At 66.3% G+C, this 54,053-nt stretch carries 64 protein-coding genes (2 of these 64 cut by a window edge); 44 read left to right on the plus strand and 20 right to left on the minus strand.

What is annotated here, in order from left to right; all coding sequences use genetic code 11:
• The 6 genes from NX778_RS00265 to NX778_RS00290 all read left to right on the plus strand — a co-directional run.
• Window positions 1-686, plus strand: the 3' portion of a protein-coding gene (locus NX778_RS00265) for an HlyD family secretion protein (protein WP_258809691.1). 388 nt of this gene lie to the left of the window's left edge; only the last 686 of its 1,074 coding nucleotides appear in the window; the start codon falls outside the window, past its left edge; its stop codon occupies window positions 684-686.
• The gene (locus NX778_RS00270; RefSeq protein WP_258809692.1) at window positions 683-2,059 is read left to right on the plus strand and encodes an efflux transporter outer membrane subunit; all 1,377 of its coding nucleotides are present in this window, start codon (window positions 683-685) and stop codon (window positions 2,057-2,059) included. Before NX778_RS00265 ends, NX778_RS00270 begins: the two co-directional genes overlap by 4 nt.
• Before the next feature lie 75 nt (window positions 2,060-2,134).
• Window positions 2,135-2,701: an NADPH-dependent FMN reductase gene (locus tag NX778_RS00275; RefSeq protein WP_258809693.1), complete on the plus strand. Its 567-nt coding sequence runs from the start codon at window positions 2,135-2,137 to the stop codon at window positions 2,699-2,701.
• Between the two features lie 72 nt (window positions 2,702-2,773).
• Complete coding sequence (locus NX778_RS00280) at window positions 2,774-3,340, plus strand: tRNA-uridine aminocarboxypropyltransferase (RefSeq protein WP_307727920.1); 567 nt, start codon at window positions 2,774-2,776, stop codon at window positions 3,338-3,340.
• Window positions 3,341-3,446: 106 nt separating this feature from the next.
• Window positions 3,447-4,568 (plus strand): PA0069 family radical SAM protein, encoded by a 1,122-nt coding sequence (locus NX778_RS00285; protein WP_258811004.1) that lies wholly within the window; start codon window positions 3,447-3,449, stop codon window positions 4,566-4,568.
• 99 nt (window positions 4,569-4,667) lie between these two features.
• Window positions 4,668-5,180: an AAA family ATPase gene (locus NX778_RS00290; protein ID WP_258809695.1), complete on the plus strand. Its 513-nt coding sequence runs from the start codon at window positions 4,668-4,670 to the stop codon at window positions 5,178-5,180.
• A 187-nt stretch (window positions 5,181-5,367) separates the two neighbouring features.
• Here the strand turns inward: NX778_RS00290 and NX778_RS00295 are convergent, their stop codons facing one another.
• Entirely contained in the window at window positions 5,368-5,937 is a 570-nt protein-coding gene (locus NX778_RS00295) for a gamma-glutamylcyclotransferase (RefSeq protein ID WP_258809696.1), read from the minus strand.
• A 327-nt stretch (window positions 5,938-6,264) separates the two neighbouring features.
• On the opposite strand from NX778_RS00295, the gene NX778_RS00300 reads away from it, so the two are divergent.
• Window positions 6,265-7,332 carry a hypothetical protein gene (locus NX778_RS00300; protein WP_258809698.1) on the plus strand — a complete coding sequence of 356 codons (1,068 nt, stop codon included), beginning with the start codon at window positions 6,265-6,267 and terminating at the stop codon, window positions 7,330-7,332.
• Between the two features lie 41 nt (window positions 7,333-7,373).
• Here NX778_RS00300 and NX778_RS00305 read toward each other — a convergent pair whose 3' ends face one another.
• Window positions 7,374-8,321: a LysR family transcriptional regulator gene (locus NX778_RS00305; protein WP_258809699.1), complete on the minus strand. Its 948-nt coding sequence runs from the start codon at window positions 8,319-8,321 to the stop codon at window positions 7,374-7,376.
• Between the two features lie 92 nt (window positions 8,322-8,413).
• Here NX778_RS00305 and NX778_RS00310 point away from each other — a divergent pair, with 92 nt between their 5' ends.
• The 14 genes from NX778_RS00310 (at window position 8,414) to NX778_RS00375 (ending at window position 19,389) form a co-directional block, all read left to right on the plus strand.
• Window positions 8,414-9,439 carry a fumarylacetoacetate hydrolase family protein gene (locus tag NX778_RS00310; protein ID WP_258809700.1) on the plus strand — a complete coding sequence of 342 codons (1,026 nt, stop codon included), beginning with the start codon at window positions 8,414-8,416 and terminating at the stop codon, window positions 9,437-9,439.
• Window positions 9,436-10,080 (plus strand): maleylacetoacetate isomerase, encoded by a 645-nt coding sequence (gene maiA, locus NX778_RS00315; protein ID WP_258809701.1) that lies wholly within the window; start codon window positions 9,436-9,438, stop codon window positions 10,078-10,080. The genes NX778_RS00310 and maiA overlap by 4 nt, the downstream gene beginning before the upstream one ends.
• 119 nt (window positions 10,081-10,199) lie before the next feature.
• Window positions 10,200-10,958: a uracil-DNA glycosylase family protein gene (locus NX778_RS00320; protein ID WP_258809702.1), complete on the plus strand. Its 759-nt coding sequence runs from the start codon at window positions 10,200-10,202 to the stop codon at window positions 10,956-10,958.
• A 171-nt stretch (window positions 10,959-11,129) separates the two neighbouring features.
• The gene (gene iscR / locus NX778_RS00325) at window positions 11,130-11,612 is read left to right on the plus strand and encodes a Fe-S cluster assembly transcriptional regulator IscR (protein WP_258809703.1); all 483 of its coding nucleotides are present in this window, start codon (window positions 11,130-11,132) and stop codon (window positions 11,610-11,612) included.
• Between the two features lie 13 nt (window positions 11,613-11,625).
• Window positions 11,626-12,885: an IscS subfamily cysteine desulfurase gene (locus NX778_RS00330; protein ID WP_258809704.1), complete on the plus strand. Its 1,260-nt coding sequence runs from the start codon at window positions 11,626-11,628 to the stop codon at window positions 12,883-12,885.
• Window positions 12,886-12,913: 28 nt separating this feature from the next.
• Window positions 12,914-13,300 (plus strand): Fe-S cluster assembly scaffold IscU, encoded by a 387-nt coding sequence (gene iscU, locus NX778_RS00335; RefSeq protein ID WP_258809705.1) that lies wholly within the window; start codon window positions 12,914-12,916, stop codon window positions 13,298-13,300.
• A gap of 15 nt (window positions 13,301-13,315) precedes the next feature.
• Window positions 13,316-13,639, plus strand: a complete 324-nt coding sequence (gene iscA, locus NX778_RS00340; RefSeq protein WP_258809706.1) for an iron-sulfur cluster assembly protein IscA — start codon at window positions 13,316-13,318, stop codon at window positions 13,637-13,639.
• Between the two features lie 11 nt (window positions 13,640-13,650).
• Window positions 13,651-14,166, plus strand: a complete 516-nt coding sequence (hscB, locus tag NX778_RS00345; protein ID WP_258809707.1) for a Fe-S protein assembly co-chaperone HscB — start codon at window positions 13,651-13,653, stop codon at window positions 14,164-14,166.
• Between the two features lie 57 nt (window positions 14,167-14,223).
• Entirely contained in the window at window positions 14,224-16,113 is a 1,890-nt protein-coding gene (gene hscA, locus NX778_RS00350) for a Fe-S protein assembly chaperone HscA (protein WP_258809708.1), read from the plus strand.
• Window positions 16,114-16,246: 133 nt separating this feature from the next.
• A complete protein-coding gene (gene fdx, locus NX778_RS00355) occupies window positions 16,247-16,588 on the plus strand; it encodes an ISC system 2Fe-2S type ferredoxin (RefSeq protein WP_258809709.1) in 342 nt (113 codons plus the stop codon).
• 11 nt (window positions 16,589-16,599) lie between these two features.
• Window positions 16,600-16,794: a Fe-S cluster assembly protein IscX gene (gene iscX / locus NX778_RS00360; RefSeq protein WP_258809710.1), complete on the plus strand. Its 195-nt coding sequence runs from the start codon at window positions 16,600-16,602 to the stop codon at window positions 16,792-16,794.
• Window positions 16,781-17,674 (plus strand): class I SAM-dependent methyltransferase, encoded by an 894-nt coding sequence (locus NX778_RS00365; protein WP_258809711.1) that lies wholly within the window; start codon window positions 16,781-16,783, stop codon window positions 17,672-17,674. Before iscX ends, NX778_RS00365 begins: the two co-directional genes overlap by 14 nt.
• A gap of 6 nt (window positions 17,675-17,680) precedes the next feature.
• The gene (ltaE, locus tag NX778_RS00370) at window positions 17,681-18,712 is read left to right on the plus strand and encodes a low-specificity L-threonine aldolase (protein WP_258809712.1); all 1,032 of its coding nucleotides are present in this window, start codon (window positions 17,681-17,683) and stop codon (window positions 18,710-18,712) included.
• Window positions 18,712-19,389 (plus strand): RNA pseudouridine synthase, encoded by a 678-nt coding sequence (locus tag NX778_RS00375; RefSeq protein WP_258809713.1) that lies wholly within the window; start codon window positions 18,712-18,714, stop codon window positions 19,387-19,389. Before ltaE ends, NX778_RS00375 begins: the two co-directional genes overlap by 1 nt.
• 139 nt (window positions 19,390-19,528) lie before the next feature.
• Here the strand turns inward: NX778_RS00375 and NX778_RS00380 are convergent, their stop codons facing one another.
• From NX778_RS00380 to NX778_RS00395, 4 genes are read right to left on the minus strand one after another with little or no spacing between them, the layout of a single operon-like run.
• Window positions 19,529-20,041 (minus strand): RDD family protein, encoded by a 513-nt coding sequence (locus NX778_RS00380; RefSeq protein WP_258809714.1) that lies wholly within the window; start codon window positions 20,039-20,041, stop codon window positions 19,529-19,531.
• Window positions 20,031-20,786, minus strand: a complete 756-nt coding sequence (locus NX778_RS00385; RefSeq protein ID WP_258809715.1) for a DUF3106 domain-containing protein — start codon at window positions 20,784-20,786, stop codon at window positions 20,031-20,033. Before NX778_RS00385 ends, NX778_RS00380 begins: the two co-directional genes overlap by 11 nt.
• An 11-nt stretch (window positions 20,787-20,797) precedes the next feature.
• Window positions 20,798-21,217, minus strand: a complete 420-nt coding sequence (locus NX778_RS00390; protein ID WP_258809716.1) for a DUF3619 family protein — start codon at window positions 21,215-21,217, stop codon at window positions 20,798-20,800.
• On the minus strand, window positions 21,214-21,783 hold the full coding sequence (locus NX778_RS00395; RefSeq protein ID WP_258811005.1) for an RNA polymerase sigma factor: 570 nt from the start codon (window positions 21,781-21,783) through the stop codon (window positions 21,214-21,216). The genes NX778_RS00390 and NX778_RS00395 overlap by 4 nt, the downstream gene beginning before the upstream one ends.
• A 203-nt stretch (window positions 21,784-21,986) precedes the next feature.
• Here NX778_RS00395 and NX778_RS00400 point away from each other — a divergent pair, with 203 nt between their 5' ends.
• From NX778_RS00400 to NX778_RS00465, 14 genes are all read left to right on the plus strand, one after another.
• Complete coding sequence (locus NX778_RS00400; protein ID WP_258809717.1) at window positions 21,987-22,421, plus strand: nuclear transport factor 2 family protein; 435 nt, start codon at window positions 21,987-21,989, stop codon at window positions 22,419-22,421.
• Window positions 22,422-22,433: 12 nt separating this feature from the next.
• The gene (locus NX778_RS00405; RefSeq protein WP_441295315.1) at window positions 22,434-22,952 is read left to right on the plus strand and encodes an RNA polymerase sigma factor; all 519 of its coding nucleotides are present in this window, start codon (window positions 22,434-22,436) and stop codon (window positions 22,950-22,952) included.
• Complete coding sequence (locus NX778_RS00410; protein ID WP_258809718.1) at window positions 22,949-23,740, plus strand: anti-sigma factor family protein; 792 nt, start codon at window positions 22,949-22,951, stop codon at window positions 23,738-23,740. The genes NX778_RS00405 and NX778_RS00410 overlap by 4 nt, the downstream gene beginning before the upstream one ends.
• On the plus strand, window positions 23,737-24,183 hold the full coding sequence (locus NX778_RS00415; protein ID WP_370661293.1) for a DUF305 domain-containing protein: 447 nt from the start codon (window positions 23,737-23,739) through the stop codon (window positions 24,181-24,183). The genes NX778_RS00410 and NX778_RS00415 overlap by 4 nt, the downstream gene beginning before the upstream one ends.
• A 40-nt stretch (window positions 24,184-24,223) precedes the next feature.
• Window positions 24,224-25,576, plus strand: a complete 1,353-nt coding sequence (locus NX778_RS00420) for a YncE family protein (protein ID WP_258811008.1) — start codon at window positions 24,224-24,226, stop codon at window positions 25,574-25,576.
• A gap of 367 nt (window positions 25,577-25,943) precedes the next feature.
• Entirely contained in the window at window positions 25,944-27,671 is a 1,728-nt protein-coding gene (locus NX778_RS00425; RefSeq protein ID WP_258809719.1) for an acetolactate synthase 3 catalytic subunit, read from the plus strand.
• Entirely contained in the window at window positions 27,671-28,162 is a 492-nt protein-coding gene (gene ilvN, locus NX778_RS00430) for an acetolactate synthase small subunit (RefSeq protein WP_258809720.1), read from the plus strand. Before NX778_RS00425 ends, ilvN begins: the two co-directional genes overlap by 1 nt.
• A gap of 35 nt (window positions 28,163-28,197) precedes the next feature.
• A complete protein-coding gene (gene ilvC, locus NX778_RS00435) occupies window positions 28,198-29,214 on the plus strand; it encodes a ketol-acid reductoisomerase (protein WP_370661294.1) in 1,017 nt (338 codons plus the stop codon).
• 244 nt (window positions 29,215-29,458) lie between these two features.
• A complete protein-coding gene (locus NX778_RS00440) occupies window positions 29,459-30,214 on the plus strand; it encodes an SIMPL domain-containing protein (protein WP_258809721.1) in 756 nt (251 codons plus the stop codon).
• Between the two features lie 85 nt (window positions 30,215-30,299).
• The gene (pssA, locus tag NX778_RS00445) at window positions 30,300-31,151 is read left to right on the plus strand and encodes a CDP-diacylglycerol--serine O-phosphatidyltransferase (RefSeq protein ID WP_258809722.1); all 852 of its coding nucleotides are present in this window, start codon (window positions 30,300-30,302) and stop codon (window positions 31,149-31,151) included.
• Window positions 31,152-31,203: 52 nt separating this feature from the next.
• Complete coding sequence (locus tag NX778_RS00450) at window positions 31,204-32,754, plus strand: 2-isopropylmalate synthase (protein WP_258809723.1); 1,551 nt, start codon at window positions 31,204-31,206, stop codon at window positions 32,752-32,754.
• A 74-nt stretch (window positions 32,755-32,828) separates the two neighbouring features.
• Window positions 32,829-33,206 (plus strand): hypothetical protein, encoded by a 378-nt coding sequence (locus tag NX778_RS00455; RefSeq protein ID WP_258809724.1) that lies wholly within the window; start codon window positions 32,829-32,831, stop codon window positions 33,204-33,206.
• Between the two features lie 300 nt (window positions 33,207-33,506).
• On the plus strand, window positions 33,507-34,595 hold the full coding sequence (locus NX778_RS00460; RefSeq protein ID WP_258809725.1) for a S41 family peptidase: 1,089 nt from the start codon (window positions 33,507-33,509) through the stop codon (window positions 34,593-34,595).
• Window positions 34,596-34,684: 89 nt separating this feature from the next.
• Window positions 34,685-35,068, plus strand: a complete 384-nt coding sequence (locus NX778_RS00465; RefSeq protein ID WP_258809726.1) for a hypothetical protein — start codon at window positions 34,685-34,687, stop codon at window positions 35,066-35,068.
• A 19-nt stretch (window positions 35,069-35,087) separates the two neighbouring features.
• On the opposite strand, the gene NX778_RS00470 is transcribed toward NX778_RS00465, so the two are convergent.
• Entirely contained in the window at window positions 35,088-35,543 is a 456-nt protein-coding gene (locus NX778_RS00470) for a hypothetical protein (protein WP_258809727.1), read from the minus strand.
• A 189-nt stretch (window positions 35,544-35,732) separates the two neighbouring features.
• On the opposite strand from NX778_RS00470, the gene rpsO reads away from it, so the two are divergent.
• The 6 genes from rpsO to NX778_RS00500 all read left to right on the plus strand — a co-directional run bounded on the left by rpsO (window position 35,733) and on the right by NX778_RS00500 (window position 41,729).
• Window positions 35,733-36,002 (plus strand): 30S ribosomal protein S15, encoded by a 270-nt coding sequence (gene rpsO, locus NX778_RS00475; RefSeq protein WP_258809728.1) that lies wholly within the window; start codon window positions 35,733-35,735, stop codon window positions 36,000-36,002.
• Window positions 36,003-36,179: 177 nt separating this feature from the next.
• Window positions 36,180-38,288 (plus strand): polyribonucleotide nucleotidyltransferase, encoded by a 2,109-nt coding sequence (pnp, locus tag NX778_RS00480; RefSeq protein WP_258809729.1) that lies wholly within the window; start codon window positions 36,180-36,182, stop codon window positions 38,286-38,288.
• 159 nt (window positions 38,289-38,447) lie between these two features.
• Window positions 38,448-38,753: a hypothetical protein gene (locus NX778_RS00485; protein WP_258809730.1), complete on the plus strand. Its 306-nt coding sequence runs from the start codon at window positions 38,448-38,450 to the stop codon at window positions 38,751-38,753.
• Window positions 38,743-39,120, plus strand: coding sequence for a hypothetical protein (locus NX778_RS00490; RefSeq protein WP_258809731.1), 378 nt, complete (start codon window positions 38,743-38,745; stop codon window positions 39,118-39,120). Before NX778_RS00485 ends, NX778_RS00490 begins: the two co-directional genes overlap by 11 nt.
• Before the next feature lie 201 nt (window positions 39,121-39,321).
• Window positions 39,322-40,995 carry a sensor histidine kinase gene (locus tag NX778_RS00495; RefSeq protein WP_258809732.1) on the plus strand — a complete coding sequence of 558 codons (1,674 nt, stop codon included), beginning with the start codon at window positions 39,322-39,324 and terminating at the stop codon, window positions 40,993-40,995.
• Window positions 40,992-41,729, plus strand: coding sequence for a response regulator (locus NX778_RS00500; protein WP_258809733.1), 738 nt, complete (start codon window positions 40,992-40,994; stop codon window positions 41,727-41,729). Before NX778_RS00495 ends, NX778_RS00500 begins: the two co-directional genes overlap by 4 nt.
• Here the strand turns inward: NX778_RS00500 and NX778_RS00505 are convergent.
• From NX778_RS00505 to NX778_RS00565, 13 genes are read right to left on the minus strand one after another with little or no spacing between them, the layout of a single operon-like run.
• Window positions 41,704-42,615, minus strand: a complete 912-nt coding sequence (locus NX778_RS00505; RefSeq protein WP_307727882.1) for a type II secretion system F family protein — start codon at window positions 42,613-42,615, stop codon at window positions 41,704-41,706. The genes NX778_RS00500 and NX778_RS00505 overlap by 26 nt on opposite strands.
• 7 nt (window positions 42,616-42,622) lie before the next feature.
• Entirely contained in the window at window positions 42,623-43,612 is a 990-nt protein-coding gene (locus tag NX778_RS00510) for a type II secretion system F family protein (RefSeq protein WP_258809734.1), read from the minus strand.
• A 9-nt stretch (window positions 43,613-43,621) separates the two neighbouring features.
• Window positions 43,622-44,968, minus strand: a complete 1,347-nt coding sequence (locus NX778_RS00515; RefSeq protein ID WP_258809735.1) for a TadA family conjugal transfer-associated ATPase — start codon at window positions 44,966-44,968, stop codon at window positions 43,622-43,624.
• Window positions 44,969-44,988: 20 nt separating this feature from the next.
• Window positions 44,989-46,152, minus strand: a complete 1,164-nt coding sequence (locus NX778_RS00520) for a CpaE/TadZ family protein (RefSeq protein WP_258809736.1) — start codon at window positions 46,150-46,152, stop codon at window positions 44,989-44,991.
• A gap of 16 nt (window positions 46,153-46,168) precedes the next feature.
• Window positions 46,169-46,597: a TadE family protein gene (locus NX778_RS00525; protein ID WP_258809737.1), complete on the minus strand. Its 429-nt coding sequence runs from the start codon at window positions 46,595-46,597 to the stop codon at window positions 46,169-46,171.
• A complete protein-coding gene (locus tag NX778_RS00530) occupies window positions 46,594-47,022 on the minus strand; it encodes a TadE/TadG family type IV pilus assembly protein (RefSeq protein WP_258809738.1) in 429 nt (142 codons plus the stop codon). Before NX778_RS00530 ends, NX778_RS00525 begins: the two co-directional genes overlap by 4 nt.
• A gap of 3 nt (window positions 47,023-47,025) precedes the next feature.
• Window positions 47,026-48,312 (minus strand): pilus assembly protein TadG-related protein, encoded by a 1,287-nt coding sequence (locus NX778_RS00535; RefSeq protein ID WP_258809739.1) that lies wholly within the window; start codon window positions 48,310-48,312, stop codon window positions 47,026-47,028.
• A 53-nt stretch (window positions 48,313-48,365) separates the two neighbouring features.
• Window positions 48,366-48,560, minus strand: a complete 195-nt coding sequence (locus NX778_RS00540) for a Flp family type IVb pilin (RefSeq protein ID WP_258809740.1) — start codon at window positions 48,558-48,560, stop codon at window positions 48,366-48,368.
• A gap of 33 nt (window positions 48,561-48,593) precedes the next feature.
• Window positions 48,594-48,800: a Flp family type IVb pilin gene (locus NX778_RS00545; protein ID WP_258809741.1), complete on the minus strand. Its 207-nt coding sequence runs from the start codon at window positions 48,798-48,800 to the stop codon at window positions 48,594-48,596.
• Window positions 48,801-48,855: 55 nt separating this feature from the next.
• Window positions 48,856-49,119, minus strand: a complete 264-nt coding sequence (locus tag NX778_RS00550; RefSeq protein WP_258809742.1) for a hypothetical protein — start codon at window positions 49,117-49,119, stop codon at window positions 48,856-48,858.
• Window positions 49,112-50,620, minus strand: coding sequence for a type II and III secretion system protein family protein (locus tag NX778_RS00555; RefSeq protein ID WP_258809743.1), 1,509 nt, complete (start codon window positions 50,618-50,620; stop codon window positions 49,112-49,114). The genes NX778_RS00550 and NX778_RS00555 overlap by 8 nt, the downstream gene beginning before the upstream one ends.
• 21 nt (window positions 50,621-50,641) lie before the next feature.
• Window positions 50,642-51,472, minus strand: a complete 831-nt coding sequence (gene cpaB, locus NX778_RS00560) for a Flp pilus assembly protein CpaB (RefSeq protein ID WP_258809744.1) — start codon at window positions 51,470-51,472, stop codon at window positions 50,642-50,644.
• A 21-nt stretch (window positions 51,473-51,493) separates the two neighbouring features.
• Window positions 51,494-52,078, minus strand: coding sequence for an A24 family peptidase (locus NX778_RS00565; protein WP_258809745.1), 585 nt, complete (start codon window positions 52,076-52,078; stop codon window positions 51,494-51,496).
• Window positions 52,079-52,469: 391 nt separating this feature from the next.
• Between NX778_RS00565 and NX778_RS00570 the strand changes: the two genes are divergently transcribed.
• The 3 genes in view from NX778_RS00570 to NX778_RS00580 are tightly spaced (at most 7 nt apart) and all read left to right on the plus strand, a layout consistent with a single transcriptional unit that may run on beyond the window.
• The gene (locus NX778_RS00570; RefSeq protein ID WP_258811011.1) at window positions 52,470-53,333 is read left to right on the plus strand and encodes an STAS domain-containing protein; all 864 of its coding nucleotides are present in this window, start codon (window positions 52,470-52,472) and stop codon (window positions 53,331-53,333) included.
• A 7-nt stretch (window positions 53,334-53,340) separates the two neighbouring features.
• A complete protein-coding gene (locus tag NX778_RS00575) occupies window positions 53,341-53,697 on the plus strand; it encodes an STAS domain-containing protein (protein WP_258809746.1) in 357 nt (118 codons plus the stop codon).
• Window positions 53,697-54,053 carry the 5' portion of an anti-sigma regulatory factor gene (locus NX778_RS00580; RefSeq protein ID WP_258809747.1) on the plus strand. 108 nt of this gene lie beyond the right edge of the window, so 357 of the gene's 465 nt are visible here — the first part of the coding sequence; it begins with the start codon at window positions 53,697-53,699; its stop codon lies off the right edge, out of view. The genes NX778_RS00575 and NX778_RS00580 overlap by 1 nt, the downstream gene beginning before the upstream one ends.

Raw genomic sequence — 54,053 nt, forward strand, 5'->3', positions numbered from 1 at the left:
CGGCGCTGGCCAACGCCGCCGCGCAGGAGCAGAAATCGGCGGCCGACCTGCGCCGTGTGCAGGCGCTGGCGGCGGACGGCTCGCTGTCGATGCGCGAGCTGGACGCGGCGCGCGCCGCGCATGCGCAAACCACGGCGGCGGTGGCGCAGGCCCGCGCCACGCTTGACATCGCGCGCCAGAATTTCAAGACCGTGGGCGTGAACCGCGGCTCGCTCGAGGCGGCGGTGGCCAATGCGCAGGCGGCGCTGCGGCTGGCCGAGATCGACATGTCCAACACGCGCGTCATGGCGCCGCGCGACGGCCAGCTTGGACAGGTCGCGGTGCGCCTCGGCGCTTACGTCAACGCCGGCGCCCAGCTGACGGCGCTGGTGCCGCCGCAGCCGTGGGTGGTCGCGAACATGAAGGAAACGCAGATGGCTAACGTACGCGTCGGCCAGCCGGTCACGTTCTCGGTGGATGCGCTGGACGGCGCCACACTGCGCGGCGCGGTCGAGCGCATCTCGCCCGCGACCGGCGCCGAGTTCTCGGTGCTCCCGCCCGATAACGCGACCGGCAACTTCGTCAAGATCACGCAGCGCATCCCGGTGCGCATCAGCGTCGATTCCGGGCAGGAGCTGGCGGCACGGCTGGCGCCCGGGATGTCGGTGGTGGTGCGCATCGATACGTCCGGGAAGGGCCGGAAATGAGACGCCTGCTGGCGATCGCGCCGGCGCTGGTGCTGGCCGCCTGCAGCCTGCCGCGCCATCCGCCGCCGGCGCCGACGCTGCAGGTGCCGGCGCAGTGGCGCACCGATATCGGCCCGGGTTCGCCGGTGGAGCGAGATTGGTGGCGGGCCTTCCACGATCCGGCGTTGGCGGATCTGGTGCGGCAGGCGCTGGCGCGCAACGGCGACATCCGCACCGCCCAGGCCCGATTGCAGGAGTATCGGGCGCGCATCACCGTCGCGCGCAGCGTCGAATCGCCGCAGCTGAACGCAAGCTTCAGCCCGGGCCGGGCGCGCGTCATCGGGCCGTTCGGCACGCCGATCGACGTTACTTCGATCACGGGCGGGGTGCAGGCCAGCTACGAGATCGACGTGTCGGGCCGCTCGGCCGCGGCGATCGAGGCGGCGCGCCTGGACTACGCATCGCAGCAGGCCGCCGCCGACGCGACGGCGCTATCGGTGGCGGCGAACACGGCGTCCGGCTACCTGACCCTGCGCGGACTGGATGCGCAGCTCGAACTGGCGCGCGCGACCCTGGTCACGCGACAGCGCTCGCTGGACCTGGCGCGGCGCGAGTTCGAGGTCGGCTACAGTTCGCGGCTGGAGCTGGCGCAGGCCGAATCCGAATTTCGCGCGACGTCGGCGGTGGTGCCGCAGCTGGAGCGTTCGATCACGCTGCAGGAAGACGCGCTGGCGGTGCTCACCGGCGCCAGTCCCGGTCCGGTCGCGCGCGGCCTGCCGCTCGGCGAGCTGGCCCCACCGATGATCGCGACGCTGCTGCCGTCCGAGCTGCTGCGGCGGCGGCCGGACGTGGCCGCGGCCGAACGCGCGGTGGCGGCAGCCGATGCCGCCTTGGCTGCGGCACGCGACCAGCTGCTCCCGTCGTTCAACCTGGCCGCTTCGATCACGCCCTATGCGAACAGCGTGTCGCAGCTGCTCAATTCCCCGTTCACGCTGTGGAGCGTCGGCGGCAGCGTGCTGGCGCCGATCTTCAACGGCGGCCGGCTGCGCGCGCAGACCGACATCGCCGCGTCCGCGCGCGATCGCGCCGTGATCGCCTACGAGAGCGCGGTACGCAGCGCCTTCGCCGACACCGAGAACGCGCTCGCCAGCATCCGCTTCCTGGGCCGGCAGCTGGCCGAAGGCGAGGCGCGCCGCGTGGCTGCCGCCGAAGCGCTGCGCATCGCGCGCAACCGCCATGCGAACGGCTACGCGTCCTACCTCGAGGAGCTGGATGCGCAGCGCGCCTTATACAGCGTGGAGAACGCGCAGTTGCAGCTGCGCGCCGGCCTGCTCGGGGCGCACGTGGACCTGTACCGCGCGCTGGGCGGCGGCTGGCTTCCCCCTGCAAAATAGCGGCGGTTCGGGCGCGCTGTGCGGCCTGCATTACGCCTACAATGGCTAATTGTTCAACCATCGATGGGGAAATCCATGATCAGGATTGGTGTGATTGTCGGCAGCACGCGGCCGGGCCGCAAGGCGCTCGATGTGGCGAAGTGGGTGCTCGATATCGCGAACCTGCGCAGCGACGCCGTCTACGAACTGGTCGACATCGCGGACGCCAGGCTGCCCTTGCTCGACGAACCGATGCCGCCGTCGATGGGACAGTATTCGCAGCAGCACACCAAGGACTGGGCCGCCAAAATCGCGCATTACGACGGTTTCGTGTTCGTTACGCCTGAGTACAACCACGGCACCTCGGGCGCGCTGAAGAACGCGATCGATTTCCTGTTCGCCGAGTGGAACAACAAGGCCGCCGGCTTCGTCGGCTACGGTTCGATGGGCGGCGCGCGCGCAATCGAAAGCCTGCGCCTGGTCATGGGCGAGATCATGGTGGCCGACGTGCGGCAGGCGGTGCAGCTGTCGCTGTTCACCGACTTCGAGAACTTCAGCACTTTCAAGCCGGCCACGATGCACGAGCAGTCGGTGGAGAAGATGCTCGACCAGGTGGTCGCGTGGAGCAAGGCGCTGCAGGGCGTGCGCCAGGCAAAGGGCTGACGCGCTGCTACAATCGCCGGCCTTGCGTTTTCCAGCCGCCGAATGACTAAGAATCATCCAACCCGCCGGGCCATGTGCGCCGTGTGCGAACGTCCGCAGGCGGCCTGCATTTGCGCGTCTGTCGTGCGGGTCGATAGCCCGGTCGAGGTGCTGATCCTGATGCATCCGCTCGAAGTGGGGCAGGCGAAGAATAGCGGGCGTTTGCTGAACCTCTGCCTGCCGGCGAGCCGGATCGTGGTAGGCGAGGCCTTCGAGCCTGGTGCGCTGGATGCGCTGCTGCATGCGGACGGGCGGCGGCCGGTGTTGCTGTATCCGGCGGAGGCGGGAGCGGATGCCGGCGCCGCGCCGATGGAGCCGTCGCGCTTACGGCTGGTCGTGCTCGACGCCACGTGGCGCAAGAGCCGCAAGATGCTGTACCTGAATCCTTTGCTGCGCTCCCTGCCGCGGCTGGCGCTGGCGGACGTGCCCGCCTCGGGCTACCGGATCCGCAAGGCGCATGCGCCGCACCAGCTGTCCAGCTTCGAGGCGGCGGCCTATGCGCTGGCCCAATTGACGGGTGAACAAGCTGCTTGCGTGCGCCTGCTCGACGCCTTCGAATCCTTTGTTGTACAACAAGCAGCGTTCGTGCGCTCCGCTTGAAATCGCATCGGGCCGCGCGTAAGATACTGTATAAACGTACAGTAAAGGTGCAGCCGTGGCAGGTGGCGAACGACATGTCGACAGGGAAGGACTCGACGAGCAGGTGATGCTGCCTCCGCGTCCGCTCGCCGCGCGCAAGGGCAGGGGCGCGGTCTCCAATATCCAGGGCAGGTACGAGCTCGACCAGCGCGAGCGCTTCGAGGATGGCTGGACGGTGGAGGAAGAAGAAGCGCCAGCCTTCCGCACCGTCGTCACGGACGAATACGCCAAGAGCATCCTCACCCGCAACGCGTCGCCGGACGTGCCCTTCAATGTGTCGCTCAATCCCTACCGCGGTTGCGAGCACGGCTGCATCTATTGTTTCGCGCGACCCACGCACAGCTATCTCGGGTTGTCGCCGGGGCTGGATTTCGAAAGCCGCCTGTTCGCCAAGGTCAACGCGCCGGATCTGCTGCGGCGCGAGCTGGCCGCACGCGCCTACCTACCGGAGCACATCGCCATCGGCGTCAACACCGACGCTTACCAGCCCGTGGAGCGCCACAAGCGGCTGACGCGCCAGGTGCTGGAGGTCCTGCACGAATGTCATCATCCGGTCGGCCTGATCACCAAGTCCTCGCTGATCGAACGCGACATCGACCTGCTCGAGCCGATGGCGGAAAAAAGCCTGGCCTGCGCGGCGATCACCCTGACCACGCTCGATCCCGAAATTTCTCGCACGCTTGAGCCGCGCGCGGCCGCGCCCGCGCGTCGGCTGCGGACCATCCGCACGCTGGCCGAGGCCGGCATTCCGGTCAGCGTCAGCGTCGCGCCCATCATCCCCTTCGTCACCGAGCCGGAGATCGAAAAAATCCTGGAGGCCGCGCGTGATGCCGGCGCAGTCGGCGCGCACTACGTGGTGCTGCGGCTGCCCTGGGAAGTCAACCCGCTGTTCCACGAATGGCTACAGGCCCACTTCCCGGAGCGGGCGGCGCGCGTGATGAACCGCGTGCGTGAGATGCGAGGAGGGAAGGATTACGACAGCGATTTTTCCACGCGCATGCACGGTGAAGGTGTGTGGGCGGATCTGATTCGCCAACGGTTTTTCAAAGCCGTCGAGCGGCTCGGCATGAGCGGCTTGCGCGGTCGCTTCGAGCGGCTGGACGTTTCGCAATTCCGTCGTCCGCTTGTGGTGCCCGGTACGCCGGGAAAGCAAATGGGCAACGCCACCGGGCAGCTGGACCTGTTCTGAGCGTTTGGCACTGCTTGTTGCCAGCGGGGCTACAATTGCGGCTCGGTTAAACGGGAAAGCGGTATGGCAGAGCGGGACGCAAGAGTGGGCGAAGTCGACATGATCGTCTTCGTCGGCGCGGAATCGACGGGCAAGTCGACGCTGGCTGCGCATTTGGCGCGCGAATTCGACACCCTGTACGTTCCGGAAATCGGACGCTTCATCTGGGAGGAGAAGAAGGGGCAACTGACGGTGGACGACTACGTGGATATCGCCGTCAAGCACCGCGAGGCCGAGGCGGAAGCCATGGCGCGGGCGCGGCGCTACTTGTTCGTCGACACCAGCGCGCTGACCACGCTGCTGCTTGGCTACTGCTTCGGCCACATCGAGCACGCGCCGCAGGAACTGCTTGGCTACGCCGACGATTGCAAGCATCGCTACGCCCACCATTTCGTCTGCGCTGACGACATTCCGTACGAAACTGATCCCGCACGCGAAAACGAAGCTTGGCGCGGGCGGATCCAGCGGCTCGTGATCGAAGACCTGGAGGCGCGCGGCATTCCTTACACGGTCGTGCGCGGCAGCGTCGCGGAGCGGGCAGCGCAGGTGCGGCGCGTGCTTCAGGCGGGCTGATCAGGCCGTAGCATTGCCGCTGCGGGCATGCTGCTTCGGGCATGCTGGTGTGGGCATGCTGCTGTGGGCGTGCTGCTGTGGGCATGCTGCTATGGACATCTGCTATAGGCATGCGGCGGTGGGCATACCGCTGTTGCGATGCGCTTGTGGGAATCCCCCTGTTGCAATGAGGCTTCGAACACACCGGTCAGGCGGTGATCAACTCTCGCAAGTGCTTTTCGATTTCAAAGACGTGCTGGTCGGTTTTTCCCAGCATGCGCAGGGCCTTGGCCAGCTCCAGCAGGTATTCGCTGTTCGGCCCGCTTGGTCCGCGCGCGGTGGCGATCTGGCGCGCGATGTCCCATTCGGTGGCCGGTCCGAGATAAGCCGCATTTTCGCGCGTGGCGATGTAGACCAGGCCTTCTTCACTGCTGCCGTCGTCGAAATGAATGTCGGTCGCAAGGCGCAGGTAGCCGTTCTTTTCGCGATGGTCCAGGTGCGCGAATTCTTCCGGTGTGACGAGGTAGGCCACGCCATGACAAACGGCGCCCGCTTCCGGAACCAGCGTCACCACGCGGCCCGGAGCGCTTTCCGTGCCGCGGTGGTCGTGCGACCCTTGCCAGAAACGGCGCGACCAACCGTCGATGCTGGCGGGGCGGCGGTCGAGGAAGGGGAAATCGGCCTTGAAGATCAGCGAGCCGTAACCGAACAGCCAGACGCTGTGGTGCCCGTCGAACTTGTTCATGCGGCGATTGATTTCGGTGGTGTTGTGCGACATTGCTGCGGTTTTGCGGATGACGAGCCAGCATTCTAGCGCCGCGCTTCATTGCGCGTGGTGACCAGCCAGCCACACCTCTCCTTACCTCCCGTCATCGACGCTTCCTAAGCATCCTTTGACCTCAGCCAGTAACGGCCTCAGCCGAGCCCCTAAGCTGGCTTGGAGCGCCGCGACTAGCAGCTTTTCCAGGACCGCATGTTGACGACGCGCAACTGTCCTGCAACGGAGGAACAAATGACGACGAGAACTGAAGTACCTGGCGCAAGATTTGCGTCGGCAAGGTCCGCCCCGGCCGCATCTGCGAAAACGACCTACAGCTTGATACAGTTGTCCGCCAACACCGAGACCTCCGGCATCGACATCAACACCAGGGGGCAGGTGGCGTTCACCGAGAGCGACGGTGGAGTCAACCGGGCCAAATTGTACGATGGGAGCACCGTGCTCGATCTCGGAACCCTCGGCGGCCCGAGCGCCGAGACGGCCGCGCTCAACAACCGCGGGCAGGTTGCCGGCTCGTCGAGCCTCGACCCGGCGGGCGCCATCATCCACGCTTTCCGCTGGAGCCAGATGACCGGCATGGTCGACCTCAACGGGCCGGGACAAGGGATCTCGAGCAGTGTCGATATCAATAGCAGCGGGCAGGTGGCGGGCAGTGCCGTGTTCGGTCTGGCGCCGGATTCGCCAACCCAGGCGTTTCGCTGGCGTCCGCGAACCGGTATGCAGGATCTCGGTGCGCTTGACGACGTCTCCCGCGCCAGCGCGCTCAGTGATGGAGGCGTCGTCGTCGGGAATTCGGAGGGCCCTGAAGGAGGACCGGACTCAACGATCGCGTTCAGGTGGACGCAGGCGACGGGCATCAGCCCGATCGGAACGCTCCCCAGCGCGGACACGACGGCGGCCGACGTCAATAACGCGGGGCATATCGTCGGCGGCACACCGTTCGCATCATCGAATGGTTTTTTGCACGCGTTCTTGTGGACGCCGCAGGAAGGCTTGCTTGACCTGGGCACCGGCAGCGGCGACAGTTCATTCGCCGGGAAAATCAATGATAGGGGCGAGGTGATTGGGTCCGTGCTCACCTTCACCGTCCTGTTCCATGGTTTCGTGTGGACCCGGGAGAGCGGGCTGATTGAAATCGGGCTGGGGCAACCTGAGGTCTTCACGCTTGCGAACGACTTGAACGCCCAAGGCCAGGTCGTAGGCGCCTTCGGCGAGCGCGCGTACGTGTGGACCCGCAAAGACGGCGTGATCGACCTCAACACCAGGCTTTCCAATGCACCGCCGGGCCTGGTGCTGCTATCGGGCCAGGCAATTTCCGATAATGGCTCCATCGTTGCAAGCGCCAACACGGGCTTGTTCTTGCTCATTCCGCATGCGCCATCCTCGCCTTGTTAGCAGAACCCGTCGTTCCCGGCACTGCCGTCTACGCGGCCTGTCTACGGATCCGGGCCTGCGCCGGGGCGACGGTCTTCGGGATAACTGTTCCGTAGATCGTCGCGGCTCACGTACTCCAGCAAGAACATCAGGAACGCCTCCGCCGCCGGACTCAATGTCCGCCCAGCCCGCGTGTGCACAAAGAAGCGCCGCGTCAGCACCGGCTCCTCCAGTTGCCGCATATTCAGCTGGTGCAGCGCGACCAGCGGCTGCGCGTACGGCAGGCACACCGTGATCCCCAGCCCGCTGCTCACCATCGCCAGCGCAGTCGTCATGAACGCGACCTCGTAGGCCGGCTTGATCGTCACCTCGCGCAGCGCGTCGTGCATGTCCGCCTGCAGCCGCTCGGTGAACTGGCCCTGCAGCGAAATGAAGGGGAACTCGCCCAGGTCCTGCCACGTCACCCGCTCGCGCGACTCCAGCGGATGCCCGTGCGGGAACACCAGCGCAAACGGCAACTCGAACAGCAGTCGCGCATCCAGCGGCGGGGCCGGCTCGCGTTCAGGCGCGATGCCCAGGTCGGCTTCGCCGGACAGCACCCGCGCGGCCACGCTTTCCAGTGCACAGTCGGCCAGCCGCACTTGCACCTCCGGATGCCGCGCTTGCCATGCAGCGATCGCGCCCGGCAGCAGCGTGCATGCCATCAGCTGCGGCGCCGCGATGCGCACCGTGCCTTTTTTGAGCCGCGTGTGCGCTTCAATGTTGGAGAGCGCACCGTCCAGGTCATCGATGATCTGGCTGAATAAGGGAAAGAGCTCGCTGCCAATCTCGGTAAGCGAAATCTTGCGCGTGCTGCGGTCGACCACGCGCGCGCCGAGTGTGGCCTCGAGCTCCTTGATCAAACCGGACAGGGCCGACTGCGACAAGTGCAGCATCTGCGCGGCGAGCGTAAAGTTCCCAGTCTTGGCAAGCGCCACGAAGGCGCGCATCTGGCGCAAAGTAGGATTCATAAGAAAATCCGATAAATCGAGCGGAAAATACTGTTTGTATGATAGTGCGTTTTGATTTTTAATGGTGGCAACAACGCAACGAAGGAAACGCCATGAAACTCGCCACCCTGAAAGCCGGCGGCCGCGACGGCACCCTGGTCGTCGTCAGCCGCGACCTCGTGACCTGCCAGCCAGTGCCGGACATTGCACCAACCCTCCAGGCCGCCCTGGACGACTGGACCGCCTGCGCGCCGCGCCTGCGCCTGGTCTACGAACAGCTCAACGCCGGCCTCGCGCCCGCCGCCCAGTCCTTCCTGGAAGAACAATGCCATTCGCCGCTGCCGCGCGCCTACCAGTGGGCCGACGGCTCGGCCTACCTCAACCACGTCGAGCTGGTGCGCAAGGCACGCAATGCCGAGGTGCCGGCATCGTTCTACACCGACCCGCTGATGTACCAGGGCGGATCGGATTCCTTCGTCGGTCCGTGCGACCCGATCGCCGTGCAAAGCGAAGAGTGGGGCGTCGACCTTGAAGCGGAAGTGGCGGTGGTCACGGGCGACGTGCCGATGGGGGCGACGGTGGAGCAGGCCGCGCAGGCCGTCCGCCTCGTCATGCTGGTCAACGACGTCTCGCTGCGCAACCTGATCCCGAACGAGCTGGCCAAGGGCTTCGGCTTCTTCCAGTCCAAGCCGGCCAGCGCGTTTTCGCCGGTGGCGGTGACGCCGGAAGAACTCGGCCCGGCCTGGCACGACAGCAAGCTGCACCTGCCGCTGCTGGTCACGCTCAACGACAAGCCCTTCGGCCGCCCCAACGCCGGTGAAGACATGACCTTCAGCTTCGCCCAGCTGGTCGCGCACGCCGCCAAGACGCGCGAGCTCGCGGCCGGCAGCATCATCGGTTCCGGCACGGTCTCCAACAAACAAGGCAGCCTGCACGGCTCCAGCATCGACAACGGCGGCGTCGGCTACTGCTGCCTGGCCGAGGTGCGCATGTACGAAACCATCGAACAGGGCAAGCCCGCGACACCATTCCTTCATTTCGGCGACAGCGTCCGCATCGAAATGCTCGACGCCGAAGGTTCGAGCATCTTCGGCGCCATCGACCAGGAGGTCGCCCGCTACCATGGGAGGAGAGAATGAAGCTCTATACCTATTTCCGCAGTTCGGCGGCCTATCGGGTGCGCATTGCGCTCAACCTCAAGGGCCTGGACTACGAAGCGGTGCCGGTGCACCTGCTCAAGGATGGCGGTGAACAGCTGTCGGCAAGCTATCGCAAGATCAACCCGAGCGCGTTGGTGCCGGCGCTGCAGGACGAACGCGGCACGCTGACGCAATCGATGGCCATCCTCGAATACCTGGAGGAGACGCATCCGGACGTGCCGCTGATGCCGCCTGATCCGCTCGGGCGCGCCCGCGTGCGCGAGCTGTGCCAGATCGTGGCCTGCGACATCCACCCGCTGAACAACCTGCGCGTGCTGCGCTACCTTGTGCACACCTTCGGCATTTCGGAAGAAGCCAAGACCGAGTGGTACCGGCACTGGGTGAGCGACGGGCTGGCGGCGCTGGAAGCGCATCTGGCGCGCGATCCCGGAGCGGCTGACTTCTGCCACGGCGAGACGCCGACGCTGGCCGACTGCTTCCTGGTGCCGCAGGTGTTCAATGCACAGCGTTTCAATATCGACCTGGCGCCATATCCGAACGTCGCGCGCATCAACGCCAACTGCACCCAGCTGCCGGCGTTCGCCCATGCGCATCCGTCGCAGCAGCCGGATGCGGAGTAAGGCCGGCGCCATGCGCCGAAAAGGGAAGGTGCAGGATCCATAGAAATTGGACCGTCACCCTCCCGGCTTGTTCAGCCACCGCACGGTACAATGCCGGTTTGATCAAACCGTCCGCCGCAATGATTCCGCAACCCATCCTCACCGCCCTCGACCGCGTGGACGCCAGCTGGCGCCCGCATCTGGTGAAGGGGCTGGAGGCAATGATGCAGGCGGATCCGCACTACCTGCCGGCGCTGGCCGCCGACCACTACCTGCCGACCGACAACCGCCTGTTCGCCGCCTTCGCGCTGCCCTTGAACCAGGTGCGCTACGTGCTGGTGGGCGAGGGGCCTTATCCGCGCGTCGAAAGCGCCACCGGCGTCTGCTTCATGGACGGCGCGGTCGGCGAACTGTGGTGCGACGACGGGCTCTCGAAAGCGGTCAACCGCGCGACCTCGTTGCGCAATTTTATGAAGATGCTGCTGGTCGCGGATGGCAAATTGCAGGCCGACAATTGCGGCGGCCCGGCCATGGCGCCGGTTGCGGCCGCGGCACGCAGCGACGGCAGCATCCAGACCCTCGCCGCGCTGCAGCACAACCTGACCGCCCACGGCTTCCTGCTGCTGAACGCCGCACTGGTGTTCCGCCCGCACGTGGCCCCGGCGATCGATGCCCGGGCCTGGCAACCATTCCTGCAGACAGTTTTGCAAGTGCTGTCCGCCCAGCCCCAGCCGCCCACTCTGATCCTGTGGGGCAAGATCGCCGAGCAACTGAAGAAGCTCCCCGAGACCGCCGCCTTCCCGCAGTCCTGCGCCGAGCACCCCTACAACCTGTCCTTCATCCGCCACGAAGGCATGCAAAAGCTGTTCGGCCCGCTGCAACTGCTGCGGGCTCGCTAGAGGAAAAACAGGGAAGAAGCGCTGGAAGGGGAAACGGTGGCCGCCAAGACACGGCCAGCCAAATGCGCTATACTTGACTAAATTATTCAACTAATCGGGTTTTCGCAACGGCCTTGGCCGGCACCCGATCGGTTAAAGAAGGGCAATATTCTAACATCAACCGGGGTTGTGATGCGTCTGACCACCAAAGGCCGTTTCGCTGTTACTGCGATGATCGATCTTGCACTGCGCCAAGGCAAGGGCCCGGTCACGCTGTCGGGCATCAGCCAGCGCCAGGCTATCTCGCTGTCCTACCTGGAGCAGCTGTTCGGCAAGCTGCGCCGGCATGAAATCGTCGAATCGATCCGCGGCCCCGGCGGCGGCTACAGCCTGGCCCGCGCGGCCGAGAAGGTGACCGTGGCCGACATCATCATCGCGGTGGACGAGCCGATCGACGCCACCCAGTGTGGCGGCAAGGAAAACTGTCACGGCGCGGATGCCACCACCGGCACGCGCTGCATGACCCACGAACTGTGGGCCACGCTGAATGAAAAAATGGTCGATTACCTGGACTCGGTGACCCTGCAGGACCTGGTGGATCAGCAGAAACAGAAAGAACAACAGAACGTCGTGGTGGTGCACCGCAACAGCCACGTCGCCGTCGGACAAGATTGATTGGAGTGAACTGATGAACGCGCCCCTGGACAAGCAGCAAATCGAAAAGAGCTTCGCGACCGCGCCGCATTTCCCGGTCTATATGGACTATTCGGCCACCACGCCGGTCGACCCGCGCGTGGCCGACAAAATGATCCCCTTCCTGCGCGAGCAGTTCGGCAACCCGGCTTCGCGCAGCCATGCCTACGGCTGGAGCGCCGAGGCGGCGGTCGAAGAAGCGCGCGCCAACGTCGCCGCGCTGGTCGGCGCCGATCCGCGCGAGATCATCTGGACCTCCGGCGCCACCGAGTCGAACAACCTCGCGCTCAAGGGCGCTGCCAATTTCTACAAGACCAAGGGCAAGCACATCATCACGGTCAAGACCGAGCACAAATCGGTGCTCGACGTGGTGCGCGAGCTGGAACGCCAGGGCTTCGAAGCGACCTATCTTGAGCCGCAGGACAATGGCTTGGTCACCATCGAGCAGCTGGAAGCGGCGATCCGCCCGGACACCATCCTGGTCTCGGTCATGCTGGTCAATAACGAGATTGGCGTGATCCAGCCGATCGCCGAAATCGGTGAGCTGTGCCGCAAGAAGGGCATCATCTTCCACTGCGACGCGGCCCAGGCGACCGGCAAGGTGGCGATCAACCTGGAGCAGCTGAAGGTCGACCTGATGACCTTCACCGCACACAAGACCTACGGCCCGAAAGGCGTCGGCGCCCTGTACGTGCGCCGCAAGCCGCGCGTGCGCCTGGAAGCGCAGATGCACGGCGGCGGCCACGAGCGCGGCCTGCGTTCGGGCACGCTGCCGACCCACCAGATCGCGGGCATGGGCGAAGCCTTCCGCATCGCCAGGGAAGAGATGGACAGCGAAATCGGCCGCATCCGCGCACTGCGCGACCGCCTGGCCAAGGGCCTGCTGGAGATCGAAGAGGTCTACATCAACGGCGACATGGAGCACCGCGTGCCGCACAACCTGAACGTGTCGTTCAACTTTGTCGAGGGCGAGTCGCTGATCATGGCGGTCAAGGACATCGCCGTGTCGTCCGGTTCGGCCTGCACCTCGGCCAGCCTGGAGCCGTCCTACGTGTTGCGCGCGCTCGGCCGCAGCGATGAACTGGCACACAGCTCGATCCGTTTCACTATCGGCCGCTTCACCACCGAGGAAGACATCGACTTCGCCGTCAAGCTGCTGAAGGAAAAAGTCGGCAAGCTGCGCGAACTGTCGCCCCTGTGGGAAATGTACAAGGACGGGATCGACATCAGCTCGATCCAATGGGCCGCCCACTAAAACGTATTTTAAATTCAGGAGCATCAAAATGGCATACTCGGACAAAGTGCTGGACCACTACGAAAACCCGCGCAACGTGGGTTCCTTCGAAAAGGGCGATGACGCCGTCGGCACCGGCATGGTCGGCGCCCCGGCCTGCGGCGACGTGATGAAGCTGCAGATCAAGGTCAACGAACAGGGCCTGATCGAGGACGCGAAGTTCAAGACCTACGGCTGCGGCTCGGCGATCGCTTCGAGCTCGCTGGTGACCGAATGGGTCAAGGGCAAATCGCTCGACCAGGCGCTCGCCATCAAGAACACCCAGATCGCCGAAGAACTGGCGCTGCCGCCGGTGAAGATCCACTGCTCGATCCTGGCGGAAGACGCGATCAAGGCCGCCGTGGCCGACTACAAGGCCAAGCACCCGGACGCCTGAGCAGAGAGGTAAGACATGGCAGTGACACTGACCGAAAAAGCAGCGAAGCACATCAACCGCTACCTTGAGCGTCGCGGCAAGGGCGTCGGCCTGCGTTTCGGCGTGCGCACGACCGGCTGCTCGGGCCTTGCCTACAAGCTCGAGTACGTGGACGAGGCGGCGCCCGAAGACAATGTGTTCGAGTCGCACGGCGTGAAGGTATTCGTCGATCCGAAAAGCCTGCCCTACATCGACGGCACGGAGCTCGACTTCGCGCGCGAGGGCCTGAACGAAGGCTTCCGCTTCAACAACCCGAACGTCAAGGACGCTTGCGGCTGCGGCGAGAGCTTCCGTATCTGAGCCCGACGCCGATGCAGAATCATTTCGAGCTGTTCAACCTGCCGGCCAAATTCGAGATCGATATGCCGTCCCTCGACGCCGCCTACCGCGAAGTCCAGGGGCGCGTGCATCCGGACCGCTTCGTCAACGCCAGCGACACCGAAAAGCGGGTCGCCATGCAGTGGGCGACGCGCGCCAACGAGGCCTACCAGACGCTCAAGAACCCGCTCAAGCGGGCGCGCTACCTGGTCGAGCTGAACGGCATCGACCTGCAGACGGAATCGAACACGGCGATGCCGATGGACTTCCTGATGCAGCAAATGGAATGGCGCGAAGCGCTGGACGATGCGCGCGCCGGCAAGGACGCCAAGGCGCTCGACGACCTCGACGCGCAGCTCAAGCGCGAGCGCAAGGAGCGCCTGGTCCGCATCGGCCGCGAGCTCGACGACGGCCGCTACGAGCAGGCGGCGCAGGACATCCGCGCGTTGATGTTCCTCGATAAATTCGGCGACGAGGTCCACTACGCATTCGAGGCCCTGGAAGGCTGAATCGCGGCGCGCGCCGCGCGGCCGCCACCACAAGAAGAAAACAGGTAACACCAGATCATGGCACTCCTCCAAATCTCCGAACCGGGCATGTCCACCGCGCCGCACCAGCACCGGCTGGCGGTCGGCATCGACCTCGGCACCACCAACTCGCTGGTCGCGACGGTCCGCAGCGGCATCCCGGAAGTGCTCAGCGACGAGGATGGCCGCGCGCTGCTGCCATCGGTCGTGCGTTACCTGCCCAACGGGCACGCCAACATCGGCTACAAGGCGATGGCGGCGCGCACCACCGATCCGAAGAACACCGTGGTCTCGGTCAAGCGCTTCATGGGCCGCGGCCTGAAGGACATCGCGCACGCCGAGAACATGCCTTACGACTTCGTCGACGAACCCGGCATGGTCCAGTTGCGCACCGTGGCCGGCGTCAAGAGCCCGGTCGAGGTGTCGGCGCAGATCCTGGCGACGCTGCGCCAGCGCGCCGAGGACTCGCTCGGCGACGAGCTGGTGGGCGCCGTGATCACGGTGCCGGCCTATTTCGACGACGCCCAGCGCCAGGCCACCAAGGACGCCGCCCAGCTCGCGGGCCTGAACGTGCTGCGCCTGCTGTCCGAGCCGACCGCCGCCGCCATCGCCTACGGCCTCGATCATGGCAAGGAAGGCGTGTACGCGGTGTATGACCTCGGCGGCGGCACCTTCGACATCTCGATCCTCAAGCTGACCAAGGGCGTGTTCGAAGTGATGTCCACCGGCGGCGACTCCGCGCTCGGCGGCGACGACTTCGACCAGCGCCTGTTCTGCCACATTCGCGAGGAGGCGAAGCTCGCGCCGCTGTCGGAAGAAGACACCGCGACCCTGATGGTCAAGTCGCGCCAGGCCAAGGAGCTGCTGTCGACGAACGACGAGACCTCGGTCGAGGCGATCCTCAAGTCGGGCGAGATCGTGCAGGTGACCGTCACCGCGGAGACCTTCGCCGACATCACCAAGCACCTGGTCGCCAAGACCATCAACGCCATCCGGAAGGCGATGCGTGACGCGAACGTGTCGGTCGAGGACGTCGACGGCGTGGTGATGGTGGGCGGCGCGACCCGCATGCCGCACGTGCGCCGCGCGGTGGGCGAATTCTTCCACACCATCCCGCTGGCCAACATCGACCCGGACAAGGTGGTGGCGCTGGGCGCCGCGATCCAGGCCAATCTCCTGGCCGGCAACCGCGCGCCGGGCGACGACTGGCTGCTGCTGGACGTGACCCCGCTCTCGCTCGGCATCGAGACCATGGGCGGCCTGGTCGAGAAGATCATCCCGCGCAATTCGACGATCCCCTGTGCCCGCGCGCAGGAATTCACCACCTTCAAGGACGGCCAGACCGCACTGGCGGTGCACGTGGTGCAGGGCGAGCGCGAGCTGGTGTCGGACTGCCGTTCGCTGGCGCGCTTCGAGCTGCGCGGCATCCCGCCGATGGCGGCCGGCGCGGCGCGCATCCGCGTCACCTACCAGGTCGATGCGGATGGGCTGCTGTCGGTGTCGGCGCGCGAGACGCGCTCCGGCGTGGAAGCGTCGATCACGGTCAAGCCTTCGTACGGGCTGTCGGACGACGTGGTCGCGCGCATGCTGCAGGATTCGTACACCTCGGCGTCAGTCGACATGCAACTGCGCGCGCTGCGCGAAGAGCAGGTCGAGGCCGAGCGCATCATCCTGGCCACGCAGTCGGCGCTGGATGGCGACGGCGACCTGCTCACGCTGGACGAGCGCACCGAAATCGACGGCATGATGATGACCGTGCGCGAGACGCTGGCCAAGTCGAACGACGACGCCACCGACGCCGCGGCGCGCCAGAACGCGCTGCACGACGCGGTGCAGTCGCTGGCCCGCGGCACCGAGGATTTCGCCGCGCGCCGCATGGACAAGAGCGTCCGCAGCGCGCTGGCGGGCAAGTCGCTGGATCAGGTGTAAATTTAGTTAGCCGTTAAACCGTCGTTCCCGCGCAGGCGGGAACCCATAGACCGCCAGCTAAGCCGCCTCAGCATGGGTTCCCGCCTTCGCGGGAACGACGTGCTAAAGCTAACAAAATAATGAGGTAACAGAAGTGCCACAACTCGTATTCCTGCCCCATCCCGTGTTCTGCCCCGAAGGCGCGGTGGTCGAAGCGCCGACCGGCCAGTCGATCTGCGACGCCATGCTCGCCAACGACATCGAAATCGAGCACGCCTGCGACCGCGTGTGCGCCTGCACCACTTGCCACGTGCTGGTACGCGAAGGCTTCGACTCGCTCAACGAGCCCGAGGAAAAGGAAGAGGACATGCTCGACAAGGCCTGGGGCCTGGAAGCCGTCTCGCGCCTGTCCTGCCAGGCCATCGTCGGCACCGAAGACCTGGTGGTCGAGATCCCGAAGTACACCATCAACCACGCGGCCGAAAAGAACCATTGAAGGGTGCTGCCATGAAGTGGACCGACATCTCCAGCATCGCCGAAGCCCTGTACGACAAATACCCGGACGTCGACCCGGCCGGCGTGCGCTTCGTCGACCTGCACAACTGGGTGGTCGAGCTGGATGGCTTCGACGACGACCACTCGCGCGGCGGCGAAAAGATCCTCGAGGCGATTCAACAGGCGTGGATCGATGAAGCGGCCTGACAAGAAAACGCAAGCGCCGGAGCTGCCGCCGGAAGTCCGTCCCGGCCAGTCGGTCGAGCTGCTCAAGGAACTGCACATCCTGACCCGCGACGGCAAACTGAATCAGGACAGCCGCCGCAAGCTCAAGCAGGTCTACCACCTGTACCAGTTCATCGAGCCGCTGCTCAAGGACGTGTTGGCCGAGCACCCGGGCGTGACCCTGGTCGACCATGGGGCCGGCAAGTCCTACCTCGGCTTCATCCTGTACGACCTGTTCTTCAAGGGCCTGCACGACGGCTCGCACATCTACGGCATCGAGACGCGTGAAGAGCTGGTGCAGAAGTCGACCGAGCTGGCGCAGCACCTGGGCTTCGGCGGCATGTCCTTCCTGCCGCTGTCGGTCGCGGAATCGACCACCTCAAGCGAGCTGCCGCCGACCATCGACGTCGTCACCGCGCTCCACGCCTGCAATACCGCGACCGATGATGCGATCGACTTCGCCCTCAAGAAGGAGGCCAAGTACATCGTGCTGGTGCCGTGCTGCCAGGCCGAAGTCGCCTCCGTGCTGCGCAAGAACAAAGGCGGCCAGCTGGGCCGCAACGTGCTCACCGAGCTGTGGCGCCACCCGATCCACACGCGCGAATTCGGCAGCCAGGTCACCAATGTGCTGCGCTGCCTGCAGCTGGAGGCGCACGGCTACCAGGTCAACGTGACCGAACTGGTGGGCTGGGAGCACTCGATGAAGAACGAGCTGATCGTCGCCACCTACAAGAACCTGCCGCGCCGCCGACCCGCGGAGCGGCTGCATGAAGTGCTGTCGACGCTGGGACTGGAAGAGATGGACCAGCGCTTCTATACCGGACAGGCATCGCAATCCGAGCCTGCCACGCAAACGGAATAAACGATTATGAGCAATAGCGAAAACTGGATCGACCTGCGCAGCGATACCGTCACCCATCCTTCCGACGCGATGCGCGCCGCGATGGCCGCTGCTCCTGTCGGCGACGACGTCTACGCCGACGACCCCACCGTCAACCGCCTGCAGGACTACGCCGCCGACCTGTTCGGCTTCGAGGCCGGCCTGTTCGCGCCGTCCGGCACCCAGACCAACCTGATCGCGCTGATGACGCATTGCGGCCGCGGCGACGAGTACATGGTTGGCCAGGAAGCGCACACCTACAAATACGAAGGCGGCGGCGCCGCGGTGCTGGGCAGCATCCAGCCGCAGCCGATCGCCAACCAGCCGGACGGCAGCATCGCGCTGGCGGACATCGAGGGCTACATCAAGCCGGCCGACGATCACTTCGCGCGCACCCGCCTGCTGGCGCTGGAGAACACCATCGGCGGCCGCGTGTTGGGCCAGGATTATATGCGGGCCGCGACGTCGCTGGCGCATGCCAAGGGCCTCGCCGCCCACCTCGACGGCGCGCGCGTCTGCAACGCGGCGGTCAAGCTTGGCGTCAGCCTGCGCGATGCGACGGCCGGTTTCGACAGCGTGTCGGTGTGCCTGTCGAAAGGCCTGGGCGCGCCGGTCGGTTCGGTGCTGCTCGGCTCGAAGGACTTCATCGAGCGCAGCCGGCGCTGGCGCAAGATGCTGGGCGGCGGCATGCGCCAGGCCGGCATCATCGCGGCGGCCGGCATCTACGCGCTGGAGCACAATGTGCAGCGCCTGGCCGAAGACCACGACAACGCGGCGCAGCTGTCCGCAGGCCTTGGCGAAATCGAGGGCCTGAAGGTGACCACGCCGCAGACCAACATCTTCTACGTCGGCATGCCGGCCGCCGCTTGCGAGCCGCTGCGCGCGCACCTGGAGCGCCAGCAGATCCGTGCCTCCATCGGCCCGCACACGCGGCTTGTCACGCACCTCGATATCTCGCGCGAAGACGTCCAGCGCACCATCGGCGCGTTCAAGTCCTTCTTCAAGGATTTCAAGGTTTGATGAACGAGGAGGGCGTCCGCCTGGCCAAGCGCGTGGCGGCCATGCTGCCGTGTTCGCGCGCCGAGGCCGAGCGCTATATCGCGGGCGGCTGGGTGACGGTCGATGGCGAAGTGGCCGAAGATCCGGCCACGCGCGTGACGGAGCAGCAGCTCGTGGTTCTGCTGGCCGGCGCCACCGCGGATGAAATCGCGCCGGTCACAATCCTGTTGCACAAGCCGGCCGGCCTCGATGCCGCAGCCGCGCTTGAGCTGGTCTCGTCCGGCACACAGGAGGGCCGCGAGCGCTTCCTCAAACGCCACCTGAACAAGATTGAACCCGTCCTGCCGCTGGAAGATGCGGCCAGCGGTTTGATGGTGTGTACGCAGGACTTTCGCATCGTGCGCAAGCTGGTCGAAGACGCGAGCCGCATGGAGCAGGAATTCGTGGCGCAAGTTACTGGCGCTATCGCCGATGGCGGGCTGGCATCACTCAATCGCGATGCGGTCAAGGTCAGCTGGCAGAGCGAAGGCCGGTTGCGGATCGCAGGGAAGGGCATCAAGCCGGGGCAGATCGCGAAGATGTGCCGCAGCGTCGGCCTGGAGCTGGTGAGCTTGAAGCGTTTGCGCGTCGGGCGGGTGTCGCTGTCGAAGCTGCCGGAAGGCCGCTGGCGCTACCTCGTCGAATCTGAGCGTTTCTAAGCACTCCGTCGTTCCCGGCACTGCCGGAAACGACTCCCCGCGCAGGCGGGGACCCATGCTGAGCTCACTGGCCTGCGGCGCTGTGCTGCGACAACGCGTGCGGTCTATGGGTTCCCGCCTGCGCGGGAACGACGTTGTTTTATTGACGGGTCTTTTTAGGCAGCGACACCAGCCGCGTCCCCGCCAGCCGGTCATGCAGGAACTGCCGGTCCTTGTCGAAGAACGCTGTCGCGCCCCATCCCACCATGCCGATCAGGAGCGCAATCGCGATCTGTGATTTGTCGTGCAGCCCGGCGGCCCAGCACACCAGCAGCGCCGGCAGGAACCAGCCCCAGGCCAGCAGGTAGCGGATCGCCGCGACGCCGAACGGCACCTTGGCATGCCCCGGCTGCACCAGCCTGATGCGCCAGGTCTTCATGGCCAGCGTATGGCCGCTGTCGGTCCAGCACCAGACGAAGTAGGCGGCGGCGACCAGGAACAGGAACACGTTGCGCCCGTACTGGAAAATCGGCTCGTGCCGGTTGGCGGTGGCCAGCATGTACGCAGCGGTCGCGAGCATCTCGACCGAGAGCAGCAGGAACACTTCGTAGACCATCGAGATGACCCGCCGCTTGACGGTCGGGGTGTCGCTCGCTGCTGGGTTACTGGCCATTGGATGCGGGGACGGCCGGCGCGCTGGCCGGAAGAGGAGGTGTCGTCGGAGAAGGCTGCGCTGCCGCTGCGGAAGCCGCAGGCGTCTGCGCAGCGGCAGGTGCCGGTGCCGGTGCAGGCGCCGGGACGCACGGCGGCGTTGCCGATACCTTGTTCTTGATCTTGCCCGCCGGGCAGCTGGACGCGCCTGAATGCAGCGGCGAGGCATGCGTGCCCGTGGCCGCGGCCATGCCCTGCTTGCGGGCGGCGGCGGCTTCGGCCAGCTTGTGCTTCTGGTCGTCCGGCAGCTGTTGGTAGCTTTCCCAGGTGGCGGTCTTTTCGCCCGGCGCCAGCTTCTTGGTGCGCTTGTAGGTGTCGCGCGCCAGCTTGCGTTCGGCCGGCGTCAGGCGCACCCATTCGCGCATGCGTTCCTGGATGCGGGCTTGTTCATCGGGCTTGAGCGAGGCGAAGTGGTTCGACATCTCGAGCCACTTCTGCTTGCGCACGCCGTTCATCTGGTCCCACTCGGTGGCCAGCGGCGCGAGCGCGGTGCGCTGGGCAGGGTTGAGGTCCTTCCACAGCGGTTTTTCAGCCATCTTGGCGGGCGCCTTGACCACCCCGTGGGTGACGCCATGCGCGGGCGCGCCGGCCACCGGCGCAGCGGCGGCGGGCGGCTTGGCGGCGGGACCGGTTTGCTGGGCCATGGCCCAGGCGGCCCCGGCGGCCAGCGCAAGCGCGGTCGAGCAGGCGATCAGGGCGCGACGCAAACCGCTTGCCCTCATTGCGCGGCAGGCTGCGGGGCCTTGCCCTGTGCCTGGGACGCGAGATAGGCGTTGAAGCCGTGGTCGGTGTAGGCGGTCAGCGGCAGCTCGTCCGACAGGACGGCCGCATCCAGCTCGGCCAGCTCGGAAATGCGCTGTTGCTGCTCGTACTGGTACAGACCGGCCAGGCCGAACACGGCCGCCAGCAGCGGCACCGCCACCGCGACCCGCCCGAGGCCGGACATCGACAGCAGGGCGTGCATGTTCAGCAAGGGGCGAGCCTGGGCCTTGCGTACCGGCGCATCGGCCTTCTTGCGGGCGAGCGCGCGGGCGCGCGCGGCGGCGAGCCGTTCGCTGGTCGAATCGGGCAGGGCATCAAGATTTTCGTTGAGCGCGTGGCGAATCTTGTACGCCAGGTTGATGTCGTCCGTGTTCATAATTTAATTCCCTTGGCCTTGAGGGCTTCCGCGAGGGTGTGTGTAGCGCGAGAGCAATGCGTCTTTACGCTGCCCTCGGAAACGCCCATCGCCTCGGCCGTTTCGGCCACATCCATGTCCTGCCAGTAACGCATCAGGAAGGCTTCGCGTTGACGCGCCGGGAGTTTTTGTACTTCGTTTTCGATCAGGCGCAAGGTTTCGGCCCGTTCGACCTGGTCGGCGCTGGACTCGGCAGCGGCCGTCCCTTCCTCGGCTTCATATGATGCAAGTATATCAAAGTCCTCGTCCTCGTCGTCCCGCCGGCCCAGGCCGGAGAACAGGCTGACCCAGGTGTTGCGCACCTTTTCGCGTCGGAAATAATCGAGGATGGTGGTCTGCAAGATGCGCTGGAACAGCATCGGCAGTTCGGCGGCCGGCTTGTCGCCGTATTTCTCGGCCAGCTTGATCATCGCGTCCTGCACGATGTCCAGCGCCGATTCGTCCTTGCGCACCGCATACACGGCTTGCTTGAAGGCGCGCCGTTCGACATTCGCGAGGAAGTCGTTGAGTTCTTTGTCTGTTGCCATGCGATGAAGGGGTGCGCCGAGGGTCCGGCCTGTGGCTTTGGGGAAAACTATCGAATCGTAGCAAAATTTGCAGGTATATGCACCCGTCCGGCACAGGGCGCGTGCTGTAAAAAAATAATCGGGGCCGCATGGAATAATGCGCATCCGGATACGTTCACCCAGGTAAGCGCCCATTTTCCACCCTGTCTTACCAAGGAGATTCCATGAAACGCAGCACCCTCGCGCTCCTGCTGGCCTGCGCCGGCGGCGCCACCGGCAACGCCTTCGCCGGTCCCGCCCTCGACGCCGCCCAGGCCCATTTCGCCGCCATCGGCAGCGCCGACCACGCCGCCATCGTGCGCGACTATGCGGACAATGCGCGCCTGACCTGGGTCGGCGGCCCGCTCGACGGCAGCTATGACGGTCCGGCCGCCATCGGCGCCGTGTGGGACAAGTTCGGCGCCGCCGCCGGTCCGGTCCGGGTCAGCGTGATGGGCATCGCCGAATCGGCCAATCCGAAGGGCGCCACTGTGGTGGCCGGCGTGCAGTTCGAGGGCAAGATGCAGGTCAAGGTGCGCTACGTGCTCACCTACCGCGACGGCAAGCTGGTCAACGAGACCTGGCAGGTCGATCCCAAGCTGGCCCCCGCTTCCTACTGAGCCGGCGCGGAGATGAGCCAGATGCGCGGCGATGCAGCCGATCACCTGCTGGCCTGCGTGCCGCGCCTGCGCCGCTACGCGCGCGCCCTGGTCGGCGAGCGCGCCGCCGCCGAGGACCTGGTGCAGGACACCGTGGAACGCGGCTGGGCGCGGCTGGCCGACTGGCAGCGCGGCAGCGACATGCGGGCCTGGCTGTTCTCGATCATGCATAACCTGCGGGTCGACCAGCACCGCCGCGGCGTGCTGGACACCGAGCCGCTCGACGAGGACACGCCGCAGCCGGCCGCGCCCGGCCAGGTGTGCGCCGGCCTCGAACTGCGCGAGCTCGACGCCGCGCTGCGCCTGCTGCCCGAGGCCCAGCGCGAGATATTGCTGCTGGTCGGGCTCGAAGAAATGCGTTACGAGGACGTCGCGCAGGCGCTCGGCATTCCGGTCGGCACCGTGATGTCGCGCCTGTCGCGCGCCCGCGAGAAGCTGCGTGCGCTGATGGACGGCCGCGCCCCCGCCATTTCCCTGAAGGTCGTCAAATGAGTCACCTGCCCATTACCGAAGCCGAGCTGCACGCCTATGTCGACGGCCGCCTGCCGCCCGCGCGGCGCGCCGAGGTCGAGGCCTATCTCGCGGCGCTTCCGGAAGAAGCGGCGCGGGTTCAAGCCTATTCGGCCCAGAACGATGCCCTGCATGCCCTGTTCGATGGCGTGCTCGACGAGCCGGCCCCGCCGCCCCGAGCCCCGGTCCGAGCGGGCTGGCAGTGGCAGCGCCTTGCCGCCGCGCTGGCGATTGCGATTGCCGGCGGCGGCGCCGGCTGGTTCCTGCGCGGCGCCGCCGGCGCCGACCTGCGCCCGGCGGCCATGGCCCGCTATGGCTTTGCGCAACAAGCCAGTGCCGGGCTGGCGCACCAGGCCGCCGTCGCGCACGTGGTCTACAGCCCGGACGTACGCCGTCCGGTCGAGATCGGCGCCGAGCAGGAGGACCAGCTGGTCACCTGGCTGTCCAAGCGCCTCGGCACCAAGGTGCGGCCGCCGCGCCTTGGCAAACTGGGCTATGAGCTGATCGGCGGGCGGCTGTTGCCCGGCGCCAGCGGTCCGGTGGCGCAATTCATGTACCAGGACCGCGCCGGCCAGCGTCTCACCGTGTACGTGTCGAACGAGCAGGCGCAGAATAAGGACACCGGCTTCCGCTTCGCCAAGGAGGGCCCGGTCAACGTGTTCTACTGGATCGACGGCAAGTTCGGCTACGCCTTGTCAGCCGGTATCGACAAGGGCGAGCTGGCACGCGTCGCGAGCGCCGTCTACGAACAACTGGAGGGACCGGCTTGAAAGTGATCTTCCTGTCAGCCGCCTGCCTATGGGTAAGCGCGTGCATGGCCCAGGGCCAGCCGGCCGCGCACCAGCACGGGCAGGGGAGCGCCACCCCCGCCACCTTCGTCGCCAGCAGCGCCAAGCCGTATGACCAACTCGCGAACGAGGCCATGGCCATCATGGACCGCGGCATGCGCAGCGCGCCGATGGACGGCGTGCCGGACCACGACTTCGTCGCCATGATGGTTCCGCATCACCAGGGCGCGATCGACATGGCCAAGGCGATCCTGGTCCACAGCAAGGACCAGGAACTGCGCAACCTGGCGCAGGGCATCATCACCGAGCAGCAGAACGAAATCAACGTCATGCGGGCCTGGCTGCGGCGCTACCAGGCCGCTCACAGCCGTGCCGCGCCCGCCGCGCAGACGCCAACCGACAAGGACTCCCATGCACACCACTGACACGGTCCGCGCCGCCGGCGCCTTCGCCCTTGCCGCCGCCATGCTGGCGGCGCCCGCGCAAGCCCTGCCCAGGCCCGGCGACCGGGTCTACACGGCCGACCAGAACAGCAATACCGTCTCGGTCATCGACCCCACCACCAACACCCTGCTCGGCCAGGTCCGCCTCGGCAACCAGCGCCCGGACATCCTCTCTCCGCTGTACAAGGGCGAGATCAATGTGCACGGGCTGGGCTTCTCGCCGGACCACAAGACCCTGGTCGCGATTGCCAACGGCTCCAATTCGGTGACCTTCATCGACACCGCCACCAACAAGGTCAAGGGCGTGACCTACATCGGCCGCTCGCCGCACGAAGGCTTCTTCACGGCCGACGGGCGCGAGGTATGGGTGGTGGTGCGCGGGGAAGACTACATTTCCGTGATCGACCCGGCCAGCTACAAGGAAAAAGGGCGCATCCAGACCACCGGCGGGCCGGGCATGGTGATGTTCCACCCGAACGGCAAGCTGGCCTTCGTGGTGTCGAGCTTCAATCCGGTGGTCGACGTCATCGACGTCAAGTCGCGCAAGGTCATCAAGCACATCCCGGTGACCAGCCCGTTCTCGCCCTTCCTGCAGTTCACGCCCGACTTCAAGGAAATCTGGATGACCCACAAGGACGTCGGCAAGGTCACCCGCATCGACACCGCCACGCTGGCCGTCAAGGGCGTAATCGACACCGGCTTCATCACCAACCACCTCGCCTTCGCCAAGACCGCCAATGGCGTGCGCGCCTACGTCACGGTCGGCGGTGAAAACGTGGTGAAGGTGTACAGCACCGGCGACGCCCCGGCGCTGGTGGCGACCATCCCGACCGGCGCGCTGCCGCACGGTATCTGGAGCTCCGACGACGGCAGCCGCGTTTACGTCGGCCTGGAGAACGGCGACGCGGTGGACGTCATCGACACCGCCACTGACAAGGTCGTCGCCCACGCGCCGGTGGGGCAGGCGCCGCAGGCTTTGGTCTACGTCTCGCATGCGGCGCCGGCCGGCGCCGGGACCGCCAACCTGGTCCCGCGGGTCAGCTCGGAACCGGTGAATATCGCGCTCAAGCCGAATGGCGGCATGGGCAAGGGTTTCGTGGTGGCGCGCAACCTCGGCGTGACCGATGCGCTGGAAGTGTTCCTGTTCAAGCTGAAACCGGATACCGTGTACAGCGTGTATGCCAGCGGCCAGGCCGCCCCGGTCGCCAGTTTCAAGACCGACGCCAGCGGCAAGGCCAACGGCACCGCCATCGGCCCGATGCGCGAAGTGGCCGGCGCGCTGTCCGGCAAACAGGGCGGCGCCAGCCGCATCCTCGTGATGGAAGGCGAGGCGGCGGCCGATCCGCAACATGCGGTGTTGTCGAGCGTGCAATAGTACATGCGGAAAGCGCATAAGGAGCTTGACCAGAATGCTGCAACGCAGTAAGGTGTCTGTTACGCTTTGCAACCCCGAAGCTCCATGGTCACCGGGCCAGTCCATACAGGGACCTTCCCGGCATTGACTCGCTTTCATTTGTAGGCAGTTTGCTCCGACCCGTGCCACAAGCGCGAGGAATGTGCTCACCGCTACAGAAACTCATGCCAAACGAGTTGCGTCCAGCGCCGGTTCACAGGATATCTATGGGTATCTGCAGGATCGACGTGACCGCAGAAAGAAGGGAAGCCTGAGCGTCTGTCGCCGTCGCACATTTCGTTAGGAAAGAGCATCCGATCACTCCCCAATGGGTTTTGAAAGGAATGTTATGAGTAACGAAGCCACAGCGCCAATCACTGGCGCAGAGATTGTCGTGCGTTGCCTGGCCGAGGAGGGCGTCGAGCACGTCTTCGGATATCCGGGCGGGGCAGTCCTCTACATCTACGACGCCATCTTCCAGCAGGACAAGTTCAAGCACATCCTGGTGCGCCACGAACAGGCCGCGGTGCATGCCGCCGACGCCTATTCGCGCAGCTCCAACAAGGTCGGCGTTGCCCTGGTCACTTCCGGACCGGGCGTCACCAATGCCGTCACCGGCCTGTCGACCGCCTACATGGACTCGATCCCGATGGTGGTCATCACCGGCCAGGTGCCGAGCCACGCCATCGGCCAGGACGCGTTCCAGGAATGCGACACGGTCGGCATCACGCGCCCCGTGGTCAAGCACAATTTCCTGGTCAAGGACGTGCGCGAGCTGGCCGCCACCATCAAGAAAGCCTTCTTCATCGCGCGCACCGGCCGTCCCGGCCCGGTGCTGGTCGACATCCCGAAGGACATCTCGATGCACAAGTGCGCGTTCGAGTATCCGCGCGAAATCGAGATGCGCTCGTACAAGCCGGTCGACAAGGGCCACACCGGCCAGATCCGCAAGGCGGTGCAGCTGCTGCTGGCGGCCGAGCGGCCGATGATCTACACCGGCGGCGGCGTGATCCTGGCCAATGCCTCGAACGAGCTGAACAAGCTGGTCGACAAGCTCGGCTACCCGGTCACGAATACGCTGATGGGCCTGGGCGGCTACCGCGCCGGCAGCGACAAATTCGTCGGCATGCCCGGCATGCACGGCACCTACGAAGCGAACATGGCGATGCAGCACTGCGACGTCCTGATCGCGATCGGCGCCCGTTTCGACGACCGCGTGATCGGCAATCCCAAGCACTTCGCCAGCAACCCGCGCAAGATCATCCACGTCGACATCGACCCGTCCTCGATCTCCAAGCGGGTCAAGGTCGACATCCCGATCGTCGGCAACGTCAAGGACGTGCTGGTCGAACTGCTGAGCCAGCTCGACGCCGCCGAAGCCAAGCCGAACGCCGAGTCGCTGCGCTCCTGGTGGAGCCAGATCAACGCCTGGCGTTCGAAGGAATGCCTGAAGTACACCCCGTCGACCGAGGTCATCAAGCCGCAGTCGGTGGTCGAAGCCGTGTGGCGCGCGACCGATGGCGATGCCTTCATCACCTCGGACGTCGGCCAGCACCAGATGTGGGCCGCGCAGTACTACCCGTTCAACAAGCCGCGCCGCTGGATCAATTCGGGCGGCCTGGGCACGATGGGCGTCGGCCTGCCGTACGCGATGGGCGTGCAGATGGCCAATCCGGATGCGACCGTCGCCTGCATCACCGGCGAAGGCTCGATCCAGATGTGCATCCAGGAGCTGGCCACCTGCAAGCAATACCACCTGACGCCGAAGATCATCCTGCTCAACAACGGCTACCTGGGCATGGTGCGCCAGTGGCAGGAACTGGACTACGAGTCGCGCTATTCGGAATCCTATGTGCACTCGCTGCCGGACTTCCAGAAGCTGGCCGAAGCCTATGGCCACGTCGGCATGCGCATCGACAAGCCGGCCGACGTCGACGGCGCGCTGCGCGAAGCCTTCGCGATGAAGGACCGCCTGGTGTTCATGAACTTCATCACCGATCCGGACGAGAACGTCTGGCCCATGGTGAAGGCGGGCAAGGGCCTGTCTGAAATGCTGCTCGGATCGGAGGACCTGTAATGCGACACATTATTTCCGTCCTCCTCGAAAACGAAGCCGGTGCGCTGTCGCGCGTGGTCGGCCTGTTCTCGGCCCGCGGCTACAACATCGAGACCCTGACCGTGGCGCCGACCGAAGACGCGACCCTGTCGCGCATGACCATCGTCACCAGCGGTTCGGACGACATCATCGAGCAGATCACCAAGCACCTGAACCGGCTGATCGAAGTGGTGAAGGTGGTCGACCTGACCGAAGGCGCGCACATCGAGCGCGAGCTCATGCTGATCAAGGTGCGCGCGGTCGGCAAGGAACGTGAAGAAATGAAGCGTACCGCGGACATCTTCCGCGGCCGCGTCATCGACGTCACCGAGAAGACCTACACGATCGAGCTGACCGGCAACAAGGACAAGCTCGACGCCTTCATCGGCGCCATCGACCGCAGCGCGATCCTCGAAACCGTACGTACCGGCGGCTCCGGCATCGGCCGTGGCGAACGCATCCTCAAAGTATAAGCAACACCTACAAATTTAAAGAAAGAGCACACACCATGAACGTTTTCTACGACAAAGACTGCGACCTCTCCCTCATCAAAGGCAAGAACGTCGCCATCATCGGCTACGGCTCGCAAGGCCACGCGCACGCCCAGAACCTGTCCGAATCGGGCGTCAACGTCACCGTCGGCCTGCGCCGCGGCGGCGGCTCCTGGCACAAGGTCGAGAAGGCCGGCCTGAAGGTGGCCGAGGTCGACGAGGCGGTGAGCAACGCCGACGTCGTCATGATCCTGCTGCCGGACGAGAACATCGCCCAGGTCTACAAGGAAAACGTCGAGCCGAACATCAAGAAGGGCGGCGTGCTGGCCTTCGCCCACGGCTTCAACGTGCACTACGGCCAGGTCGTGCCGCGCGCCGACCTCGACGTGATCATGATCGCGCCCAAGGCCCCGGGCCACACCGTGCGCGGCACCTACACCCAGGGTGGCGGCGTGCCGCACCTGGTCGCCGTGTACCAGGACAAGAGCGGTTCGGCACGCGACATCGCGCTGTCGTACGCGATGGCCAACGGCGGCGGCCGCGCCGGCATCATCGAGACCAACTTCCGTGAAGAGACCGAGACCGACCTGTTCGGCGAGCAGGCCGTGCTGTGCGGCGGCGCCGTCGAGCTGATCAAGGCCGGCTTCGAGACCCTGGTGGAAGCCGGCTACGCGCCGGAGATGGCTTACTTCGAGTGCCTGCACGAGCTCAAGCTGATCGTCGACCTGATCTACGAAGGCGGCATCGCCAACATGAACTACTCGATCTCGAACAACGCGGAATACGGCGAGTACGTCACCGGCCCGCGCGTCGTGACCGCGCAGACCAAGGACGCGATGCGCCAGTGCCTGAAGGACATCCAGACCGGCGAATACGCGAAGAGCTTCATCCTCGAGAACAAGGCCGGCGCACCGACCCTGATCTCGCGCCGCCGCCTGACCGCCGAGCACCAGATCGAGGAAGTCGGCGCCAAGCTGCGCGCGATGATGCCGTGGATCGCGAAGAACAAGCTGGTGGACCAGTCCAAAAACTAAAGAAGTACCACGTCGTCCCCGCGGAGGCGGGGACCCATGGAACGTTTGCGTTGAGAGCGGTTACGCCGCAGGCCAGCAAACTCAGCATGGGTCCCCGCCTTCGCGGGGACGACGATTTTGACGTTGGGGGTAAACCCACGGGCGAGAAATTGCAACGATTCGATACAGAAAATCAATACTTCTTCAAAAAACTGTATCGTATTCTGCACTGCGGCACTACCGCCGCCTCTCCCGGAGAATAAGAATGTCGCCCAAAAAACTCGTCCTGATCCTGAGCCTTGCAGCCGCCATGTCCGCCCATGCGCAAACCGGTCCTTCGACCAGCGGCACCACGGTGTTCATCCCCGCCACCGGCGAGGTGACGCACGCCAACGATGAAGCAACGGTCATGTTCTCGATCGAAGAACAGGACAAGGACAAAGCCGCGGCCGCCTCGCGCGTGAACCGCAAGATGAAGGAGGGGATGGACATCATCCGCTCCGCCGACCCCGGCGCGCAGCTCAAGACCCTGGGCTATTACACCTACCCGGTCTATCCGGAGCAACCCCGCCCGCTGCCCGTGCAGGGCGCGCCGCGCCCCCTGGTGCCGGTCGGCTGGCGCGTCGGCCAGCAGTTGCAGGTGAAGACGCGCAACCTGGCGGCGCTGGAAAAGACCGCCGCCGCCGCGCAGAAGGTGCTGGCGCTGAACGGCCTGAGCTTCGGCCTGGCGCGCGATACCATGAAACGCCTCGACGACCAGCGCATCGCCGAAGCCTACAAGAATCTCAACGAGCGCCTGGCCTCGATCGCGCGCGCGATGGGCCGCAATCCGGCCGACGCCGTGCTCGACACGGTCGACCTCGAAGGCGCCGGCAACGTGCGCCCGCCGATGATGGACGCGGCCGCGCCGATGATGTACTCGCGCGCCGCCAAGGTCCAGCAGGACGTGGCCGAGCCCAGCTTCGAGCCGGGCGAGACCACGCTGCAGATGCATCTGACAGGAAAGGTGAAATTCAAGTAAGAGTGTTCGTTCGCTAACAAGTCACGGGCCGCCCACTATAATGGCGCGGTCGGCGCCTCGCGCGACCCTTACTTGACAGACATATATGGCAACTTTCCCACGACGCAGAAAAGCCGGCGCACCGCTGGCCCCGAAGGCTCCCCGCTCCCGTTTCGGCCGCCGCGCCGACGGCCAGCGCGGGCGCGGCATCTACCTGCTGCCCAACGCATTCACCACCGGGGCCCTGTTCTGCGGCTTCTACGCGATCGTGATGGCGATGAACCAGCGCTTCGACTACGCCTGCTGGGCCGTGTTCATCGCCATGATCCTCGACGGCCTGGACGGCCGCATCGCGCGCCTGACCAACACCCAGTCCGAATTCGGCGCCCAGTACGACAGCCTGTCCGACATGGTGTCGTTCGGCGCCGCGCCGGCGCTGGTGATCTACGAATACTCGCTGCGCGGCCTGGGCAAGCTGGGCTGGATCGCGGCCTTCGTCTACTGCGCCGGCGCCGCGCTGCGCCTGGCCCGATTCAACACCAACATCGCGGTGGTCGACAAGCGCTACTTCCAGGGCCTGCCCAGCCCCTCGGCGGCGGCGCTGGTGGTCGGCTTCATCCTGATGATGACCGACCCCGACGTCAATGTCAGCGCGCGCTCGGTCGACTGGATCAGCTGGATCATCGCCCTGTTCGCGGGCCTGACCATGGTCACCAACGTCCCGTTCTACAGCTTCAAGGACGTCAACTTCAAGAAGTCGGTGCCCTTCATCGTCGTGTTCCTGATCGCGCTGGTGTTCGCGCTGGTGGCGATCAAGCCGGCCGTCGTGCTGTGGCCGCTGTTTGTTTTATACGGTTTATCCGGTTATGTGGTGCTGCTGTGGCGGTTTGCGAAGGGCAAGCCGGTCAGCATCATCCAGACCGAAGACGAATCGTTCGACCCGAGCGAGCGCCGCTAGCCGCCCACGAGGCGGCCGGGTCGCGTTCGCGTAATTTGTTATTGGAGACGTCATGTTTGACCCGAATCGCCTCATCATTTTCGACACCACCCTGCGCGACGGCGAGCAATCGCCCGGCGCATCGATGACCAAGGACGAAAAGGTGCGCATCGCGCGCCAGCTGGAGCGGCTACGGGTGGACGTCATCGAGGCCGGCTTCGCGGCCGCCTCGCCGGGCGACTTCGAAGCGATCCGCGCGATTTCCTCGGTGGTGCGTGAGTCGACCATCTGCTCGCTGTCGCGCGCCAACGACCGCGACATCGCGCGCGCCGCCGAGGCGCTGCAGCCGGCGCCGCGCAAGCGCATCCACACCTTCATCGCGACCTCGCCGCTGCACATGAAAATAAAGCTGCGCATGGAGCCGGAGCAGGTGCTGGAGCAGGCCAGGCTGGCGGTGCGCTTCGCCCGCAACCACACCGACGACATCGAATTCTCGCCTGAAGACGGCAGCCGCTCGGAAGAAGACTTCCTGTGCCGCGTGCTGGAGACCGTGATCGCGGAAGGCGCGACCACCATCAACTTCCCTGACACCGTCGGCTACGCGGTCCCCGAGCAGTTCGGCGAGCGCATCCGCCGCCTGCGCGAGCGCGTGCCCAATTCGGACAAGGCCATCTGGTCGGTCCACTGCCACAACGACCTTGGCCTCGCGGTGGCCAACTCGCTGGCCGGCGTGATGATCGGCGGCGCGCGCCAGATCGAGTGCACCATCAACGGCCTGGGCGAACGGGCCGGCAATACCTCGCTGGAAGAGGTGGTCATGGCGGTCAAGACCCGCGCCGACTACTTCAACCTCACGCTCGGCATCGACACCACCCAGATCGTGCCGGCCTCGAAGATGGTCTCGCAAGTGACCGGCTTCGCGGTCCAGCCGAACAAGGCGGTGGTCGGCGCCAACGCCTTCGCGCACGCCTCGGGCATCCACCAGGACGGCATCCTGAAGGCCCGCGAGACCTACGAGATCATGCGCGCCGAAGACGTGGGCTGGACCGCCAACAAGATCGTGCTGGGCAAGCTCTCGGGCCGCAACGCCTTCAAGCAGCGCCTGCAGGAGCTGGGCCTGGAGCTCGAATCCGAGGCCGAAGTCAACGCCGCCTTTGCCCGCTTCAAGGACCTGGCCGACCGCAAGTCCGAGATCTTCGACGAGGACATCATGGCGCTGGTGTCGGCCGAGGAGCAGGCGCACGAGGGCGAGTACTACCGCTTCGTGTCGATGTCGCAGCGTTCCGAGACCGGCGAGCTGCCGCACGCGCGCATCAGCTTCTCGATCGACGGCAAGGAATGCAGCGCCGAGGCGAGCGGCGACGGCCCGGTCGACGCCATCATCAACGCGATCGAGTCGCAGGCCAACAGCGGCGCCGAGCTGCTGCTGTTCACCATCAACGCGATCAGCGGCGGCCCGCAGTCGCAGGGCGAAGTGCAGGTGCGCCTGTCGCGCGCCGGACGCATCGTCAATGGTGTCGGCGCCGATCCGGACATCGTGGTGGCCTCGGCCAAGGCCTACATCGCGGGCCTGAACAAACTGCAGTCGAAAGTCGAGCGCCTCAACCCGCAAGTGGGACCGTGAAGCGCGCGCACAGTTGCGGCTTGATGACAAGTTCGCTATCGTTGGGGCATCCGTCACCGAAAAAGGATGTCCCGATGATTGCGCGCCTCACATTCCTGTTCGTCGCCCTGGCGATGGCCGTCATTACGTCCGGCTGCGCCGTCGCGACTGACCTCGCGCACAGGACATCCTCGGTCTGCCAGCTGTCGGCCGACGGCGGGGTCAGTTGCGGCGGCCGGGCCACCGGCTGCATGGGCTCCGCGGACGGCAGGTCGGTGGCCTGCGGCGGCGCTGCCACCCAGTGCCTCAAGTCGGTCGACGGCCACGCCGTGGCCTGCGGCGGGCGCGCCGACTACTGCGCCAAATCCACCGACGGCAGCGCCGCGGCCTGCGGCGGCGCGGCGGACTACTGCGAGAAGGCCGCGAGCGGCATTGCCTGCGGCGGCATGTACCGGCCGCGGATGTGGCGGTAGCCCCCCCGAATAAAACTTTTTAGTTAGCACCGTCGTCCCGGCGAAGGCCGGGACCCATGGACGAGTGGCGTTATCGAAAACTCGATATCGCTCCACTGCTCAAACGTTCCATGGGTCCCGTCCCTCGCCGGGACGACGTTCATTTTGAGCCTTCGCACTCCCGTCGAATCGCTACCAAAGCAATAAAAATTGCTATGACATAGCAATTGTTGTGCTATTATAAATCCAGTCAATTACTTCCATAAGGAGGTAATCGATACGAATGAATTCACCACGTGTGCCACAATCAGAGGACAAGAAATGAAAAAGAAATGGATTGTCATACCGTCTTTGCTGGTGCTGACCTTGGCCGGCGTCGCATATTGCACCACGCCCCTGTGGTGGCCTTTATGGGACAACCTCAGGCCGCAGCCCAGGATTGTCGTCGACCGCGCAATGCGGACGGAGGCGCTCGATACGCTGGTGGCGAGGCTGAACGACCACTATGTCTTCCCCGACAAGGCCAGGCAGATCGAAGCGGTCCTGCGCCAGCGCCAAAGCGAGGGCAAGTACGATGGGATAACGGACGGCAAACAACTCGCAAAACAGCTCACGGACGATCTTCACGGCGTAGTCCATGACCTGCATATGTCGGTGTGGTTCCGGCCCGGGATGGTTCCACCCGACGATGCTGGCGGGCCTCCACCGAAGTCGCAAGCGGAGTGGGAGCAGCGCATCAACTTCGGCCAGCGCTTGTTCTTCGGCGTGTACCGCCGTGTGTCCAAGCTTGGCGTGGAAAAGGTCGATCACCTGGGCGCCAACATCGGCTACCTGCAGCTTTCCGGCTTCCCTCCACCTTTCTTCGTGGCCGACAAGTACGCGGCCGCGATGGATAAACTCGCCGACGCCGACGGCCTCATCGTGGACCTGCGCGAAAACAATGGCGGCGGGCCGGACACGGTGGCCTTACTGGTCAGCTATTTCGTCGACCAGCGTACCCGCCTCAACGACATCTGGGACCGCGATACCGGCGTCTCCAGACAGCATTGGACCGAAGATAAGCTCGAAGGGAAACGCTATGGCGGCAAGAAGCCGGTCGTCATCCTGGCCGGCCCGCACACGCGGTCCGCGGGCGAAGACTTCACCTACACGATGCAGGCACTGAAACGCGCCACGGTGATCGGCGAACCGACCTGGGGCGGCGCCCACCCCTCGCGTCCTTTTCGCCTCGGCGATCACTTTTTAGCGGTGATACCCAGCGCGCGCTCCATCAGCCCGATTACCCACAGCAATTGGGAGGGAGTGGGCGTCATTCCGGATGTCGCGGCGGCGCCCGACAAAGCGCTTGAGACGGCAAAGGAACTGCTGCAGCGCCAGATCCACGCTGCGCCGCTTGGCGCTGCCAAGTGATTCGGGCTGGCGACGCCCAGGTATGTATGTTGCCAACCCGGCCACGCTTCGGTATCGTGCGCTGAACCTTAACTCATCTACAACATACCATGACCCTGAAGAGCATCCTGGCCGCCCTGGCCGTCGCCATTTCCGCCTCCGGCTGCGTGATCGCCACCGGCGGCACCGAACACAATGTCGTCACCGGCCAGCAGGGCGCCAATATGTGCCAGGCCTCGGCCGACGGCCACGCGATCGCCTGCGGCGGCAAGGCCAATTACTGCCAGGCCTCGCCCGACGGCCGCGCCGTGGCTTGCGGCGGCCAGGCCAACTTCTGCCAGTCCTCCACCGATGGCCGCGCGGTCGCCTGCGGCGGCATGGCCACCATGTGCCAGTCTTCGAGCGACGGCCGCGCGGTGGCCTGCGGCGGCAAGGCAGCGATGTGCCAGACCTCGGCCGGCGGCAACGCGGTCGCCTGCGGCGGCGCCAGCTGAGCGGGACCGGGCGGCCGGATCAGCGGTTCCGGTCGCCGCGGTCGATGTAGCGCGGGTCCGGCTGGTTCAGCAGCCTCTGCACGATGCCGGCCTGGTCGAACATCACGTTCATCATCGAGTACCAGACATCGTTCTCGAGGTAATGGTAGGACCACACCTCGTAGCCCTGGCGCGGCAGGGTGCTGGTCTCGGCCGGGTGGCCGATGGTGCGCAGCACGTCGTCCTTGCTTGCGCGGCCGAGCGGAATGGTGGCGAACTTGGCGCCGGTGAGCACCTGCTCGAACTTCAGCAGCCGGCCGTCCGGACCCATATGCGCCATCCAGCAGAATTCGCCCATCGGCTGCGCCGTGTATTCGAACTGCTGGCCGCTTCCTTCCGAATAGACCGCGTTCGGGTGGCCCATCTTGGCGATCACCTGCTCGGTGCTGTCGCCGGGGGCGGGGAACTGGCGGAAGGCGGCACAGCCAGCCAGCATGCATACCGCCGAAAGTGTTGCTAGTTTTGCCATGACGGCCATGATGACACCTCACGAAGCCACCAAAACACTGGTTTGGCGACCAGATTTCGCATATACTACGCGGTCTGGCCGAAAGGCTGGTCTTTATCAACGTAATCACGGTGTGCTGGGTTCCGACTCGATGCACCGCATGTGAAAGGCAACATCATGACCGTAGAAAACATCAACAAAGCCGCGATTATCGCGGACAACGCACGTGGCCAGAACGATACCGGTTCGCCGGAAGTCCAGGTCGCCCTGCTGACCGCACGCATCAACGAGCTGAACGGCCACTTCAAGACCCACCAGAAGGACCACCACTCGCGCCGCGGCCTGATCGCCATGGTTAACCGCCGCAAGAGCCTGCTCTCCTACCTGAAGAGCAAGGACCTGAACCGTTACCGCGACCTGATCGCCAAGCTCGGCCTGCGTAAGTAATTGCGCCAGCCGGCTTAGCCCGCAAAAATGCCCGCCAGTTCAAGCTGCCGCGGGCATTTTTCGTTTTTGTTGTTTCATTGTTTTTGCTGTAAGGGTGGAAATTCCGGAGGAGACCGCCCCGTGGTGAGGTGAACGACAGCTCCTGAAAATCTGTCGGCAAATAGAAAGGGATTACCCATGTTTAACAAAGTTACGAAAACCTTCCAGTACGGCCAACACACGGTCACCCTGGAAACTGGCGAGATCGCCCGCCAGGCATCCGGCGCCGTCGTGGTGTCGGTGGAAGATACCGTGGTGCTGGCAACCGTGGTGGCCAAGAAGGACGCCAAGCCGGGCCAGGACTTCTTCCCGCTGACGGTCGACTACATCGAGAAAAGTTACGCGGCCGGTAAGATCCCCGGCGGTTTCTTCAAGCGTGAAGGCCGTCCGTCCGAAAAAGAAACCCTGACCTCGCGCCTGATCGACCGTCCGATCCGCCCGCTGTTCCCGGAAGGCTACCTGAATGAAGTGCAGGTGATCATCCACGTGCTGTCGGTGAACCCGGAAATCGATCCGGACATCCCGTCGATGATCGGCGCCTCGGCCGCCCTGTGTATCGCCGGCATCCCGTTCAACGGCCCGATCGGCGCCGCCCGCGTCGGCTACGCCAACGGCCAGTACATCCTGAACCCGACCACCACCCAGCTCAAGACCTCGCAGATGGACCTGGTTGTGGCCGGCACCGAGCACGCCGTGCTGATGGTGGAATCGGAAGCGCAGCAACTGTCGGAAGAAATCATGCTGGGCGCGGTCGTCTATGGCCACACCCAGATGAAGGCCGTCATCGACGCCATCCACGCCCTGGTCGAAGAAGGCGGCAAGCCGGAAGTCGAGTGGGCCCCGGCGCCGAAGAACGAAGCGCTGATCGCGCAAGTGGCCCTGCTGGCCGACGCCAAGATCCGCGACGCCTACCAGACCCGCGAAAAATCGGCGCGCCAGCAAAAGCTGAAGTCGCTGTCGACCGAAGTGCTGGCCGGCCTGGCCGAGCAGAACATCGAAGCCGATGCGGCCGAAGTGGGCAACATCCTGTTCGACATGGAAGCCAAGGTCGTGCGTTCGCAGATCCTGGAAGGCGAGCCGCGCATCGACGGCCGCGACACCCGCACCGTGCGCCCGATCTCGATCCGCAGCAGCGTGCTGCCGCGTACCCACGGCTCGGCCCTGTTCACCCGCGGTGAAACCCAGGCGCTGGTGATCGCCACCCTCGGCACCGCGCGCGACAGCCAGAAGATCGACGCGCTGATGGGCGAGTACACCGACGACTTCATGATGCACTACAACATGCCTCCGTTCGCCACCGGCGAAACCGGGCGTGTCGGCACCCCGAAGCGCCGCGAAATCGGCCACGGCCGCCTGGCCAAGCGCGCGCTGATCGCCGCGCTGCCGTCGCCGGAAGAGTTCAGCTACTCGGTGCGCCTGGTCTCGGAAATCACCGAGTCCAACGGCTCCTCGTCGATGGCTTCGGTGTGCGGCGGCTGCCTCGCGCTGATGGACGCCGGCGTCCCGATGAAGGCCCACGTGGCCGGCATCGCGATGGGCCTGATCAAGGAAGGCGGCAAGTTCGCCGTGCTGACCGACATCCTGGGTGACGAGGACCACCTCGGCGACATGGACTTCAAGGTGGCCGGCACCGCCAACGGCATCACCGCGCTGCAGATGGACATCAAGATCCAGGGCATCACCAAGGAAATCATGCAGGTCGCGCTGGCCCAGGCCAAGGAAGGCCGCCAGCACATCCTCGGCGAAATGCAGAAGGCCATGCCGCACGTGCGCACCGAGCTGTCGGACTTCGCACCGCGCCTGATCACCATCAAGATCAATCCGGAGAAGATCCGCGACGTGATCGGCAAGGGCGGCGCCGTGATCCGCGCGCTGACCGAAGAGACCGGCACGCAGATCGACATCACCGACGAAGGCGTGGTGACCATCGCTTCGGTCGACGCTGCTGCAGGCCAGGAAGCCAAGCGCCGCATCGAAGAGCTGACCGCTTCCGTCGAGATCGGCAAGACCTACGACGGTACCGTGCTCAAGCTGCTGGACTTCGGCGCGATCGTGCAAGTGATCCCGGGCAAGGACGGCCTGCTGCACATCTCGCAGATCGCCAACGAGCGCGTCAACGCCGTGGCCGACTACCTGAAGGAAGGCCAGCACGTGCGCGTGAAGGTCATCGAGGCCGACGAGCGCGGCCGCCTGAAGCTGTCGATGAAGCAGGCCGAAGCGGCCGGCGCCGAGGCTGCTGTCGAGTAATCGACCCGCAGCGTCTCGCCAGCAAAACCGCCAGTGCGCAAGCCTGGCGGTTTTTTTTTATGTTCCACTGACTCCGATCCAACGTCGCTGAGAAGAGATACGTACTCTGCCTGAGTTCACCGTTCGCCGAACGGGATACGACCGACTTGGGATATTCTGATGAACGAGAATGGGAATAAAGTGGTCGAAAGACTGGCGCGAGGCGCCGTCCGGGACGACGTCAAAGGAAGAGTTCGGCAGATTGTGAAAGGCGGTGGCCGAGAGCAGATGCAGCGCGATTTCATCGACCTCATTGGGCGCGCTACGCAAACTCGTGTCGACACGCCTAAAGGCCCTCTGCGTCTCGCGGAGCTCGAGGATGGCAGCACAGTGTCAGCCCGCGGCTTTTCCTCAGGAGGTCAACCAAGCATTCAAGTAAATGACCCGAACAGCAGGCAAATCGTGAAGGTGCGTTATGAAGAGTAAGCAGACTTTGGATTCCCTTGGCGCGCTGCGCGGCAGGTACGGCATCGAGGTCGATGCCAAGTATTGGGAAAGCCGGGAGGTTCCCGGCGGTGTGGGCCTACCGGACGAGGTCGTCGCGTCACTCGCCTTGGCGGCACGCCGGTACGATGACCGGAGTGCCGTGGCCTACGAAATGGAGAGCTCGAACAAAGAATTCGCTCCGTTGACTGTTTCACTTGACCAGGAAGGATTCGACACCTTGAGGCGATCCATGCTTTCGCATTTCGACCTGGTGCTTGTCCCGCCGTCGAAGAAGTGGGCCTTGGTGTTGAGCCATGAACTGGACGGCATTCTGCTTGGCCCTGAGCATTTCTTGGCGAAACTTTGACTCCAAAACGGAGAAGCCATTCCAGAGCTCAACAATTGCGATGCCGCCCGGACAGAGGTGTTCGTCTTTCAACGGAGGGCACTGCGCGAGGTCATGGAAAGTTAGAGGTCGGCATCTACAATGGGTTGCGAAGGCGGCCGGGACCGTAGTGATGCGGCGCCTGGCGCAGCGAACAATCGCGGCGAACGACAGGCAACCCAGATGGCTACTCCAGGCTTTTGCGCGGCCAGCGCCGCGCCAGGCACGACAGCGCATTTCAACGAGTCCGACATCCAGCTGCTGGCACGCATCCGGCTGGTGCTGGCGGTTTCGGCCCTGTTCGTCGCGATCGTCGACCAGGCGGGACATCGCGCGGCGGAGGCGGTCGGCTTGTTCCTGTTGTCGTGCTACCTGCTGGCTGCGGGGGTTGCGTATGCCGGCGTCCTGAAGGGGCTGCGCTGGGCCGGCGCCACCCTGATGCACCGGCTGGACGCGGCGGCCTGCGCGGCGATGGCCGCGACCGGCGAGTCCGACATCTTCTCGCTGGTCTTCCTGTTCTTCGCGATCGTCGCCGCGTCGCTGCGCTTTGGACTGGACGAGGGCGCGCGCGTCACCTTCGCCGCGGTCACCCTGTACTGCGCCGCGACCATCGCCGCCTCGCCCGGCGCGGTGCCCGCGCGCGTGTTCCTGCAAGCCGCCGTGCTGCTCGGATTCGGTCGCGCCATCGCGCAGCTGGGCGAACGCCAGATCCAGGCCGCGCGCCGCCAGGCCCTGCTGGCGGAGCTGAACCAGGTCGCCAATCCACGCTTCGGCATCGACCGCACCATGACCGCGGCGCTGGAGCGCCTGCGCGCCTTCTTCGGCGCCGAGCGCTGCATCGTCCTGATCGAGGAGCAGGAAAGCGGCCGGCACACATTGCGCGCGGTGCGCGCCGGCGGGCCGCCGGTGCTGGCGGCCGAAGCGGTCGACGCGGCGCTCGCCGGCGCCATGCTGCCGGAGCCGCGCGCGCATGCGCTGCTCTACGTGCGGCCGTGGCGCCGCGGCGCGCCCGCGCTGGCGCTGAGCCACGCCGGCGCCGGCCCCTGGCTGCAGCGCGACGAAGGCCAGATGGGCCAACTGGCCGCGCTGCTGGAGGCGGCGTCCTTCATCAGCGCGCCCCTCGTGTTCGAACGCGGCAGGGGACGGGTGTACGTGATCGCTGCCAGCCGCCATCTCGGCCGCGCCGATGCGCTGTTCCTCGCGCGGATCGCGGCGCACGAACTGGCCGCGATCGACCGCATCGGCCTGCTCGACCGCCTCGCGTCCGATGCCGCTGCGCTGGAACGCAAGAAGATCGCGCTCGACCTGCACGACACCGCGATCCAGTCCTACATCGGCCTGCAGCTCGGCCTTGCCACCGTGTGCCGCAAGGCCGCGCCGTCCAATCCCTTGGCGGCTGAGCTGGACAAGCTGGCGGCGATGGCGGCCGAGGTGGTGGTCGAGCTGCGCGACTACGCGCGGCACGCGCCGGCCGGCACGGCGGACGGCGAGCCGATCTTCGTCTCCGCCCTGCGGCGCCAGGCGGCGCAAGCGAATGCGGCCTACGGCGTCGACGTGCGGATCGAGACCGCGGGCACGATCGCGCTGGGCGACCGCCTCACCGCCGAAGTGCTGCAGATCGTGCGCGAGGGGATCAGCAATGTGTGCCGCCACACGGCCGCGAAACGGGCCGCGGTCTCGCTGCGCTGCGGCGGCGAGATCCTGCGCATCGAAATCAGCAACGAGCACGGCGCCATGGCGCCGCCGGCATTCCGGCCGCGCTCGATCAGCGAGCGCGCCCAGGCGCTCGGCGGCAGCGCCTTCGTGCGCGAGGGCCGCTTCAACGACACCATCGTCTGCGTGGAGATCCCATTATGAGCCACGGCTTGCAGGAAGCGGGCGGCACCATCCGGGTCCTGCTGGTCGAAGACCACCAGACCATGCTGTGGGGCCTGCAGACCCTGGTCGACGCCGAACGCCCGCGCATGGAAGTGGCCGGCACGGCGCGCAGCTGTCCCGATGCGCTCGCCAACGCCGCCCGGCTGGCGCCGGACGTGATCCTGCTCGACCTCGACCTGGGCGGCGTGTCGATGATCGAATTCCTGCCGGAGCTGCTGGCCAGCGGCCTGTCGCGCGCGCTGGTGCTGACCGCCTCGCACGACACCGACCTGCTGGACCAGGCGGTGCGGCGCGGCGCGCGCGGCATCCTGCACAAGGAGGTCGCGGCCAGCCAGGTGCTCAAGGCGATCGAAAAGATCCATCGCGGCGAACTGTGGTTCGATGCGGCGACCATGGACCGCGTGTTCGGCCAGCTGCTGCGCGCGCGCAGCGCCCCGCAGCCGGAACCGGCGCCGCACGCCAGCCTGACCGCGCGCGAACGCGCCATCGTCAGCGCCGCCGTCCAGCACAGCGGCAGCGCCAACCACGAGGTGGCGCAGCGCCTGTTCATCTCCGAGCACACGCTGCGCAACCACCTGACTTCCATCTACCGCAAGCTCAACGTGAGCAACCGGCTCGAAATGTACGTCTACGCGATCCGCCACGGCCTGGTGCAGCCCGATGATGCGCGCCATGGCGGGCCCCCTTTCAGCGGGCGGCAAGAATCGGCGTGATGGTGCGCACGATGACGATCATGGCCGGCCCCAGCACGACCATGATGATCGCCGGGAAGATGAACAGGCATAGCGGCACCAGCATCTTGGTCGGCACCTTGGCGGCATGCTCCTCGGCCCGCACCTGGCGTTTGTGGCGCAGGTCGTCGGAGAACACCCGCAGCGATTCGCCGATGCTGGTGCCGAACTTGTCGGCCTGCGACAGCATCGTGGCGAAGGTGCCGATCTCCTCGATCCCGGTGCGCAGGGCCAGGTTGCGCAGCGCCTGCGCGCGGCTGGCGCCGGCCCGCATCTCCAGGTTGGCCAGGTGCAGTTCCTCGGCCATGGCGCGGCTGGCGGTGCCCATCTCCTCGGCGATCCGGGTCAGGGCCGCGTCCAGGCCCATGCCGGCCTCCACGCACACCAGCATCAGGTCGGCGGCGTCGGGGAAGTTCTCGAACAGCTCGCGGGTGCGTTCGCGCAGGCGCCGCCATAGCCACAGGTTGGGCAGGTAGCAGCCGGCCAGCGCCGCGATCCCGAGGTACATCATCAGGCTCATGTCGTCGGCGCGGGTGAAGGCGCGCAGCGGCAGCCAGGTGGCTGCTGCCAGCACCACCGGCAGCACCGTCTTGCAGCCGAAGTAGATCAGGCGCGCGTCCTCGCGGCGGATGCCGGCATGGATGAAGCGCAGGCGCAGGGGGGCGTTGTCCCAGTCGCCGCTGGGCGCGAGCACGCCGGCGAACGGACCGACCGCCTGCGCCACCGTCGCGGTCCAGTCGGACTTGGCGGACGGCGGCCCGAGCGTTTGCAGGCGCCGGTCCAGGCGGTTCGGCACCAGCAGCAGGAACAGGCCGCCCGCGGCGGCGGCCACGGCCAGGAACACCAGGATGGCAAGCACGAGCATCATGTTCTCCTCAGGCGCGGATGCGGATGATTTTCCGGAGCAGCAGGACGCCGCAGGCCATCGACAGCAGCATGCCGCGCACGATGGTGACGCCGATCTCGTCATGCCACAGCGGCGCCATGAACTCCGGGTTGAACACGTTCATCAGGCCGCCGATGGCGAACGGCAGCAGCGACAGCAGCCAGGCCGACATGCGGCCCTCGGCCGACAGCACGCGCACGTGCCGCAGCAGCTTCAGGCGCTGGCGGATCAGGCTCGACAGGTTGGCCAGCACCTCGGTCAGGTTGCCGCCGGATTCACGCTGGATCAGCACCGCGACCACGAAGTAGCGCAGGTCGGTGACCGGCGCGCGCAGCGACAGGTTGGACAGCGCCAGTTCCAGCGAGACGCCGAAGCTGACCTCGTCGTGCACCATCCGGAACTCGCCGGCGATCGGCTCGGCCATCTCGTCGCCGATCATCTGGAGGCCGGCGCCGAACGCGTGCCCGGCGCGCAGGGCGCGGCCCAGCAGGTCGAGCGCATCGGGCAGCTGCTGCTCGAGCTTGGCCAGGCGTCTGGCGCGGCGCCGCCTGACCCAGGCCAGCGGCAGGACCGCCGCGCCGGCCCCGCACAGCGCGCCGGCCAGGAAGGGCTGGTGCAGCAGCCCCGTCACGGCGAGGTGGGCGATGGCGCCCAGCGCCGCGCAGGCGAGCAGCAGGCGCCCGACCGTCCAGTCCAGGTTCGCCTGCATCATCATGCTGTCGAGCTGGCGCGCGCTGGGCAGGCGCAGCAGGAAGCGCTGCAGCGGCGGCAGCTCGCTCAGCATGCGCTCGCGCAGCAGCCTGGCCGGGCCCGCGCCAGTGGCCCCGGACAGCGCGCCCAGCCGGCGCTCGATCTTGCGGGCCTCGGGCCCGCGCCAGGAGCGCCACATCAGGTACAGTCCTTCGCACAGCAGGACCACGGCCACGAAGACCAGCACCGACAGCAGCGGCGGGATATGGGGAGCGGGGTGGTTGGGCATGGCCGCCTCCTACTGCCAGCGCCGCGCGCTGTCGAACATGGCGTCGGGCAGGGCCACGCCGAATGCGCGCAGGCGCTCGCAGAACCTGGGCCGCACCCCGGTGGCCTGGAAGTAGCCCTCGACGCTGCCGTCGGCGGCCACCCCGGTCTGGCGGAACGCGAAGATCTCCTGCATCGTGATGACGTCGCCTTCCATGCCGGTGATCTCCTGGATGCTGGTGATCTTGCGCCGCCCGTCGATCAGGCGCAGGCCCTGGATCACCACCGTGATGGCCGATGCGATCTGCTGGCGCGAGGCCTTGTGCGGCAGGTTCAGGTTGGCCATGCCGATCATGTTCTCCAGCCGCGACAGCGCGTCGCGCGGGTTGTTGGCGTGGATCGTGGTGAGCGAGCCGTCGTGTCCCGTGTTCATCGCCTGCAGCATGTCCACCGCCTCGGCGCCGCGCACCTCGCCGATGATGATGCGGTCGGGCCGCATGCGCAGCGCGTTGCGCACCAGCGCGCGCTGCGTGATTTCGCCCTTGCCTTCGATATTCGGCGGGCGCGTCTCCATGCGCACCACGTGCGGCTGCTGCAGCTGCAGCTCGGCCGCGTCCTCGATCGTGACGATGCGCTCGGCCGGCGGGATGAAGCCGGACAGGATGTTGAGCAGCGTCGTCTTGCCGGCCCCGGTGCCGCCCGCGATCACCATATTGACCTTGGCCTTGCACAGGCCTTCCAGCACGGTCGCCATGTCGGGCGTCAGGCTGTGGGTGTCGTTGACCAGGTTCGCCATCCTCAAGGGGATGTGGGCGAAGCGCCGGATCGACATCATCGGACCATCCAGCGCGACCGGCGCGATCACCGCGTTCACGCGCGAACCGTCCGGCAGGCGCGCGTCCACCATCGGGCTCGATTCGTCGATGCGGCGCCCGACCAGCGACACGATCTTGTCGATGATGCGCAGCAGGTGCTTCTCGTCCGCGAAGCGCACCGGCGACAGCTCGAGCCGCCCGCGGCGCTCGACGAAGATGCGGTTGTAGCGGTTGACCAGGATGTCGGAGACGGCCGGGTCGGCCATCAGCAGCTCCAGCGGGCCGAAGCCGAGCATCTCGTGCTGGATGTCGCGGATCAGCGCGCGCCGTTCCAGTTCATTGATGGCGGCCGGTTCCTCGTCCAGCAGGCGCTCGGCCATGGCGGCGATTTCGGTGCGCAGCGCCGGCGCCGGCAGCGTTTCGAGCGCGGCCAGGTCGAACTTGTCGAGCAGCTTCAGGTGGATGCGCGCCTTGATGGCGTGGTAGTCGTCGCTGGCGCCGGCCTCCGGCGCGGTGGCGACAGCCTGGCCTTCGACGGCACTGAGTTGTTCACGAAACGACATGGCATGCTCCATTGGGAGGCTCAGGCGCCGGCCGGGGCGCGCCGCAGCAGGCGGGCGAACAAGCCGCGCGCCGGCTGCGGTTGCGCGTGCAAGGTATCGGCCAGGCGCGCGACCTGGCGCAGCACCGGATGCGAGGGACTGGCCGCGGCCAGCGGTTCGCCGTGGTCGATCGCGGCGGTCACCGGCTTGTAGCGGTTCGGCACCGTGTGGATCGTGAACTTGCCGAGCGCGCGCTCGATGTCGGCCACCCCGATCGTGTCCTTGTGGTCGAAGCGGTTCACCACCAGCTCCACCTTGCCGGCGCCATAATCGAGCGACTTGAAGATCGCCAGCAGCTTCTTGGCGTTGCGCAGGGACGGCACGCTGGCCTGCATCACCGGATAGATTCGGGTGGCGCGGTCCAGCGCCTTGATGGCGAGCGTACCGACCTGGCGGCCTATGTCGACCAGCACGAAATCATAGTGCTGCACCGCCAGCGCCAGTACCGCCTCGACATGCGCCGCCGTGATCTCGACCGCCTCGCCGTGGTCTTCCGGCGCGGCCAGCACGCTGAAGTTGGGCGCGACCTTGACCGCGCAGGCGGCGAGGAAGGACGCGTCCAGCCGCTTGATCCCGCGCGCCACGTCGGCCAGCGTCGATGCCGGCTGCGCGTCGTGCACGAAGGAGAGCGCGTCGCCGAACTGCAGGTTGAGGTCGACCAGCAGCACCGAGCCGCTCTGGGCCAATTGGCAGCCAAGGCTGGTGGCGAGGAAGGTGGCGCCGCTGCCGCCCTTGCACGGGATGAAGGCCAGCACCTGGCCGCCGGGGCCGCTGCGCGCGCCGCGCAGCTTGCCGCAGATGCGCGTGACCGCGGCTTCCAGGTCGGCCGCCTGCACCGGCGCGGCGAGCACCTCGCGCACCCCGGCGCGCATGGCGTTGAGCAGGAACTCGCGGGTGCAGCCGGGGCACAGCAGCAGCACCGCGATCGCTGGATGGCGCGTGGTCAGGGCCTCGACCGGGGCGAAGGAGGCGGCGTCGCAGCCGATGCCTTCGACCAGCATCAGGTCGGGCTGGTCCTGCTCGGCCACCTGCGCCAGCATGGCGCTGCCGCCCTCGGTGAGCACGGCGGCGTGCCCGGCGGCCTGCAGCTGCTTGCCGATTTCGTTCAGGTGGACCTTGTTGGGTGATACGACGGCGATCTTCATGAGGCTTCCCTTCGTGTCATTGGCATATCTGGGCATTGTTGGGGTCCTGGCCCATCATCTCGCGCGGCAGGCGGGTGCTGAACGCGGGCAGGGCGCGGGCCGGCACCACCATGCCGGTGACCGGCGAGAGCCAGTGGAAATTCAGCCCGGTGAGCGTCACCGTCACGGCTTCGCAGGTCGAGGCATCGCAGCCGGCCGGTTCCCACGCCAGCGCGGCGCCGCCGATCTCGGGCACCATGGTGCGCATCTTGGCCAGCACGGTGGCCGCATCCGCGCCGCCGGCGCACACCACGGCGTAGCGCGCGCCCAGCCGCGTCGCTTCCGTCGCCGCGTTCCAGGTGAACAGCATGCGGCTGACATCGAGCACGCCGAACAGGAACATGAAGAACACCACCAGCACGAAGGCCAGCTCGATGGTGGTCGCGCCTTTCTGGACAGTGTTCATAGCGGGCTGCGCATGGTGGCGCTGATGTCGTTGAAAGTGATCGCCGCGAAGCGCGCGCCGAACATCCCGGCTACCAGGGGCCTGAAGGTGTAGCCGGTGACGCGCACCGTGACGGTGTTGATCAGCGGGTCGCTGCCGGCGGTCTGCCAGGTTGGCGCCGCCACGTTGGCCTCGGTGAGGGCGCTGTCGAGCAGCGGGCCGGTGCCGGCCGTGTTCCCGTAGACGATCAGCTTGCGCGCTTCCGCCACGTGGGTGCCCGGGGTCTGCACCGACAGGTAGCGCACCGCGTCGCGCACTGCCTTGGCGGTGGTGTTGTAGCGGTACACGGCGCGTCCCAGCTCGGTCGCCGTCAGCGACAGCAGCAGCAGGAGCGGCAGCACCAGCGCGAACTCGACCAGCGCGACGCCTGTTTGACGGTTCTTCATGGTTCACCTCACGAGGACGGGCACCAGCGGCCCTGCCGCGCCGCCCGGCATGCCGCCCTGCGCGCACGGCGAATCGGGCGCGCCGGCCAGGCCGCGGTATTCCAGCTGCGACGGGTCGTTCGGGCCGGTCAGCGGGGCCAGCATGAACATGCAGACGAAATCGATCACCCTCGCGGCGTCGTTGATGACCGGGACCACCGCCAGCCGCCGGCCGTATCCATACTTGCGGTGCTCGCCGGCGGCGCCAGGTGTGGCCAGCTTCTGGAAACCATTCAGCTTGCTACTGTCGCCGAAGGCGATCTGGGAGCCGGTCTTGATGCTGGTGCCGGTATCGGCCAGCGAGGCCCAGGCGGCGCGCTTGGTGATGTAGTTCTGCGCGGTCGCATGCGAGCCGGCCGCCGCCGTGCCCGCAAACGCGTTCTGCGGCGCCGGGTTTTTCCAGTTCGCGCTGGTGTAGGCGTAGCCGGTCTGGTCGGGATGGTTCACGCTCGGGACGTCGACGTTCTTGTAAATCCCGAAGCGGTAGTTCCAGGGCCGGTCGATGCTGGTCTGCGCGCCCGGCGTGCCGAGCGTGTCGCCGAGGCGGGTGCCGCAGCGGCCGCCCTCGGACAGCTCGTTGAAGGTCTCCTGGGCGCTCTTGCTGCCATCCAGGTTGTACCAGCCCATTTCTCCGGCCGATGCGCCGCCCTTGTCGAAGATGGTGACCCATTCGCCGATCTGGAAGCCGAAGTTGTTGGCGCGCGAGCCGCCGGCGCGGGACTTGAGCGCGACCGGGATCGGGCAGGTGCTCTGGGCGCTGCCGCGCGTGGCCACCGCGCCGGCCAGCACCATCCGGCTGGTCGGGTTGGCGGCGCGGTTGCCGGTGAACGCGCCCATTGCGTGCAGCAGCCACATGCGCACGCCAGCCTGGGTGTGCTGGCACTGTGCGTAGCGCGCATTGGCGGCGGCCGTGGTGAGGGCATAGGCCGCATCGCGGAAGCTGATGTCGGCGGCCGTCACCTGGCCCTGGCCGTCCCAGTTCAGCGACTGCAGGTTGACGCGATTCAGGTTGGCCGCGGTGGCGCCGGCATCGCGCGCCCGCGCCAGCGCGGTCGGCTGCTGGTCGAGCTCCTGCGCGGCGGCCAGCGCGCAGGCGTCCATCGCGGTCTGCAGCTCGGTCTTGACGATGAACAGGCGCCCGAAATCGAAGGCGATGGCGACGAAGCCGAGCAGGAAGAACAGCAGGATGCAGACCAGCACGATGACCGCGCCGTGCTGGCGCCGAGGCTGCGGATGGCTGTCAGGGGTCATGTCGGTGGCTCCCGGAATGGCGGGCCGCGCGCTGCGGCCCGCCGGCTGCGGCATCAGGCGCAGGAGGCCGAAGTGGTCAGGCAGGTGGCGACCCGCTGGATGAAGCCGTCGAAGCTGGTGCCGGTCAGGTTGCGCAGGGCGACCACCAGGATGATCGACACCACGGCGATGATCAGCGCGTATTCGACGACCTGGGCGCCTTCGTCGTCGCGGGCGAAGGAGCGGATCGACTGGAGGAGCTTGTTCATGATGAATCCTTTCATGGGGGGAGGATGGAACCGTCAGGCGCAGGAGGCGCTGTTGGTCAGGCAGGTGCCGACGCGGGCGATCCAGCCGCTGAAGCTGGTGCCGGTCAGGTTGCGCAGCGCGACCACGAGGATGATCGAGACCACGGCGATGATCAGCGCGTACTCGACCACCTGGGCGCCTTCGTCATTGCGGGCGAACGAGCGGGCCGACTGCCGCGCGGCCTGGATGAAGTGCTTCATGTGCTCTCCTTTCGTAAGGTTGGGGGAAGTCCGCCCCTGCGGGCGGGGTAGTGCTCTATTTGGCGGCGCCGGCGCCGCTCGTATTGATCACGTTGACCACCGGCGGCGGCGTCTTGAAGCTGTCCTGGTAGCGTGTCACCGCTTCGCGCGCGGCCTGGCCGTCGATGCCGGCGGCCGGGTCGGCACTGGGCGCGCCGCGATGGATCGCCATCGCGACGCGGGCCCGGCGCACGGCCTCGCCGAAGTGCTGGTCGTAGTGCGGGGTGGCCGCGCAGCCGGCCAGCAGGGCCAGCAGCGCAAGGGGGCTCGATTTATTCATGGCGTTCTCCTGTTTGCTTGGCGGCCTTGCCTTCGGCCCGGCCCAGCAGCAGCGCGTCGGCTTCGCCCGGCTCGGCGTGGATGTCGGTCGGCGCGGCCAGGCCGGCGGCCGGCCTCACCAGGCGCGGCGTGACAATGAAGATCAGCTCGGTCTGGTCCTTCTGGAATTCGGTCGATCGGAACAGGGCGCCCAGCACCGGCAAGTCGCCCAGGCCGGGAAAGCGCGACAGGGTCTGGGTCACGTTATTGCGGATCAGGCCGGCGACGGCGAAGCTCTGGCCGTCGTTCAGCTGCACCGTGGTGTCGACCCGGCGCGTGGACACCGAGGGCAGCACCGAGGTCACGCCGCCGACCGTGGTGAACGGCGAGCCGGTCTGCGACAGCTCGGACACTTCCGACACCAGCTTCAGGTTGATCCGCGTACTGTCGAGCACGGTCGGCGAGAACTTGAGGCCGACGCCGAATTCCTTCTCTTCCAGCGTGATGGTGGGCGCGCCGCCGTTATTGGCCTGCGCCACCGGGATGAAGATCTTGCCGCCGGACAGGAAGCTGGCCGACTGGCCGCTGATGGCCATGATGTTCGGCTCGGCCAGCACCCGCACCAGGCCATCCTTCTTCTGCGCATCGACGCCGAGCAGGGTGGCGCCGCGGCTGGTGGTGGACAGGCCGGCCTTGGCGGCGGCGTCGCCGCGCGTGACGATGGCCTCGGCCGCCCCGGCAATGGCGCCGCTGCGGGCGATATTGTTGAACTTGCCGAACAGGGCCGGCGCGCCGCCGAAGATGCCGGACAGCACCTGCGAGGTCAGCCCGTCGGCGGACGTGAACATGCGGCTGTAGTCGATGCCGAACTTGTCGAGCAGGGTCTTGCCGACTTCGGCGATCTTCACTTCCAGCATCACCTGCTGCGGCGCCGTCACCCGCAACAGGTTGACCAGGCGCTTGCCGTCGTGATACGCGGTGGCCACGCGTACCGCTTCATCGAGCTTGCCTGAGCCGCTGACCGAGCCGGACAGCACGATCGCTTCGCCGGCGCTTTTCACGGTGATATCTTTTTCTTCGGGCATCAGCTCGGCCAGCTTGTCCTGCAGCACGGCGGGATCGACCGACACCACGATGTCGTGCAGGTAGCAGACCCCGTTGGCGTCCTGCAGGATGATGTTGCTGGTCCCGGCCTTCTTCCCGCGCAGGAACAAGTCGCTCGGGCTCAGCAGCAGCACGTCCATGTCGGCCACGCTGGCCTGGTCGGCCACGGCGGCCACGACCGGCGCCGGCTTGGCGGCGTTGCCGAGCAGGCCGCTGGCGACGATGCGCGCCACCGGCGCCGCCAGCGGAATCACGGACGCCTTGCCGAGCGTGACCTGGGTGGCCGGCGCCACCTGCACCGACTCGCAGCTGCGCGAGGCCGCGAGCGTGCCGCTGGTGTTGGCGGCGCCGTAGGCCGGCGTGCCGGCGATGGCGCTTGCCGCCGCGGCCGATGCCGCGATCCGGATGCAGGTGTTCATGGGCTGGTCCTCAGGGTCGGGTCAAAAGCAGCTCAGCGACGAGGCGCCGTGCTGGATCACTTCCACGCAATGGGCGCTGGCCGGCGCCACGCGGGCCGGGGCGGGGCGGCGCACCACCGCGGCGACCGGCTGCGGCGCGGCCGGCCTGGCTTCGCCGAACAGTTCGGTCTTGGTGACGCCGCTGGTGGCCACCGGCTGCTTGTCGACCTGGTTGCGCAGCACCAGCGACAGGGTGCCGACGCTGCGCGCCAGGTCGAGCTTCTCGGCGTCCTGCGGCGACAGTTCGAGCGTGACCGCGCTGACCACCTTCGGCTTGGTGTCGTCGCGGCCCGCTTCCTGTGCCACCGCCAGCACCAGCACCCGCTCCAGCACGGTCTTGCTGACCGAACGGGCTTGTTCGCCCTTGGCCTGGTCCTGCTGGGCGTTGACGACCACGTCGACGTAATTGCCGGGCAGGGCGAAGCCGGCCACCCCGACCACATCGTTGACGCGCACCGTCATGGCCCGCTTGCCTTCCGCGATCACGGCCGACAGCCCGCCCAGCGTCCCGGCAGGCGCCAGCTTGCGTTCCAGCATGGGCTCGCCGGCGACGATGGCGAGGCGGGCGATGCGGTCCTGCAAATCGGCGCTGGCCTTGAACGCGCCGGAGGGAGTGGCGCCGGCCGGCCAGTCGATGGTCGACAGCATTTCGGCGTTGATCTTGCTGCCCGGTTCGATGTCGACCGCCGCCACCACCACCTTGTTGGCGCTGATGCCGGCCTGGCGCGAAGCCCAGCCGGTGGCCCAGGCGGCCGCCACCAGGCCGAGGAGGAGTGCGGCCAGGATCAGGCCGATTGCCTTGAGGTTCTTCATGATGGGTCCTTTGCGACGTGATCAGACGAGCCCGAACTGGCGGGCCAGGACATAGGAACTGGTGCCGAGCGCGATGCTGATGCCGTAGGCCAGCCGGCCGACCGATGGCAACTGGCCGGGCTCCAGCCGCGGCTTGCCGCGCGCCACGGCCGACCACAGCAGCCAGCGCAGCAAGCCGCCGGTGTTGGCCAGCAGCGGGACCAGCGTGCGCTGGCGCAGGGCCAGCACCAGCGCGGCAATGCCGCCGCTTACCACGGTAAAGAACAGGGCCCAGGCCGTGCCTTGCAGGCCGAGGAAGGCGCCTACCATCGCCATCAGCTTGACGTCGCCGGCGCCCATCGCGCCGATCGCGTACATCGGCAGCAGCGCGCCGAAACCGAGCAGCATCCCAGCCGGGCCCCAGGTCCAGCCCGCATGCATGGCCGGCGGCACGGTGGTGTTGTAGACCAGCGCGAACAGCAGGCCGGCGCCGGTCAGCAGGTTGGGAATCCGGTAGGCGCGCCAGTCGTAGGCGGCCGCCGCCGCCAGCAGGACCAGCAGCACGCAGGTGCGCGGATCGGTGAACAGCATGGCGAACAGTTCGAAGAAGGCCTTGAATTCGTCCATGGTCGCGGTCCCCGTTGCGGCTTGATCGATGGCTCAAGTCTATGGACGAGCTGTGCTCCGCGAATGAGAGCGGGCTCCTTTCGGCGTGGGAGGCGGCGCCTGATTTTCGGGGGGCGGAATAGTGCGCGGCGGCCAGGCCGGCATAGTCGCTTGCTCCCGGTACTGATGGGCTGTAGTACCCCCACTCGCCTGCTTGTAGGAGCACTCTTACACCAGAGGAAAGGCGGAAATTTTCTCGTAAAAAAAACTACTTATTTCCTGTTCAAGCCTGTCATTTCGCTAAAGGGCGCGGTGTATAGTTCCCCGCTTTTACAGACCAGCCGGCGGCACGTCTTTCAAGCCTTGCGATGCTGTACGGCATACCAAAACTACATCGAAGGGAAGAAAGATGATGAATTCGCAGGACTACGCGGCCCGCATCGGACAACTGATCCAGGAACACCAGGCCGACATCGGCGCCGAGTGGATCGGCCAGCTGGAAGCACTGACCCTGCGCAGCAATTCCGTCTCCAAGGAGCAGTTGCGCGTCCATTGCCAGCAATTCCTGCAGGCCTTTGCCATGGCCACCCGTGCTGGCAACCTGGACGATATCGACCACCGCTCCTGGGACGAAGTGCGCAACCTGCTGGCCGATATTTCCTCGACCCGCGCCAGGGCCGGCTCGACGCCGAGCGAGACCGCCACCTTCGTGTTCTCGCTCAAGCAGCCGCTGTTCGCGCGCCTGCGCCAGGGCTTCGAGGGCAATCCCGAGGGGCTCGCGGCCGCCTCCTGGATCATCAACACCCTGCTCGACAAGCTGGGCCTGTTCACCATTGAAGTGTTCCAGAAGACGCGCGACCAGATCATCGTGCGCCAGCAGCAGGAGTTGCTGGAACTGTCCACCCCGGTGGTCAAGCTGTGGCAGGGCATCCTGGCGCTGCCGCTGATCGGCACACTCGATTCGGCGCGCACCCAGGTGGTGATGGAGAACGTGCTGCAGAAGATTGTCGATACCGGCGCCGCCATCGCGATCATCGACATCACCGGCGTGCCGATGGTGGACACACTGGTCGCGCAGCACCTGATGAAGACCATCGCCGCCGCCCGCCTGATGGGCGCCGACTGCATCATCAGCGGCATCCGCCCGCAGATCGCGCAGACCATCGTGCACCTGGGCGTGAACCTGGAAGACGTGGTGACGAAATCGACCCTGGCCGACGCCTTCCTGGTCGCGCTGGAGCGCACCGGCAATGCGATGGTCGCCAACAAGGGGTAAGCGGTTTATGGAGCGGATTCCAATCCTTCGCATGGGCGACCTGCTGCTGGTGACGATCCAGGTCGACATGCACGACCGGCTTGCCATGACTCTGCAGGAAGACCTGGCCGACCGCATCGTGCGCGACAACGCCAAGGGCGTGCTGATCGACATTTCGGCGCTCGACCTGGTCGACTCCTTCATCGGCCGCATGATCAGCAATACCGCCGCCATGGCGCGCGTGCTCGATGCCCGGACCGTGGTGGTCGGGATGCAGCCGGCGGTGGCGATCACGCTGGTCGAACTGGGGCTGACGCTGGCCGGCGTGAAGACCGCGCTCAACGTGGAAAAGGGCATGGCCCTGCTAGGAAAGCGCACCTTCTGATGAGTGCCCAACAAAATGCGGCGCTGATCGACTCCGCGCTGCTGGAGCGGCACCGTGCCTTGCGCACCAGCCGTGTCACGCTGCCCCTGCGTTCGGACGAGGACGTGGTCGGCCTGCGCCGCCAGGTGCGCGAACGGGCGGTGGCGATCGCGCTGTCGCTGGTGGACCAGACCAAGCTGGTCACCGCCGCCAGCGAGCTGGCCCGCAACACCCTCAAGTACGGCGGCGGCGGCGAGGTCCACCTCGACCTGCTGGGCGACGGCGTGCGCCAGGGCGTCGGCCTGATCTTCATCGACGGCGGCCCCGGCATCGCCGACACCGACCAGGCGCTGCGCGACGGCTTCACCACCGGCGGC

It is taken from the genome of Massilia terrae, from assembly GCF_024753145.1.
In the GTDB taxonomy this organism is placed as follows: domain Bacteria; phylum Pseudomonadota; class Gammaproteobacteria; order Burkholderiales; family Burkholderiaceae_D; genus Telluria; species Telluria terrae.

Bases quoted from the DNA above. Each gene is read 5' to 3' on its own strand.
- NX778_RS00270 (WP_258809692.1), top strand. From the start codon at position 683: ATGAGACGCCTGCTGGCGATCGCGCCGGCGCTGGTGCTGGCCGCCTGC.
- NX778_RS00275 (WP_258809693.1), top strand. From the start codon at position 2,135: ATGATCAGGATTGGTGTGATTGTCGGCAGCACGCGGCCGGGCCGCAAG.
- NX778_RS00280 (WP_307727920.1), top strand. From the start codon at position 2,774: ATGTGCGCCGTGTGCGAACGTCCGCAGGCGGCCTGCATTTGCGCGTCT.
- NX778_RS00285 (WP_258811004.1), top strand. From the start codon at position 3,447: ATGCTGCCTCCGCGTCCGCTCGCCGCGCGCAAGGGCAGGGGCGCGGTC.
- NX778_RS00290 (WP_258809695.1), top strand. From the start codon at position 4,668: ATGATCGTCTTCGTCGGCGCGGAATCGACGGGCAAGTCGACGCTGGCT.
- NX778_RS00295 (WP_258809696.1), bottom strand. From the start codon at position 5,937: ATGTCGCACAACACCACCGAAATCAATCGCCGCATGAACAAGTTCGAC.
- NX778_RS00305 (WP_258809699.1), bottom strand. From the start codon at position 8,321: ATGAATCCTACTTTGCGCCAGATGCGCGCCTTCGTGGCGCTTGCCAAG.
- NX778_RS00310 (WP_258809700.1), top strand. From the start codon at position 8,414: ATGAAACTCGCCACCCTGAAAGCCGGCGGCCGCGACGGCACCCTGGTC.
- maiA (WP_258809701.1), top strand. From the start codon at position 9,436: ATGAAGCTCTATACCTATTTCCGCAGTTCGGCGGCCTATCGGGTGCGC.
- NX778_RS00320 (WP_258809702.1), top strand. From the start codon at position 10,200: ATGATTCCGCAACCCATCCTCACCGCCCTCGACCGCGTGGACGCCAGC.
- iscR (WP_258809703.1), top strand. From the start codon at position 11,130: ATGCGTCTGACCACCAAAGGCCGTTTCGCTGTTACTGCGATGATCGAT.
- NX778_RS00330 (WP_258809704.1), top strand. From the start codon at position 11,626: ATGAACGCGCCCCTGGACAAGCAGCAAATCGAAAAGAGCTTCGCGACC.
- iscU (WP_258809705.1), top strand. From the start codon at position 12,914: ATGGCATACTCGGACAAAGTGCTGGACCACTACGAAAACCCGCGCAAC.
- iscA (WP_258809706.1), top strand. From the start codon at position 13,316: ATGGCAGTGACACTGACCGAAAAAGCAGCGAAGCACATCAACCGCTAC.
- hscB (WP_258809707.1), top strand. From the start codon at position 13,651: ATGCAGAATCATTTCGAGCTGTTCAACCTGCCGGCCAAATTCGAGATC.
- hscA (WP_258809708.1), top strand. From the start codon at position 14,224: ATGGCACTCCTCCAAATCTCCGAACCGGGCATGTCCACCGCGCCGCAC.
- iscX (WP_258809710.1), top strand. From the start codon at position 16,600: ATGAAGTGGACCGACATCTCCAGCATCGCCGAAGCCCTGTACGACAAA.
- NX778_RS00365 (WP_258809711.1), top strand. From the start codon at position 16,781: ATGAAGCGGCCTGACAAGAAAACGCAAGCGCCGGAGCTGCCGCCGGAA.
- ltaE (WP_258809712.1), top strand. From the start codon at position 17,681: ATGAGCAATAGCGAAAACTGGATCGACCTGCGCAGCGATACCGTCACC.
- NX778_RS00375 (WP_258809713.1), top strand. From the start codon at position 18,712: ATGAACGAGGAGGGCGTCCGCCTGGCCAAGCGCGTGGCGGCCATGCTG.
- NX778_RS00380 (WP_258809714.1), bottom strand. From the start codon at position 20,041: ATGGCCAGTAACCCAGCAGCGAGCGACACCCCGACCGTCAAGCGGCGG.
- NX778_RS00390 (WP_258809716.1), bottom strand. From the start codon at position 21,217: ATGAACACGGACGACATCAACCTGGCGTACAAGATTCGCCACGCGCTC.
- NX778_RS00395 (WP_258811005.1), bottom strand. From the start codon at position 21,783: ATGGCAACAGACAAAGAACTCAACGACTTCCTCGCGAATGTCGAACGG.
- NX778_RS00400 (WP_258809717.1), top strand. From the start codon at position 21,987: ATGAAACGCAGCACCCTCGCGCTCCTGCTGGCCTGCGCCGGCGGCGCC.
- NX778_RS00405 (WP_441295315.1), top strand. From the start codon at position 22,434: ATGAGCCAGATGCGCGGCGATGCAGCCGATCACCTGCTGGCCTGCGTG.
- NX778_RS00410 (WP_258809718.1), top strand. From the start codon at position 22,949: ATGAGTCACCTGCCCATTACCGAAGCCGAGCTGCACGCCTATGTCGAC.
- NX778_RS00420 (WP_258811008.1), top strand. From the start codon at position 24,224: ATGCTGGCGGCGCCCGCGCAAGCCCTGCCCAGGCCCGGCGACCGGGTC.
- NX778_RS00425 (WP_258809719.1), top strand. From the start codon at position 25,944: ATGAGTAACGAAGCCACAGCGCCAATCACTGGCGCAGAGATTGTCGTG.
- ilvN (WP_258809720.1), top strand. From the start codon at position 27,671: ATGCGACACATTATTTCCGTCCTCCTCGAAAACGAAGCCGGTGCGCTG.
- ilvC (WP_370661294.1), top strand. From the start codon at position 28,198: ATGAACGTTTTCTACGACAAAGACTGCGACCTCTCCCTCATCAAAGGC.
- NX778_RS00440 (WP_258809721.1), top strand. From the start codon at position 29,459: ATGTCGCCCAAAAAACTCGTCCTGATCCTGAGCCTTGCAGCCGCCATG.
- pssA (WP_258809722.1), top strand. From the start codon at position 30,300: ATGGCAACTTTCCCACGACGCAGAAAAGCCGGCGCACCGCTGGCCCCG.
- NX778_RS00450 (WP_258809723.1), top strand. From the start codon at position 31,204: ATGTTTGACCCGAATCGCCTCATCATTTTCGACACCACCCTGCGCGAC.
- NX778_RS00455 (WP_258809724.1), top strand. From the start codon at position 32,829: ATGATTGCGCGCCTCACATTCCTGTTCGTCGCCCTGGCGATGGCCGTC.
- NX778_RS00460 (WP_258809725.1), top strand. From the start codon at position 33,507: ATGAAAAAGAAATGGATTGTCATACCGTCTTTGCTGGTGCTGACCTTG.
- NX778_RS00465 (WP_258809726.1), top strand. From the start codon at position 34,685: ATGACCCTGAAGAGCATCCTGGCCGCCCTGGCCGTCGCCATTTCCGCC.
- NX778_RS00470 (WP_258809727.1), bottom strand. From the start codon at position 35,543: ATGCTGGCTGGCTGTGCCGCCTTCCGCCAGTTCCCCGCCCCCGGCGAC.
- rpsO (WP_258809728.1), top strand. From the start codon at position 35,733: ATGACCGTAGAAAACATCAACAAAGCCGCGATTATCGCGGACAACGCA.
- pnp (WP_258809729.1), top strand. From the start codon at position 36,180: ATGTTTAACAAAGTTACGAAAACCTTCCAGTACGGCCAACACACGGTC.
- NX778_RS00485 (WP_258809730.1), top strand. From the start codon at position 38,448: ATGAACGAGAATGGGAATAAAGTGGTCGAAAGACTGGCGCGAGGCGCC.
- NX778_RS00490 (WP_258809731.1), top strand. From the start codon at position 38,743: ATGAAGAGTAAGCAGACTTTGGATTCCCTTGGCGCGCTGCGCGGCAGG.
- NX778_RS00495 (WP_258809732.1), top strand. From the start codon at position 39,322: ATGGCTACTCCAGGCTTTTGCGCGGCCAGCGCCGCGCCAGGCACGACA.
- NX778_RS00500 (WP_258809733.1), top strand. From the start codon at position 40,992: ATGAGCCACGGCTTGCAGGAAGCGGGCGGCACCATCCGGGTCCTGCTG.
- NX778_RS00505 (WP_307727882.1), bottom strand. From the start codon at position 42,615: ATGATGCTCGTGCTTGCCATCCTGGTGTTCCTGGCCGTGGCCGCCGCC.
- NX778_RS00510 (WP_258809734.1), bottom strand. From the start codon at position 43,612: ATGCCCAACCACCCCGCTCCCCATATCCCGCCGCTGCTGTCGGTGCTG.
- NX778_RS00515 (WP_258809735.1), bottom strand. From the start codon at position 44,968: ATGTCGTTTCGTGAACAACTCAGTGCCGTCGAAGGCCAGGCTGTCGCC.
- NX778_RS00520 (WP_258809736.1), bottom strand. From the start codon at position 46,152: ATGAAGATCGCCGTCGTATCACCCAACAAGGTCCACCTGAACGAAATC.
- NX778_RS00525 (WP_258809737.1), bottom strand. From the start codon at position 46,597: ATGAACACTGTCCAGAAAGGCGCGACCACCATCGAGCTGGCCTTCGTG.
- NX778_RS00530 (WP_258809738.1), bottom strand. From the start codon at position 47,022: ATGAAGAACCGTCAAACAGGCGTCGCGCTGGTCGAGTTCGCGCTGGTG.
- NX778_RS00535 (WP_258809739.1), bottom strand. From the start codon at position 48,312: ATGACCCCTGACAGCCATCCGCAGCCTCGGCGCCAGCACGGCGCGGTC.
- NX778_RS00540 (WP_258809740.1), bottom strand. From the start codon at position 48,560: ATGAACAAGCTCCTCCAGTCGATCCGCTCCTTCGCCCGCGACGACGAA.
- NX778_RS00545 (WP_258809741.1), bottom strand. From the start codon at position 48,800: ATGAAGCACTTCATCCAGGCCGCGCGGCAGTCGGCCCGCTCGTTCGCC.
- NX778_RS00550 (WP_258809742.1), bottom strand. From the start codon at position 49,119: ATGAATAAATCGAGCCCCCTTGCGCTGCTGGCCCTGCTGGCCGGCTGC.
- NX778_RS00555 (WP_258809743.1), bottom strand. From the start codon at position 50,620: ATGAACACCTGCATCCGGATCGCGGCATCGGCCGCGGCGGCAAGCGCC.
- cpaB (WP_258809744.1), bottom strand. From the start codon at position 51,472: ATGAAGAACCTCAAGGCAATCGGCCTGATCCTGGCCGCACTCCTCCTC.
- NX778_RS00565 (WP_258809745.1), bottom strand. From the start codon at position 52,078: ATGGACGAATTCAAGGCCTTCTTCGAACTGTTCGCCATGCTGTTCACC.
- NX778_RS00570 (WP_258811011.1), top strand. From the start codon at position 52,470: ATGAATTCGCAGGACTACGCGGCCCGCATCGGACAACTGATCCAGGAA.
- NX778_RS00575 (WP_258809746.1), top strand. From the start codon at position 53,341: ATGGAGCGGATTCCAATCCTTCGCATGGGCGACCTGCTGCTGGTGACG.